Source organism: Mycolicibacterium arcueilense (assembly GCF_058536225.1).
In genome coordinates this window covers 963,434-1,019,768 of sequence record NZ_JBZTYL010000007.1, presented here as the reverse complement: position 1 = coordinate 1,019,768, position 56,335 = coordinate 963,434, and the positions used below count along the sequence as shown (strand labels likewise).

Below are 56,335 nucleotides of genomic sequence, written 5' to 3'. Positions count from 1 at the left end.
GCCAGGGACAGAATCGGCGCCGATCTTGTCCCTGGCTTCAGTTTCGGTGTTCTTCGGTATCCCAAACGCGGCCTACTTGGTGTTGATGAGGCGCGCGACTCCACGCATCACCGCCCGGGTGGCCTGATGCCGCACCTGATCCAGCGGTGACGGTGCCGGGGCCGCTGGGGCGGTACCCAGCCGCGGGAAGAGCGCCAGCGCATTGTCACGGTTGATCGCCTGACGGGCAAGGGAATCCAGCCCGCCGTACGTATCCAAGCCGGCGGCGAACAACTGCCCGGCTGCCAACGGCGCGAACGGCCAGTCGGAACCGAACGTGATGTGGCCGGGTTTGGCGAATGCGAGCAGCGTGGGTAGTGCGGCGGCGCTCGACGACAACGCGGTGTCGAAGTAGAAGCTCGCGAAATCGTCGAGGACGTCAGCCGGGCTGCGGCCGGTCTCCCCCGTGATGGCCACCGCCATACGGTGCGAGGCGTACGGCACGAAACCGCCGGCGTGGCTCAGGATGAATTTGATGTTCGAGTACTTGTGCCGGATCCCGTTGCGTACCAACAGGTAGGCAGCACGCGTGGTGTCGAGGAGAAAGTCCGTCGCGAACGGCGGCACACCGGGCACCGTCGGAGCGGGAAGGTCGGCCGGATGGATGAAGACCACGGCGGACCGGACGTCGAGCGCGGCCCACAGTTCGTCCTGTCCGTCCTGCCCTAGGTAGGTTCCGGCGTTGTTGGCCAGGAGCACCACTCCATCTGCACCGAGTGTGTCGAGGGCACGGATGGCCTCCGTTGTCGCCGCCTCGACGTGCGGCATCGGCAGCGTGGCGAAGAATCCGAACCGGTCCGACTGCGACGCGAACAGTTCGGCTCCGAAGTCGTTGAGATCGATGGCCAGTGCTGCCGCATCCGCCTGGTTCGGCAGGAAGGTGGTGCCCGGTGTCGACACCGACAGGATCGCGGTGGCTACCTCGAGCTCAGCCATGGTCTGCAACGAGCCCTCCGAACTCCACTCCGGCAGCGCACGTCCGCCGGCATCATCGATCCCGGCCTTCTGCAACGCCTTTCGATAGTCGGGCGGAATCATGTGGTGATGGGTATCGATTCGATTCATGATCGTCCTTCCCTAACTGTCGGCGATGCCGGCACCGGCCAGCGCCGGGACGCTGTCCTCGGCTCGCAGTAGCGAGCGGGCGCCGACCTTGAACTGGGCGAGTTTGTCGATGACGGTCTGTCCCTCCGGTGTGTGCCCCCAGATGCTGATGCCCTGGTGGGTGGTGGGTTCCCAGGTCGCCTCGTCGACAACCAACGGATTCCACCCCACCTCCCATTCAAACCCGGACGGGGTCATCGCGTAATAGGACAGTTCCCGGTCGTTGGTGTGCTGCCCAACCCCCAGCGCCATGCCGAAACCGAGTTCCCTGATCCGTTGGTATGACGTGGTCATGTCGTCGAGGTCGGCCACCTGGACGTTGAGGTGCTGGATGCGGGTGCGTATCGGGTTGATGGGTAGGCGGTTCACCGAGGCGATGGCCACCGAGTGGTGACGCTGATTGACCCGCAGGAACCGTATCTTGACCTTGACGCCGCTGATCGTCTCATCGATGTAGTCCGACAACCGGGCGTCGAACACGGTGCTGTAGTAACCGCGCACCTGCTGTGGCTTCTTGGTGGTGATCGCCACGTGCCCGATGCCGCAGTCACCCGTCACGAACCCGCCGCGCACCGTCATCTGCAGTGGCGTGACGGCGGGACGGGCCCGGGTGAAGATCTCCTGCGTCAATCCGTTGGGTCCCGGGAACCGCACGAGGCGCTCCACCCCGCGCAGAGCGGCTTCCTCTGCGCTTCCCTCGGTGACCGGCACACCGTGGCCCACGACGCGGCCGACGATGTCGTCGAACGTGGCGTGGTCATCGACTTGCCATCCGAGCGCCGCCACATCCTCGGACGGGCCACGCTGCAGCAGGAAGCGACATTCGTGGTCGTCGAGCCGGAACCGAAGGAAATCCGGCAGGACGTCGTCGAGGTGCATCCCGACCCCGTCGCGCCCGAAACGCCGCCAATCTGCGAACTTCTCGGTCTCGATGACGACGTAGCCGAGGTGGACGTTGCCGAACACGCTAGGCATGAGCGAGCTTCGAATCGGGACCGAGAAACTCGGTGACGAGTTCGTTGAACAATTCGGCGCGTTCCCACTGCATCCAGTGGCCGGTGTGCGAGGTCATCACCAATTCAGCGTTGGGCATGGCGTCGAGCAGCATCGGGCCGCCGGATGGCCGGTTCACCTTGTCGTCTCGGCCCCACAGGATCAGTGTGGGCGTCTGCAGCGTCTTGAGCCGGTTGTCGCGGGTGAGATCCATGCGCCACAGTGTGCGCAACGCTTTCGGTCCCGACGGCCTGGTCAGCGGCGGATCAGCCACCACCTCGGGATCAATGGAGGCCCGGTACCGCAGGTCGATCAGATCCTCCGGCACCGAACTACCTTCATACACAAGGTAATTACGAACGAAGGACGCGAGCTTGTCGCGACTGGGACCGTCGCCGGTGTAATAGGACAGCAGCCTGCCCAGCCCTGCGGTCGGCAGTGCGCGGGTAGTGCCGATTCCACCGGGGCCCATCAGCACCATCTTGTCGACCCGATGCGGAGTGTCCAGCGCCAACCGTAACGCTGCAGCGCCGCCGTAGGAGTTGCCGATCAGATGTGCGGTCTCGATGCCCAGTTCGTCGAGCAGGCCGCGGATCATGTCGGCGAGGAACCCGAACGGATCGCTCTTGTCGATGCCCTTCGCCGAGCGCCCATAGCCGGGCATATCGGGCACGATGACCCGGAAATGTGCTGCGACAGCGTCGATGTTGCGCGCGTAGTTGGACATCCCGGAGGCACCCGGTCCCCCACCGTGCAACATCACCACGGCGGGGCCGGTACCGGCCTCGGCGTAGAAGATCTCCCGACCCGCGACGGTCACTGTGTGTTCAGCAACTTCGGTGGTGGTCATGCGCGGGCTCCAGTCTTGGTCGGTGCCGGCCGGTAGCCGGCCGGAGGTGCGGGTAACGGCTGCCCAGATCGGGCTGCGGCATAGATGAATCCGTCGGGGCGCAACACCACCGTCGCCGCCTTCTTGCGCCGCAACCAGGTAACGAGCGTTCCGTCGAGGTCGCGGACCGCCCCGGGTCGCGTCGTGCCCCGCGGTCCGTCGAGCGCGATCACGGGCGCACCCAGATCGGTCCATGCATGTACGCCCGCCGGTGCCACACCGATGTGGAGCACCGCCCATCGTCCGGCGAGGACGTCATCGAGGCGGACCGTCGCGCCGGTGTCGTCGACGACCCATGGCTGCGGGATCTGCCAGCCCACGGCTCGATTGCCGGTCCGGGCGAACAGACCGCCGTCATACCGGGCATCTGGGATCCAATAGAGCTTCTGACCGCCGCGCAGCACCCCGGGAAGCTTGGTCAGTGCCCTCAGCGCATGGTTGCGCAGCGCGGCGATGACCCGGTTGCGCTCGGTGATCACACGACCGACGATGCAGGCTCGGCGGGTGACCTCGACGACGTGCGGTTTACGTTCGGCCTCATAGGAATCCAGGAGGGTGTCCGGCGCCCGACCGGCCAGCACCATGGCAAGCTTCCAGCACAAGTTCGCTGCGTCGCGCACTCCGGCCGACATGCCCTGACCGATCCATGGCGGCATGGCGTGTGCGGCGTCGCCGGCCAGGAAGATGCGGCCCACCCGCCAGCGATCAGCGACCCGGACATGGTGGCTGTATACCACCGCCCGGAGGATCTCGACGTCGTCGGATGTGATGCCCTGATCCCCCAACACCTTCCAGATTTCGGGCCCGGTGACCAGTTTCTGCTCGTCCTCACCGGCCCGCGCCGGGTACTCCCAGCGGTGGTGCCCCAGCGGCGTCGGACAGTCGACGGTGGGACGGTCCGGATTGCAGTGGAAACGGAGCCGATCGTGAGCATCCCATTCCCTGAGCACCTTGGTGTCGATGACAATCCATCGCTCGGCGTAGGTGTCACCCGCATACCCGATGCCGAGTTGTCCTCGCGTCGGAGAAGAACCGCCGTCAGCGGCGATGACATAGGAGGCCCGGAATCTCTTGAAGGTGTCGGTGCGAAGATCAGCCAGCATCAGCTCGACGTGGTCGGATTTGGCCAGCACGCGCAGACATTCGTGTTCGAGCAGCACGTCGACGTTGCCGAACCGATCCACTCCCTCACGCAGGACATGGTCGACCTCGGGCTGGTAGATGAACTGCTGGGGCGGGTGGCCCGAACCGCGCCCGAAGATCGTCGTCTCGATGAAAGGAACGCCGTCGGCGTCGACGAATGCCGCGGGCCGGTCGGGCAGCATGTCCTGCTGCAGTCGGTCCGCCATTCCGACCGACTGCCAGATGCGCAGCACCTCTTCATCGGTGCTGATGGCGCGGGCTCTGCCGTAGACGTCTGGATCCCGTTCGATCACCACAACAGTCAGGCCGAGCCGGCCGAGCAGGTTCGCCGCGGTGGCACCGGTTGGGCCGTAGCCGATGACCGCGACGTCATAGGTGTCCTGGATGTTCACTGCCGCCTCCGGTTGTTCTGTAGTGATCGATACGGTAATGTAGCGATCACTACAGAGTCAACATCCGGGAGCAGAAGATGTCGGAAGCACCGAAAACTCGCCGCAAGCGCGCCGACGGTGAACTGTCACGCGAACGAATCCTGGACGCCGCCACCGAGATCGCATCCGAGCGCGGTTACGAGGGCACCAGCATCGGGCTGGTCAGCAAGAAGTGCGGACTGCCGGCCAGCTCCATCTACTGGCATTTCAAAGACAAGGACGATCTGCTCGCCGCGGTCATCGAGCGCAGTTTCGGTTCGTGGCTGAACGCATGGCGCCTGCCCGAAGGGGGCGAGCCGCGGGACCGGATCAGCGCCCTGGCCACGCAGATCGCCAAGGCCCTCCTCGACTCCCCCGACTTCATCCGCCTCGGGCTCATGCTGGCCCTGGAACGGCGCCCGGTGGAACCTCGAGCCCGCGAGATGTTCATCCAGGCACGCGAGCAGGCCGCCGCATCACTGCACGAGGCGCTCGGCGAATTCACCGTGGGACTCGATGAAGCACAGATTCACCTGCTGGTGACCTACGCGATCGCCGGTGCCGACGGACTGTTCGTCGCCAAGGAGATCGGCGGCGACTCGATCGACCTGTTGGCGTTGTTCGAAATGCACGCCCAGGCGCTGTACGACACCGCCCTTCGGCTGATCGCCGCTAACTCCGGGGACAGCGCGTCGTGACCGGAACCACCTGGCCGGTGGCCATCATCGGCTCGGGCAACATCGGCACCGATCTCATGCTCAAGATCCTGCGCAGCGACGGCCAGCTGACGATGGGAGCGATGGTCGGGATCGACCCGGCATCCGACGGCCTGACCCGCGCCGCGCGGTTGGGTGTGCCGACTACCGCGGCCGGTGTCGACGGCTTGCTCGCCATGCCGAATTTCGGTGAGATCAAACTGGTTTTCGACGCCACCTCCGCCGAAGCGCATCGGGTGAACTGGGCCAGGCTCGAACCCACCGGGGTGCGGGTCCTCGATCTCACGCCCGCCGCCACCGGCCCGTACTGCGTGCCGGTGGTCAATCTCGATGATCACCTCGGGGCGCGCAACCTGAACATGGTCACCTGCGGCGGACAGGCGACCATCCCGATCGTGGCAGCGGTCGCACGGTCCGGGATGGTGTCGTACGCCGAGATCGTCTCGTCGATCTCCGCCAAGTCGGCGGGTCCCGGTACCCGGGCCAACATCGACGAATTCATCGAAACCACCTCGACGGCACTACAAGTCGTCGGTGGCGCACAGCGCGCCAAGGCGGTGATGATCCTGAACCCGGCCGATCCGCCGGTGATGATGCGCAACACCGTCTACTGCCTGGTCGAGGGCGAGGCTGACCACGCCGTCATCGACAACGACATCGCCGCCATGGTCAAGAAGGTCAGCGGTTACGTACCGGGCTATCGCCTCAAGCAGGCCGTGCAATTCGAGACGTTCGGTAGCCGGGATCCGCTGCGGATCCCGGAAACCGGCGACTTCACCGGCACCCGCGTCACCGTCATGCTCGAAGTCACCGGCGCCGCCCACTATCTTCCCGCCTATGCGGGCAACCTCGACATCATGACGTCAGCGGCCAAGGCGACTGCCGAGCACATCGCCACCATGGCCGAAACCGCCGGAGTGCCGGCATGATTCACAACCTGTATGTCAGCGATGTCACCCTGCGCGACGGTATGCACGCGGTGCGCCACCGGTACAGCATCGATCAGGCCGTCTCGATCGCCCGGGCGCTGGACACGGCGGGGGTGGACTCCATCGAGGTCGCCCACGGAGACGGGCTCGGCGGATCGAGCTGCATCTACGGCTTCGGCGCCCACACCGACCTGGAATGGATCGAAGCCGTTGCCGGCGTCGTCGTCCGGGCCGCGGTGGCGACACTGGTGCTTCCCGGGATCGGCACCGTGCGCAATCTCCGAGAGGCCCACCACGCGGGGGCCACCGTCGTACGTGTCGCCACCCACTGCACGGAGGCCGACATCTCCGCGCACCATCTGACCGCAGCGCGCGAGCTCGGCATGGACGCCGTCGGCTTCCTGATGATGAGCCACCTGGCCTCACCGGCCGGCCTGGCCGAGCAGGCTTCGTTGATGGAGAGTTACGGCGCAACGTGCGTGTACGTGGTCGACTCGGGCGGCGCGATGACCATGCGCGATATCGCCGATCGGGTCGATGCCCTACGCCAGACCCTGTTGCCGACAACCGAAATCGGTATCCACGCCCACCACAATCTGTCGTTGGGAGTGGCCAACTCCATCATCGCCGTCGAGCACGGTGCCACTCGGGTGGACGCCTCGCTGACCGGTATGGGAGCCGGCGCAGGCAATGCACCGCTGGAGGTATTCATCGCCGTGGCCGACAAGCTGGGCTGGGATCACCGTTGCGATCTGCACGGCCTGCAGGACGCCGCCGACGATATCGTGCGGCCACTGCAGGACCGGCCGGTCCGGGTCGACCGGGAGACCCTCACGCTGGGGTACGCCGGGGTGTACTCCAGCTTCCTGCGCCACGCGGAGGCTGCGGCCGCCCGCTACGACATCGACGCGCGCAGCCTGCTCGAAGAAGCCGGCCGCCGCGGCATGGTCGGTGGGCAAGAAGACATGCTCGCCGATATCGCACTGGATCTGACCACGTCGATCGAGCCTGCCGGCACGGGGCGCCCGTAGTCTGAACCGGTGAGCGTGCGGGGATGGCTGCTGCTGGGCGCCATGAGCCTCATCTGGGGCATCCCGTACCTGCTGATCAAGATCGCCGTCGAGGGCGTCTCGGTTCCGGTGCTGGTCCTGGCCCGCACAGCCGTCGGCGCGGCCGTCCTGCTGCCACTGGTGATGTCCCGCGCCGCCTGGGCTCCGGTGCTGCGGCACTGGCGGCCCGTGCTGGCCTTCGCATTCTTCGAGATCATCGCGGCGTGGTTCCTCCTCACCGACGCCGAACGCCACCTGAGCAGCTCGCTGACCGGCCTGCTGATCGCCACCGCCCCGATCGTCGCCGCGGTACTGGACCGGCTGACCGGTGGAGAACGGTTGAGCGCCAAGCGGATCACCGGCCTCGGGGTGGGCCTGGCCGGTGTGGCGGTGCTCGCCGGGCCGGGGCTGGCGGGCGGTCACGCCGGGCCCATCGCCGAAGTGCTGTTGGTGGCAACGTGTTACGCGATCGCTCCGCTGATCGCCGCCCGGTATCTGGGAGACGTGCCGACGCTCCCGTTGACCGCGGCGTGTCTGACGATCGCGGCGCTGATCTACACCACCCCAGCGATCCTGACCTGGCCTGACGAGACGCCGTCACGATCAGTGCTCATCGCACTGGCCGCACTCGCGGTGATCTGCACGGCGCTGGCATTCGTGGTGTTCTTCGCGCTGATCCGCGAGGTCGGCGGCGCGAGGGCGCTGGTGTTCACCTACGTCAACCCGGCCGTCGCGCTGGCCGCCGGCGTCATCGTGCTGGGCGAACCACTCACGGTGTACAACGTCGCCGGCCTGGCGTTGATCCTCGCCGGATCGATCCTGGCGACGCGTACCCCGCGTGATCCCGACCCACAGATCGAGGCCGAGGTCAGCCGCGCAGGCCCGCGCTGAGCATCTCCTCCACCGATACGAACTTCAACCGGGGTCGCGCTACCTGCACACCGCGGTCCCGCTCGGCAGCATCGATGGCACGCCACCCCGACCATCCGAGCGGTTCGGCACCCCGCGCGGCCAACAACGCATCGAGCGACTCGCGGCCCTCGACATCACGGCGCAGCAGGCCGGCATCGAAATCCGCCCACAGCTGAGCCACCGTCTGTTCGGCGCACAACCGGTTGGTGCCGATCACCCCACGAGGTCCACGTTTGATCCAGCCGGTCACGTATGTGCCGGGCACCGGTGAACCATTGACCACGCGGCCTGAATCGTTGGGCACAGTTCCGGAGTCCTCGTCGTAGGGCAGTCCGGCGACGGGCAGGCCGCGGTATCCGATCGAGCGCAGGATCAGCGACGTCTCGATCACTTCGGTGCCGCACCGGTCACTGCCGATCTCGAGTCCTTCGGCGCGTTCGGCGCCCAAGACGGCCGTCGGAGCGACGCCGAACCTGAAGACCACGCGCCGGTTCCCCGGCGCCGGGGTGCGCTGGGCATATTCACGGGCGATGGCGAGTTTGAACGAGGTTTCGACGTCGTCGTGCTCGTCATCGTCGGGAAGGTCCGCGGGATCCACGACGACGTCGACGCCGTCGAGGTGCCCTAGTGCCTGGAACTCCCCCGCCGAGAACGCCGCGTGCTCGATACCGCGCCGTGCCAGGATCACCACTTCCCGAATTGCACTGTCAGCCAAGGCATCCAGCGTGTGCTGTGCGATGTCGGTGGCGGCCAGCGTGTCGCGGTCCATCAACAACACCCGGGCCACATCTAGTGCGACGTTGCCATTGCCGACGATGACTGCGCGTTCGCCCGACAGGTCGAACTGATGGGCAGCGTGGTCGGGATGGCCGTTGTACCAACCGACGAACTCGGCGGCTGCGTGGTGGCCCATCAGATCCTCACCGTCGATGCCCAGTCGCCGGCTGGTCGCCGCGCCCACCGCGTAGATCACCGCGTGGTGATGGGCCAGGAGCTCGTCGTGGTTGACGGTACGGCCGACCTCGACGTTGAAATGGCTCGCAAACCGTGGGTTGGTGAACGCCCGCTCGAAGATGTCGACGACCGACTTGGTGTGTTGGTGATCCGGGGCCACCCCCGCGCGAATCAAACCGAACGGCGTGGGCAGCCGCTCGAACAGGTTGATCTCGACGCCGTCCACATCGATCAGCTCGGCAGCGGCGTAGCAGGCGGCCGGCCCGGATCCGACGATCGCCACCCGCAATGATCCCGCCTCGACCCGCGCGCGAGATGGTGCTGCCGACACGGTCACCGGCTCGAGCGGGTGGCGCTCGAAATAAGCAGCATTGAGGTCCTTGAACCGCTGTAGTTCGCCGGGCAGGTCCTCTTCGTAGTGGATTGCGCCGACCGGGCACTCCTCGAAGCAGGCCCCACAGTCGATGCACGATTCCGGATCGATGTAGAGCATCTCGGCCGACGCGGAATCCAGCCCGCCCTCGGCCGGGCGGATGCAGTCCACCGGGCATACCGGTACACAGCTGGCGTCCTTGCAGCAGTTCTGCGTGATCACGTAAGCCATCGGACCTCCCCTATCGATCTGGGCAGATCGTACTGGACACCTGTCCGGTTTATCGACTCGAAAGCCTCGCCTGCGTGTTGATCGGCGCTCAATCTGCACGAATGACAACCTAGAAAATGTGTAGATACCGGCAGTTTCACCGAACGATTGCCATTCGCGGCACGGCTCTATATCTTGGACACATGTCCAGGCCAGAGGTGGCTACCGTCACCCGCCTACACGACGCGCAGGGTCAGCGCACCCGCACGCAGCGCCGCGTCTTCGGAGCGGCGACACAACTTCTCGACGCGCACAACGACGTCTCGGTGCCGGCACTGGCGGCCCGCGCGAAGATGGCGCCCGCGGCGCTCTACGCGCATTTCCCATCCATCGAGGTGGTGTTCGCCGAGCTGTACCTCGACCGGGTGATTCAGCTGCCGCTCGACATCGATCCCACGGCCAGCACCACCAGTCGGGTCACCGAGCAGCTCACCGCTCTCACACTGCTGATGGCCGATGAGCCTCGCCTGGCGCGGGCCTGCACGCAGGCGCTGCTGAGCACCGACGACGAGGTTGTCGACGACGTGCGTGGGCGGATTGCCGTGGAGATCACTCGCCGGATCTCGACGGCATTGGGCGGCGGCGCGTGGCCCGAGGTACTTGCCACCTTGGAATCAGTGTTCTGGGGCGCACTGCTACAGGCACAGTCGGGCGCGATGAGCTACCGGCAGATGGCCCGCCAGCTAGAGACGATGGTCTCGCTGATCGTGCCTGGGAGCTGACCGCCAATCAGCTTGTCGCTCAATACTTTCCCGGCGCAGCCACCCATACTTGCTCGAAATCCAGTACGGATGCAGCAATCTCAAAATCCGCGTCATAGTGCACCACCGTCAACCGGTGGCAACTTGCGATCACCGAGGTCAACAGGTCGGAGATACCCACTGCGCCATGCCGGCCGGCTTGTGCCAAGCGAAACTGGGCATCGAAAGCCGACTGCCAATGCTCGTCGTCCGTCGGCAGATACTCGTACGCGGCTCGACGATCCGCGCGCAGCTGCGCATACTCCGCCGCCGACCGAGCACTGTAGAGCGCTTCGGCTTCCAGGACCGCGCAGGTGGCCCCCAATCCCGCCTCGATGAGTGGACGCAGCCGATCCGAGATCTCCGGGTGCGCCATCCGTGCCGCTGCGCTCGTGTCGATGAGAAACCGTGCCGTCAGCGCCATACCTCGTCCCTGTCACGCTTGTCCGCCAGCGACGCCAGACCGCCCGACGCGAGCCAATCCGCCTGTCGCACGCGGGCCGATCGCGTTGCCGCGAGCCGCAATGCCGATCGAACCGTGTCCGCAATCCCGGTGGTTTCGAGTTCACGCTGAGCAGCCGCCAGCAACTCGTCATCGATGTCGATCAGGCGCTTCGTCATGGGTACCTCCGATATATACATCAGGCACTTTGAGTATATAGACCGACGTCAGCGCACGCTTCCTCGAATCGCGACCACTCCGCGGTGTTTGGCTGTAACGAAGAATCGGCGATCGCGTCAGCGCCGACCTCGAAGCCGGGCGCCAGTGGTGAAACGAGGCTCGCGATCTGCAGGACCGCACCGGCCGGGGAATCCTCGAAACTCTCGAATACGCGCTTCCGGATCCAGTCTCGACCGATGACGACCCCTGTAGCGGGCTCCAATTCCGGCAAGCGCAGTGCCCCACCACAGTGTTCAACATGTTGCTCATAGCGGTCGTCCCAGCACTCCGTCTGCCAGCCCGCCCACAGCCGCGGCAACCGGTCGAACACATTCTGCGGATCATCGGTATACCAGACGCCAACACGGCGCCGACCGGTGTCAATATGCACCCCACCCACCGGAATCTGACCGAGGCGCAATCGCGCAAAACCCTTGCCTGGAAGCAATTCCACGAGGGCTGCTCCGTGCCGTGCGGAACTCACGCCCCACCACAATGGCCACAATCGAAGCTCGCCGTCGTTGTCGATCACCGACACCACGTGACACGGACCGGTGCCGTGGTTGCGCGCCAGCTTCATGTCAGGGCCGCGAAGATCTTCATCCCACTTGCAGTCGGAACCGACATAGCTCGCGAGTTCGTGCGTCCCACCGTAAGCCCAGCACACCTCGTAGTGCGGCCACATCGCGACCAGGACGACGAGCATCGCACGGCGGATCGGCATGTCGCACATGAGCTCATCGCCGAAGAACAGGAGTCTCTTTTGGTCGACGTCGATAACCGCCCCACCGTCAGCCCACAGCGGACACGTCCAGTCGGTGGGCGGGAGCGCCCTCAGCGCCTTGACGTACCGCAACGCATACTCAGGCCCGAATGCCAGCGCGTCAAGCATCCTGCAACCTGCCCAATGCGAGTAGTGCAGCTGCCACTGCCCGTTCTCGACGATGACGAAATTCGCCCGATTTCCCATGACGCGTTCCCTTTCTCGCAGGACAGTTGTCTCTGCGAGCGTCTAGATAGGGTCCGACAAACCGGAGCCCCATCGACGGGTTATCCCCAAGGCGTCATTCATCCACAGGTGCGCGGCCTCATTTGCTCACGCCATCGCGGCCAACCAACCCCGGTACTCGGTGATGTCACGGCCTTGTGTGGGCGCGATATGGTCACAACCGAAACCGGTGATCCAGCGGCCGTCGTCGAGCTCGACCTTCCCGAGCAGCATCGGCGCCGGCAACTCGGCGAGGAACTCCCCCAGCGCGGCCGGCGACAACAGCCACCGCTCACCCACGATCGGTGCCCCACCCTCGGCGACACGCGTCAGGCCTGGCTTCGGCGGAACCGTGTCGAGGGCAAAGAGGCGATAGTACGGCGCGGTGGTGATCGGTCCGGCCCAGCGCGCACCTCGCCCGGTGAGCTGATGCTCCAACGGCTGCCCGCGCAGATGCGCACCGAACACCGCGAGCTCGGCCAGTGGCGCACCGCCCGACTCGGGCCAGGTCTCGGGTGACGGAACGTCGAGGAACCGGGCCGCCAGATCGGCGATGACGCCGTCGTGGAATCCCGGCGCCAGCAGGGTGATTCCGAACTGTGCCCCATCGGCCACCGTCCCTGCGGGAACCGAGATGGCGCACATGTCGAAGAGGTTGCAGAAGTTGGTGTATCGGCCCATCCGGGAGTTCACGACGACCGGGTCCGCCGCGACTTCCTCGATGCGCGGATGCTCGGGCGCGGTCGGCACCATCAGTGCGTGACACCTCTCAAGCTGCGCCAGCGCCTTGCCGCGTAGCTCGTCGACACGTCGCCGGTCACGCAGCAGGTCCGTGGCCGAATATGCGCCGGCCGCAGTGATGATCGCGGCCACGGTCGGATCCAACTCCACGTCGGCGCCCGCCGTGCTGACGAACTCCCCCACCGCATCCCACCGTTCGGCGACCAGGGCACCGTTGTAGAGAAGGCCGGCCGCGGCGAAGAAGTCGTCCATCGGGATCGGGACCGTCTCGAATCCGGCGTCCTTCGCCTGGCGTACGGCGGCGTCGAAGGCGGCCTGCCATTCGTCGTCGAGCCCATCCAGGGTGTCCGGTATCGCGATTCTGGGAGTCACCGGTGCGGCGTAGGGGACGTCGGCCGGCCACTGCCGTTGCGGCGCACCGGCACTCATCACGGCCATTGCCGACTGGGCCGTGGCCAGGTCAGCCGCGAAGATCGTCACACAGTCATAGCTCGCACACGCTGGGACGACACCCTCGGTGGAGACGAGGCCGACCGTGGCTTTGATGCCGACGATGCCCTGCAATCCGGCCGGAACCCGACCTGACCCCGCGGTGTCGGTGCCGATCGCGATGTCGGCGAACCCGAGCGCGACGGCCACCGCGGAACCAGAACTCGATCCGCCGGAGATGTAGTCCGGCCGACGGGAATCCCGCACGGCGCCATAGGGACTGCGGGTTCCGACCAACCCCGTGGCGAACTGGTCGAGGTTGGTCTTCCCGATGACGACAGCACCGGCGGCCTTGAGAGCGGTCACCGCCGGTGCGTCGGCATCGGGAATATAGCTGAAATCTGGGCAGGCCGCAGTGGTCGGGATCCCGGCGACGTCGACGTTGTCCTTGACCGCCAGCACCAGCCCGGCCAGTGGGCCGTCGGCGGCAAGCGCCGTGCGGTAATCGCTCTCCACCTCAGCCTGCGGACGTAGGTGGATGAACACCTCGTCGCGTCCACTGGCTTCGACGTTCCGGTAGATCTCGGCGATCTTGCTCACGCAGACTCCTTCCGTACGAATTCTCCTGCCGCCGCCCAACGCTCGCGCTCCTCGGCGCGGGCCGCTTCCATCTTCGCGCGGGTTGCGGCGATGTCGTCGGCGTTCGCGGCCAGGAACTGCTCGTGCTCTGCCAGCGAGAACGTCCCATCGGTGATCTCGACGTGGCCTCGCCCGGCCGCCATGTCGGCGCGTAGATCCAGCAGTTCCTCGGCGGACACCGGGTACCACTGGATCCGGTCGAAAAAGCGCAACAGCCATGGGTGTTCGGGATCGAAACCCTGAGCGACCAGCGGGTGCCGATGATTCCAGATCTGCGTGGTGCGGCCGACGAACTGGTACCCGCCGGGCCCCTCCATGCCGTAGATGCACAGGTATGCCCCGCCGATGCCGACCGCGTTCTCCGGAGTCCAGGTCCGGGCCGGGTTGTATTTCGTGGTCACCAGGCGGTGGCGCGGATCCAGCGGTGTGGCGACTGGAGCGCCCAGATACACATCGCCGAGACCGAGCACCAGATATTCGGCGTCGTAGACGATTCGGTGCACATCGTCGACCGAGTCCAGGCCGTTCATCCGCCGGATGAACTCGATGTTCCACGGGCACCACGGCGCATCGGCGCGCACGCCGTGCATATAGCGTTCGATCGCCTCGCGGGTCGACGGATCGTCCCAGCTGAGCGGCAACCGGACGGTGCGACTGGGCACCACGAGATCCTGCGCGGCAGGCAACGAGGCTTCGAGCTCGGCGAGCAGAGGCACCAAAGCCGACTGCGGCAGTCGGGCCGGGTCCACCTTGACCTGCAGGGAACGAATCCCGGGCGTCAGGTCGATGAGTCCGTCGGGCCGGTGCTGCTCCAGCGCGTGGTGCAGGGCGTGGGCACGGGCCCGCAATGCCAGATCCAGCCGCATCTCGCCGTACTCGACCAGGACGTTGTCGTCCCCGATCCGGCGATAGGTGACGTTTGTCGTGCCATCCGATGAGGTTGTGCCGGCGATGATTCCGTCGTCCACGTCTCCACCGGCGGAGAACACCGCAGGGATCGACGCGCGACGCGCGGGTCCGAAGGTGGCCGGCGCGGGAGCCGCCGTCGCCTTCACCGGGACGAACCGGATGGTGGCGCCGGGGGCGAGTTGGCCCAACTTCCATCGGTCGGCGGCGGTGACGGTGACCGGGCAGACGAAACCGCCAAGGCTCGGACCGTCCGGGCCGAGCAGGATCGGGGTGTCCCCGGTGAAGTCGAGCGAACCCACCGAATAGGCGTTGTCGTGGATGTTCGACGGATGCAGCCCGGCTTCCCCGCCGTCGGGGCGGGCCCATTCCGGCTTGGGTCCGATCAACCGGACGCCGGTACGGTCGGAGTTGAAGTGCACCTCGTAGTCATGGTTGAGCAGCGTGTCGATGTCGTTGCGCGTGAAGAACTCCGGCGCCGAATGCGGGCCGACGGTCACCGCGATGTACCAGTGGCCGGCGATGGCCGGTTGTTCCTCGGACAAGATGCGCCTACGCGTACCAGCCGGCGTCTCCGCGGTTTCCAGCTTGTCCCCCACCGCCAGCACCCGGCCCTCGTGGCCGCCGAACCGGCCAAGGGTGAATGTCGAAGCGCTGCCCAGGTATTCATCGGCCTGTAGACCGCCGGCCATCGCGAGGTAGATCCGCAGGCCTGGACCGTCCACCATTCCCACGTCGAGAACTTGACCGGCCTCGACCAGGACCGGCACCCACTGCGGTACGCGGGCGTCGCCGATGCTGACCGGTGCGGGTGCACCCGTCACACACACCCAGGTATCGGTGTCGAAGCGTAGAGCCGGTCCGCCCATGGTGGCTTCCAGACCGGGGGCGCCCTCGGCGTTGCCGACTGCGATGTTGGCCAGCCGGAAGGACACGTCGTCCATGGGTCCCGACGGCGGTACACCGATCTGCCAGTACCCGCTGCGCCCCGGCCAATCCTGGATCGTGGTGGCCATGCCGGGCCGGATCACCTCGATCGCGGTCATGGGCGCGTCACCACCATGCGCACTGCTGTCGGGTCGAATCCGTTGCACGGGTTGTTGATCTGTGGGCAGTTCGACACCAGTACCAGGGTGTCGATCTCGGCGCGCAGCGATACGGTCTTACCCGGTGCGGACAGGCCGTCGACGATGCCCAGCGAGCCATCGGGATCCACCGGGACGTTCATGAAGAAGTTGATGTTGCTGACGATGTCGGCCTTGGTCAGCCCCCACCGGGCGCCTTCGCCGACAAAGTTCTCCACGCAGGCGTGCTGGTGTTTGGTGTGGTGCCCGTAGCGCAGGGTGTTGGATTCCTGCGAGCAGGCCCCGCCGAGGGTGTCGTGGTTGCCGACCTCGTCGTCGATGATGGTCAGCATCGGTGCACCGTCGCTGTCGCGCAGCACCGACCCGGTGGTCAGGAAGATGTTGCCCTGCGCCGCGATCGTGGCGGGTGCGCTGTAGCGCACGGTGTGGTCGTCGGCCCCGTAGAACAGGGTGTCCACAGCCTGGTTTCCGTGCAGGTCGACGATGGTCAGCACGTCTCCGGCGCGCACGACCTTGGACCACGGAGCGCGGGGCGCGACGATCTCGTCGACGATGGTGTGGGTGGCGGTGAGGATCATCGGGCACTCCAGACGTCTTCGGAATTCAGGTAGGCGCGTTGGTATTCGGGGTCACGGTCAGCCACGCTGGCGCCGATCTCTGCCAGGTCGCCCGGTGCAGACCAGGCCAACACCTCCAGCGATCCGACGGTGAACTGTGCTGCCGGATCGAGTGGGTGGGCAGTGTTGGCGATCGCCACGATCAGTGGCAGATGGGTGATCAGTTCGACTGCCCTGCCTGCGCCGGCCGAACCGGTGGACACCAACGTGCCGTCGAGATCGACCCGCACGCCGTGGAAGAACGACACGCTGGGCGCGACGTCACGGCGCGTCAGCCCGTTCTTGAGGGCGGCGAGCGCGAGCAGTTCACGCCCGGCGGGACTGTCCGATTCCACTTCGCCCGCGCCGTATTTGGCCGTATTGCCGGTCAGGGTGCTGGTGCCGCACAGCGCGTCGTGGTGGCCGGACGTGTCCGACACCAGCGTGGCCAGCACCCGTCCCTGGTCGCTCAGCAGGGGATGACCTTCCGAAAGGTACGCCTGCCACGGCACTTTCACGGTGTCGGCGACGTTGAGCCGCTCCCATGGCGCGTCGGCCCGCCACAGCAGCAGGTGAGCGCATGCGGTGCCGTCCAGGTCGCGTAGGCGCAGCCGAGTGCCGCGGGCCAGCACCTTGCTGGTGTAGCGGCCACCCGGAACCGTTTCAGCCCAAGTCAATTGCTCGGGCGCCACGTTCTGCGGCGGTGTGGGCCACGCCGAGGCCGGCACGACCGGCATCGAATCGGTGATTGTCCCGGCCTGGGCCCGAGCATGGTCGCGGGCTCCGGCGGTGGTCGCTGTGGTCATCCTCAGGCTCCGATCGTGACGGGTTTGGGGTGGGTCTTGCCCCGCGGGAAGCACATTGCGCCGAGGACTATCGCGGCCGCGATGCTCAGGGGTCCCGCCCACTGCAGGATCGGCATGTCCCCGGCGGGATTGAAGATCTCGGCTCGGGGCCAGCCGAGGTTGACGATCATCACCGTGCCGTAGAGGACAGCCAGGACGTTGACCGCGATGCCGAACTTGCCGAGCGAGAACAGCGGCAAGCCTTCGGCGTCGACCTGATTGCGCTGGGCGGGCCAGCCTTTGATGCGGCGATACAGCAGCGGCGCGGTCACCATCAGGTAGGCCAGGTAGATCAGGATGATGCAGACACTGGCCAGCGTCGCGAAGATCGCCGAGTTGCCGACGTTGACCAGCAGCACTCCGATGCACAGCAGACCGATGAGCACCGACGGCCAGATCGGTGTGCCGGTGTGGCTGTTGACCCGGGACAGGATCGACGAGGCCGGCAGCCGCCCGTCACGGGCCATCGAGAACATCAGCCGCGAGGCGGCGGTCTGAATTGCCAAGGTACAGATGGTGATCGCGATGCAGACGTCGACCAGCAGCACCGTCCCCCACGGTGAGGACAACACGGTGTCGAGCACGTACGGGAGGCCTTCGGTCGCCAGGCGTCCGTCGGTCAGGCTGGGGGCCGCCATGAGGGCGCCCAGGATCATCAGACCACCGCCGAGTGCTGACACTGACAGCGCCATCCTGATGGTCCGGGGTGCGACGCGCCGGGGATTGCGGGTCTCCTCGGCAAGCTCACCGGCCGAGCCGAAGCCGACCATGACGTAGGCCGCCATCAGTCCGCTCATGATCCAGGCCCAGACGTAGCCGGGTTGTCCTCCGGCGTGACCGGTGTCGAACACGACCTGTGGACCGCGCTGGGCATGGGTGAAGAACACCCCGATTACGGCAATGACGCCGACGATCTCGCAGACCACCCCCGCGCTGTTGACGCGCGACATCCATTTGACGCCAAGACAATTGATCGTCGTGGTGAGCACCAGCAGGACGGTGCCGAGCAGCACGGCGTTGGCCGCCCCGCTCGGTGAGGTCAACGCCGGGTCGTCGCCGATGATCTGGAAGCCGGACCAGATCGTGGGCAGCACCACCTGCAGCGCGATCGCCGCGGCCGAGGCGGTGACGATCTGCGCCAGGATCATGAACCAGCCGCCGAACCAGCCGATCACCTCGCCACCCATCCGGCGGGACCACTGATAGATGGCACCCGAGATCGGATAGCGCGCGGCCAGCTCGGCAAAGCACAGTGCGACGAGGAACTGTCCGAGGAACACCGCGGGCCAGGTCCAGAAGAAGGCGGGACCGCCGAAGCCGAACCCGAGTCCGAACAGCTGGAAGATCGTGGTCAGGATGGACACGAACGAGAAGCCCGCGGCGAAGGATTCGAACTTGCCGAGCCGACGGTGCAACTGCTGGTCATAACCGAACTCGGCGAGGTCGTCATGGTCGCCGAAACGGCCGGACACATCAGGTCCCGCGGTAGCGCTGCTGGTCATAGGCGTTTCTCTCAGGCTCTGGGGCGGTGCCGCCAGCTTCTTAACTGTCACTCGATAGATAAGCCTCTCGGCGTGACCGAGCTGTCACCCGCGTGTTTCGTTCATGTAGCGAGCGGTAAGCATTGCGTTGCCGAAACCTCACCGAGCCGGTGTGCTGTCACAATCACCGACATGGCTGTGGCTGCGTTGGACGATGCCTGCCGGCGCATTGCGTCGGCGGACAACGAGCACGACCTGGTGACAGCCGGTGCCCAGGCCCGCGACGCGGTGCTCAAGGTGATCGAAGCGCGGGTCGGTGCGGCGTCGGTCGCCGCGGCGTGGTCGTCGGTCATCCGCGCGGCACTGTCCACCGCGGCGCGACTGGTCGCCCCCGGGCTCGACTGGTATGCCTCGGGCAGCGTCGGCCGCGGAGACGCACTACCCGGATCCGACCTGGAAACCCTCGTGGTCCGCGGCTCCGACGTCACGCCGGATTCCGCCCTGGCCCAGGCAGCGCACGTGCATGAACTGCTGGGTTGTTGCGGGTTCCGTGCCGACGACAACGGCGCGGTCGCCTCGCGGGTGCGGTTCAACCGCACCGCCCAGGACTGGGGTACAGGGATCGGCGGATGGGCCGCGGACCCGTCCGCCGACCGGGGTGTCGTGATGATCGGCCTGCTGGCCGACGCCGTCCCCGTCGGCCCAGCTGTCGGCGACAGCACCGACCTGCGCGAACAAGCGGGTATCGCGGTGCGGGCGCAGCCCACGGCGCTGGCGGCGATGCTGCAGGACGCCACCTTTGCCCGCGCCTACATCCCGTCCCGGTTGCGCACCCTGACGTCCGTCGACGTCCGGGTAGACATCAAACATGCCGCCGTCGACCCGGTGGTCCGGATCGCGCGCTGGGCCGCCCTCAGTTGCGGCTCGGACGCGCTGCTCACCGCCGATCGCATCGGCGCGGCCGCAGGTACCCGCTACCTCGATCCCGACGACGCCAGGGCACTGGCCAAATGTCACGCGATCGGGTCCAGCATCCGCTGGCGGGCGCGGGCCGCACGATGGGACCCCGCCGACTCCGACGACCGCATCGATGAACACGTCGAACTCTCGGATCTGTCACCCCAGGACCGCACCGCTCTGCGCAGCATCGGCCGCGAACTCACCGGCGTGCGACGCAAACTCGACTATCTGGCGTCGACGTCGACGTTCTCCGCATGGTGACTGAGCTCGGCGAGGCCGAGCGTCATGCGTTGGCCCAGACCGTCGCCGCCGAACGGCTCGAAGGCTGGCGGCCCACAGCCGAACAGATCGACTCCCTGACCGCGTTGCTCACCGGCGCAACGACGTACGGCGAGTACCTGGGACGGCATCTCCCCCATCCGCGTCCGCCTTCACGCCGGCGGGTGTTCGCGCGTCGCCGTCCATATTTCATTCCCGGAACATCGTTGCTGCGCAACAACTTCGGCGTACATGACGCCACTGTCCTGACGCAGCTGGAATTCGTGGCGACCGCAGGCCGGATCCTGCAGGTGCATCTTCGTTGCCAAGACTCAGATCTGGACGTGCGATCGTTGCACCGACAGGTGTTCGGCGACGTGTACGCCTGGGCCGGCGAGCCCCGAATCGTCGAACTCCGCAAGGGCGACAGCGCGTTCGGGCCGTGCTCACATATTCCGCGGGCACTGGCCGCGTTACAGGCCGAAATCGACCGGCTCGCCGGCGAGGGTGCCGACATCGACGACGGCACACTCTCCTACCGTCTGTCCCGGATCTATGCCGACTACAACCAGATTCATCCGTTCCGAGAAGGCAATGGACGCACCGGAACCCTGCTGCTGCATCTACTCGCCCGCCGGGCCGTACGCCGGCTCGTGCTCGATGGAATGTCCCGTTCGGAGTGGATCGACGCGTCCCGGGACTCAATGCCGTTCCGGCGCGACGGTCGCGCCGACCCTCGGCCGTTCGTGGCGGTGCTGCGCGGACGGCTGCAGCCGGCGAGGATAGTGGAAGCCGATGTCTGACGGTCTTCCCCCGCACGGCCGGGCGATCAGTGCCGACGAGGCCGACCGCCTTTGGGCCCCATGGACACCAACCGAGGTGACAAAGCGGTTGGCCGGCGTCGACGCACCGTGGTGTGTGGCCGCGGGCTGGGCGATCGACCTGTACCTCGGTGATCCACCGCGGCCACACGCCGACATCGAGATCGCCGTCCCCCGCCGCGACTTCTCGCAAATCGCCGATGCGCTAGCCGGATTCGAGTGGGACGTGGCCGGTGACGGCCGGCTGTGGTCGTTCAGCGACGTCGGCGATCATCCCGACCTGCACCAGACTTGGTGCCGCGACCCGGCCACCGGCCGATATCACCTCGATGTGTTCCGCGAACCCCACGACGGCGACCAGTGGGCGTGCCGGCGCGACCCGGCGATCACCCTGTCCTACGACGAACTCATCCGGGTTCGAGACGGGATACCGTACGTGATCCCCGAGGTCGCACTGCTCTTCAAAGCGCATCGCACGGCACCCAAGGATGAAGACGATTTCCGTCGCGTCGCACCGCGACTCGCAATCGACGCGCGGGCACGCCTCATCGGCTGGCTGGCCCGAATCTACCCGGACCACCCCTGGCTGAACCGGCTACGCGCCTGAGCGCCTAGGGATTCGGATCGGTCAGATACCGCTGCACCGTCGGCCCCATCCACGCGACCAGCTCATCGATACTCGCCGAGGCCATCGGTTCGATCTTGAGCTGATAGCGCGCGAACGCCAGACCAACCAGGTGCACGGTCACCAGCTCGACGCGCAACTCGGCATTGTCGACACCGAACTGATCCGCGATCTGCTGGGCCACCGGACCGGCAAGGGTGTCGTGTAAAAGCTTGCGCGCCAAGGGATGGATGTCCGCTGACCGGAACACCGTCAGCAAGAGATCGAAGGACGCTCCCGCGTCCCACCGCTGAACGACATCGCGTACCAGCCGTGCGCCGATCTCACCGGGTCCGTCGTCGAGCAGATTCGCCAGTTGATGCAACGGATGCTGCGGGGTATCGAGCACCGAGGCATTGAACAAGCCTTCCTTGTTGCCGAAGTGGTAGTAGACCATCGCGACGTCCACGCCCGCCTCTGCGGCGATCCTGCGCACCGTCGCCTTCTCATACCCGTCACGCATGAAGTGCTCGCGGGCCGCGTCGACGATCCGCTGCTTGTTCTGTTGGCCCGTGCGCCACCGGCCGCTACGCCCGGTCTCCGACATGGCCCGAAGTTTAGTTCAACAACCGTTGACCTATGCGGAAGACGAGGCGTAGCGTTTTCTTCAACAGCAGTTGAAGAAAGGAGCTCGACATGGCACAACGGCGACTCTGGTGGCGGCACACCATCTCGGTGCTGATCGCCCCAGCGACGATGACGATCTTCATTCCGGCCTTGATCATCTGGACGACGGGCGTGAAAGCCCCTGATCTGACCACCACTTCGGGCCTACTGCTCGCCATCGCGGGCGCGGCATTGATCGCGTTCGGCCTGTGGTTCCTGGTGTGGACGGTGATCCTGTTCGACCGCATCGGCAAGGGCGCCCTGGCCATCGGATCCCCGGTCAACCTGGTGGTGGAAGGTCCGTATCGACACGTCCGCAACCCGATGATGACCGCGGTGTTCTGCATCCAACTCGGTACCGCGGTGGCCACGGCCTCGCCCTGGCTCTTCGGCTGGTTCGCCCTGTTCTGCACGCTGACCGTGATCGCGATTCCGGTCTTCGAGGAACCCCACCTCCGCAGACGGTTCGGTGCTCAGTACGACGACTTCCGGCGAAACGTTCCACGGTGGATTCCGCGCCCGACCGCGTGGGTTCCCGCGTACACCGGCCTGGACTCCACACCGGCGCACGGCCAGCCTCGATGACCGCAGAGGTAGTGATCGTCGGCGCCGGTCCGACCGGGCTCACGATGGCGATCGAACTGGCCCGGCGGGGCGTCGCAGTCCGCATCGTCGACGCTGCCGCCGCGCCGACGACCGAAACCCGCGCGCTCGGCGTCCAGCCGAGAACGCTCGAGCTGTTCGACAACTTGGGCCTGGCGGAAGCGGCCGTGGCCGGCGGTGTCCCGGTCACGGAGTTCAATGTCTTCAGTGAGGGAAAACGATTCCTGCACATCGACATCCACGATCTCGCCACGCCGCACCCCTATCTGCTGATGCTGCCGCAACCACAGGTGGAAGCACTGCTGACGGCCCGCCTGGCCGAGTACGGTGTCACGATCGAACACGGCGTCGAACTGACCGCCCTCAGCCAATCCCCCGGCCACGTCCGAGTCACTCTGCAGCACCGCACCGGCCTGGCCGAGCAGACCCACGCGCCGTGGGTCATCGGCTGCGACGGCGCCCACAGCACGGTGCGACACCAGATCCGAGTACCGTTCGTCGGCGCGGCATTCGAGGAGAACTTCGCCGTCGCCGACGTCCACATGGACTGGACCCTGCCGTACGACATCTTCTACTCGTTCCTCAACCGGGGCCGGTTCGTCGCCTACTTCCCGATGCCCGGCAACCAGCACCGGCTCACCATCGCGTACCGACCCGGCCAATCCCCCGTCGGCGACGTGACTTTCGAGGAGCTGCAGTCCGCAGTGGACCGGTGCGCGCCTGCCGGGGCCCGCGTCGCCGAGATCACCTATGCCGGCCGGTTTCGCATCAACCAACGCAAGGTGGCCAGGCATTCTGTCGGTCGGGTGTTCCTCGCCGGCGACGCCGCGCATGTGCATTCCGTGGTGGGCGGGCAGGGCATGAACACGGGTATCCAGGACGCGTTCAACCTCGGCTGGAAACTGGCTGCCGTGGTGCACGGACAGGCTGCGCCCGAGCTACTGGACAGTTACGCCGCCGAACGCTCCCCGGTGGCACACCGGCTGGTCAAGGGCACGCGAAGAGCAACCCGGATGACCCTGTTGCGCAACCCTGTTGCCACGTTCGGCCGCCGTCATCTGGCACCGCACGTCACCGCGCGGCCCGCCGTCCAGCGGGTCTTGGAGCGCGCACTGACCCAGCTCGACGTCTCGTACCGCGACGGAGCCGGCGGCACCAACGACACGCACCTGGCAGTCGGCGACCGCTTCCCGCGCATGGAGGTACTCGACTCAACCAGGTTCACGCTGCTGTACTCCGGTCCGAAGCCACGCGGACTCCACGCAGCCATCGGGGCTCATGCGGAGCTGATCGAAGTCCGGCACGACACCGCCACAGTGGGAGGCGCGGGCCTGACGCTGGTGCGTCCCGACGGCTACCTCGCACTGCTCGACGCCGATGTTCGCGAACTCCGTGACTATCTCGACGACACCTTCACCGCTCCCGCGGCCGGGGAGCACATCGCGTAGGCGGCATGACCCGATGCCGAAGGCCCCGACACCGTGGGCCGTCGCCTCAGTCCGATGGGTCGGAATCGCGGTGCGCTTCCAGCAGCCTGAGCCACACCTCACTGATCGTCGGGAAGCACGGCACCGCATGCCAGAGGCGGTCGATGGGGACCTCGCCGGCGACCGCGATCGTGGCCGAGTGCAGCAATTCGACCACCCCGGGGCCGACAAAGCTGGCCCCGACCAGGATTCCGCGGTCGAGATCGACGACGAGCCGAGCCTGCCCGGTATAGCCGTCCGCGTAGAAGTTCGCCCCGGGAACCGTTTGACCGATGTTGACGTCGACGGCCTTCACGCGACGTCGCTGCTGGGCAGCCTGCGCGTAGGTCAGTCCCACCGAGCCGGCTTCGGGATCGGTGAAGAATGCCTGCGGCACCGCGAGGGTGTCTGCCGTGGCGAGATGCGGACCCCAAGGTGATGTGTCGAGCGGAAGCCCTTGTGCGCGAGCGCCGATGACGTTGCCGACGATGCGCGCCTGATATTTACCCTGGTGGGTCAGCAGCGCGCGATGGTTCGCATCGCCCAGTGCGTACAACCAGTCACCTCCAACCTCACGGACAGTGCAGGTGTCGTCGACATCGAGCCATGATCCAGGCGACAGCCCGATCGTCTCCAGCCCGATATCGGTCGTATTTGGCGTGCGCCCGGTGGCGAAGAGGATCTCGTCGACAACGAGACGGTCACCGTCACTCAGGATCACTTCCACCGGTTCGGCCGGCGACGTGCGCCGCAGCGCGGTGACCGTCACCTCGGTGCGCACATCGACGCCGGAAGCCGAAAGGCCCTGACGGACATGGTCGCCGACGAAGGTCTCCATCTTGGGCAGGAGGCGGGGGGTGCGCACCAACAATGTGACTTCGGAACCGAGTCCCCGCCAGGCCGTCGCCATCTCTACTCCGACTCCCCCACCGCCGACCACCGCCAACCGTGGAGGAACGTCACTGCTGTCGGTGGCTTTGCGGTTCGTCCAGGGGTGCGCGTCGGCCACGCCGGGTATGTCGGGTAGCGCCGCCGTGCTGCCGGTACACACCGCCACGGCCTCGCGGGCCGTCAGCACTCGGGGCTCCCGGCCGGCCGAAGTCACTGTGACACGGCGTGGGCCGTCGAGACGTCCGTGGCCCCGAATCAGGTCGACACCCATGGCGGCGACCGTTTCGGCCTGGCCACCGTCATTCCACTCGGTCACGTACCGGTCCCGACGGCCGAACACGCCCTTCACGTCGATGGGGTCCGAAACTGCCTCGCGCGCACCGTCTATGCGCTGGGCGTCGGCGATCGCGAGTACCGGGCGCAAGAGCGCCTTGCTCGGAACGCAACCCCAGTAAGAACATTCACCGCCGACGAGTTCGCGCTCGATAACCGCAACGCTCAGGCCGGCGGCATGGGCCCGGGCGGCGACGTTCTGCCCCACCGGGCCGGCGCCCAGAACGATAACGTCGTAGATACCGGTGTCGGAGCCCTCGGCTGGTGTTGATTCGGAGTTCTGGATGGTCAATGGTCAATCCGTTCCGTGTGTAGTCGTTGGGTGGTGGTCACGTTCCTGTAGCACCCAGGAATTGCCGTCGGGATCAACGAAGTCCGCGAAGCTCGCGTGGTCCGATCGATTCGGGTCTACGCCGGGCAGAAACCCACCACGCCACCCGCCGTCGATGTCTTTGTGCCGGATACCGCCGACGGCAACGCCTCGCCCGGTGAGCTCGTCGCGGTAACTCTCGATATCAGACACCACCAGGTAGATGCCGCGCTGGCTGCCCGGCATCGCGTCGGTCAATCCGACTCCGAACTGGATTGAGGTGCCCGACCCGGGCGGCGTCAGTTGGATCACGCGAAATTCAGGCGTCGGTGCGTAGTCCACATCGAGTACGAATCCGAGCTGGTCCCGATAGAACCGCAACGACCGGTCCGGGTCGGACACCGGCACGGTGACGACTTCGAGCCTGGCTTGGATCGTCACCGTTCGTCTTCTGACCGGCCGAGAATCTCTGCGGGGTCCAACCCGCGGTCGACGCCGTGTGGCAGGACGTTCTGTCCGGGTTCCAATTCCAGCTGCCGTCCGTCGAGGTGGACATCGACCTTGTCCGGCTCGAAAGAGATGAGGTTGCGCACTCTGGCAACCTCTGTCCAGGCCTGTGTATACGACCATGCAGCCCGGCGCCGGTCGCCGATGTCGTAGTAGCTGGCCAAACCTTTGTACGGGCAGAACGTCTGCCCCTCAACAGGTTTCAGGGCGGATTCGTCGATGTCCGCACGAGGCACGTACCAGCGGACCGCGAATCCCGATTCATACAGCGCCAGGGGGTGGCTCGTCTCGGCGATCACCCGGTCACCGTGACGCACGATCAGGTTCCGGGATGTCGAGCGGATGTCGATGCGGTGGTACGCATCTGCCGCGTGACCGACAACGCGTTCATCCTCTTCGAAGAACGCATCCATCGCCCGCCAGGCGAACGCGAACCGATTCTCGAGTACACCGGCGTACGAAGGAAGAGAACTGAATCGCCAGGCGGCCCGTTTGACCGTGCGCTCTACTGACCGGGCACTGAACCATTGCACCGGCCCCAGCTCGGGGTGCTCGGTGACAACCCCTTCAGCATCAAGAACCTCCGGACTTAGGTCGTCAGCAGGAAAATAAGCGACCGGATAGCGCCCCGGCTCGTGCAGCAGGACGACGTTCTGACTGTCGGCAATCCACTTGTCGCCCAACTTCACCCGCATTCGACGCCGTAGTGGCTCAGCGAACAGCAGTCGTTCCGGCAACGGTTGCGGAGTCAGAAACTGGCCGACGGACCCGGAGGCCAGTGGACCCTGTTGCCAAGCCAGTCCCATGGAATTTTCCCCGCTCTTCAAGTAACCGTCCGCATCGACCGATCGCAGTACGCAGACACCACAAGTTCGATCATTGGGTCTAATAACCCAATATTCTGGGTCACATCACCCACTTTTGTCCAGAGGTATCCCCATCCGGCCAAAACGCCGGGTCCGATCAGGACTTGGCGCTGCGCCGCGAGATCGCTCGCCTTGAACGCTTCTCAGGGGTCACCGCAAAGGACGCGACATAGTCGACCGCCGCTCCGACCACCGCACAGAACGGCTCCGGGTGACCTGTGGCGAAAGCCAGCATGGTGCCGCCCTGATGCGCAGCGACGAGCGCCACCGCCAGGTGATGCGGGTCGGCTTGCTCAACGAGTTCGCCCTTGCTGCGCATCGCACTCAGCCCGGCGCAGAACAGGTCGATCCACTTCTCGTAGCCGGCGGCCAGGTCATCAAGGACTTCGGCTTCTTCGAGAAGCTCGCCGGTCAGTGAGCCGTAGATGCACCCGCCACGGAGATAGACCGTCTCGAGTTGGCGTTCACAAGCTTTGGCCCAGGTACGAATCGCTGCGATGCTGCCGAGCTGCGAGAACTCCGGCCGCCTGTGAAACTCAAGGACGTCGTCTGCCCGTGCCGCGATCACCTGCCGGGTCAGATCCCGCTTGCCAGCGAAGTAGTGGGCGATCTGCGATCCGCTCACGCCGACGGCCCGGCGCACATCATCGAGACTGGTGCCGCCGACACCGTCACGGAACATCAGTTCAGCGGCACCGTCGATGATTCGAGCCCTGGTCGCCAGCCCCTTGCGCGTGAATCGCTGCGACGCGTCGTCAACCACAACTGTCGGCTTACGCCGGCCCCGCTGCCGACGCGGGGGACGCGCAACCCGCTCGGCGGGATCAGCGGCGAACAGGCGGAGGTAATTGACCACAAACCGGAGCGTGTCACTCAGCGGCCACTCCTGGCGGTAGGCGAATGTGAGTGTGCCCGCACCCTGATGGCCGGCGACGACAACCATCGCCAGCGCCTTGGGGTCCGCCGATGTCACCAGCACCCCGCGATCCAGCATGCGCTGAAACGACTGCTCCAGCTGGGAGATCCATTGTTCATACCCGGCGGCCAGCGCCTGCCGCGTTTGCTCGTCGGACTTCATCAGCTGACCCGCCAGCGCGTGGTAGGTCGGCGTTCCGGTGTAGCCGATCTTGCGCAGGTAGCGCATGTTGAGGTCGAGCCAGCGCTCGAAGTCGTCGAAGGTGTCCAGCCCACCGAGCATCGGCTGGCGGTGGAAACCGAGCACGACCTCCATCTGCCGTTCCATCACCGCCCGGATCAACGCCTGCTTGTCGGCGTAGTAGTGACTGAGTTGCGAACCGCTGACGGAGGCGACTTGCCTAACCTTGTCGAGGCTCAGCCCGGACAGCCCATCATCGAGGATGACCCGCGCGGCGGACTGCAGTATGCGTTCGCGGGTGGCACGGCCCTTGGCCGTAAATCCTGTGGAAGGGCCTGCGGTGTACATTTGCCGACCAGTCTACCGCCCTCCCACATTATGAGATTCATGATTAAGGCGGCACGCCGAAGCGCCGCCGCGAGCCCGCTGATCAACCAGCAATTGACGCCGCCCTCCCGCGGTGCAATATTGGGGTCAGAAACCCAAAATTGCCGACCGTCTGTCCTGGCCCTCTGGCGACTCGCCGAGCGCACAGCACGGCATCGGGAAGGAGCGGCATGGCCAGGCTGCTTTCGGTAAATGTCGGAATGCCCAAAGATGTCTCCTGGCAGGGCAAGACGATCCATACCGGGATTTACAAAGAGCCCGTCGAGGGATCCGTTCTGGTTCGCCGACTCAATGTCGACGGCGATGGGCAGGGCGATCTCAACGGTCACGGTGGCGAGAACCGGGCGGTCATGGTCTACCAGGCCGAGTCCTATGACTACTGGCGACGCGAGTTGGGGCGCGATGACCTGTCACCCGGACAATTCGGCGAAAACTTCACCGTGTCCGGACTGCCGGATGACACCGTTTGCATCGGAGATCGATACCGGATCGGCGACGCGGAATTCGAAGTCACCCAACCCCGCGTCACCTGTTTCAGGGTGGGTATGCGCCTGGGAATAGCGGACATGCCGAGACTTCTGGTAGCCCATCATCGCCCGGGGTTCTACTTCCGAGTGGTCACCGAAGGACGGGTCTGCGCCGGCGATCAGATCGTCCAAACCCATCAGGGCCGACACCGATTGTCGGTCGCGGCGGTCGACGCAATGCTCTACCTTCCAGATCCCGACAAACACGGCATGCGTCTGGCCGCCGAAATCCCTGCATTGAGCCCTGGATGGGCGCAGTCGTTCCATGAGCTGCTGTCGGCGGATCCCCCCGCCGAACCCCAACCGGCTTGGCGGGGTTTTCGTCCGATGCGCATCGGCGCCATCCGCCGCGAGACCAGCAACGTAGCGTCGTTCGAGTTGCTAGCGGATGAGCCCCTCCCCGCTCCGCTGCCGGGCCAGTATGTGACTGTCCGCATCGCTACACCCGGGCAGCCCCCGGTCGTACGCAGCTATTCACTATCGGGAGCCCCGGCGGGTGACCGGTACCGAATCAGCGTGAAGCGCGAACCTCACGGCTTGATCAGCCAGTGGTTCCATCACACGGCCACCGTCGGCACCTCTGTAGACATCGGGGCGCCGCGTGGGGATTTCCACCTTGACGATTCCCCGGGCCCGCTCATCCTGATGTCGGCAGGCATCGGTGTCACGCCAGTGCTGGCTATGCTGCATCACCTGGCGACGACGTCCAGCTCCCGACGCATCATCTGGGTCCACACCACGCATGACGAGTCCTCGCACGCGTTCCGCGACGAGATCACCACGTTGTTGATGGCACTGCCGAATGCCGAACGGCACGACTTCTACACCGCGGCGCCCGGTCGGCGGCTTGACGACACGCGGATCGCTGCGCTGGGACTGCCGGCGAACGCCACCGCCTTCGTCTGCGGACCGTCGAAGTTCATGGAAGACATGGCTTCTGCTCTGACCGCTGCCGGAATCACGCGCATCCACTCGGAATTGTTCGGTGCCCGGCAGGCGGTCAATCCAGGATCCCTGCCGACAGCGCAGGTACGTCGTCCGCACCCCCCAGCCGGCGAACCCGGAACCGGCGCTGCAGTGACATTCGCCCGTGCAGGACTGACCGTGCCCTGGTCGCCGCGATACCGCACCGTGTTGGAACTGGCCGAGGCCTGCGACGTCCCCACGCAGTACTCCTGCCGGAGCGGCGTATGCCATCTTTGTGCGACCGAGGTGGTCACCGGCAGCTTCGATTACGTCACCGACCCCCTTGACCCGCCTGCCCCCGGATCGGCCCTCATCTGTTGCGCTGCGCCCAGCGGTGAACTGGTACTGGACCTCTGATGCCCGCCGGTGGATAACCAGCGATCCGAAAGGGCGCTCTCACACTCGGTCGAGCACCTGCCGCTCCTCCTCCTGCACGGGGTCGGGACGCAGATACAGCACCAGGCAGGCACAGATGAGGATCATCGCCGTTGACGGAAACCAGATCGCCACGACAGCGGAAGCGCCGAACACCCCGATCGTGACGACCGAACGCATGCGGAGTAGGCGGCGCAGTCTGGTGGAGGCTGCCTCGTGCGAGGGTTGGTCAACCGCCTCCCAGCACAACCCCACGTATGTCACGTTGACGACAACAAAAATCAATGCGTAGAGAACGACCGGCGCCGACGCCAATCGAGTATCCGCGATCCACTCTGTGGCGAACGGGATCCAAGACACCGCGAACAGGTGCAGGAAATTGGACCAGACCAACCGAGGCGTCGTTGACTGCGCATAGCTCAACAGATGGTGATGGTTCATCCACACAATCGCGATGAAAAGGTAACTCACTGCATAGCTGAGCGCTGTGGGCCACAACGGCAGCAGCGCTCCAAATGTGTCAGCGGGCGGGGGTTTCAACTCCAAAACCAAGATGGTGATGAGCACCGCGAACACGGCGTCGGAGAACAGTGCCACCCGCTTCGGGCGCGATCGCTGCACAGTCAATGAAGCACCTCCGCTCGCGTGGGGCGTGTGTTGCCCGAATCATAACCCGATTGGGTCATCTACCCCAATACTTTCCCCACCCCGCGTCTTACACGCCGCGACTTAGGTGCATTCCCCCACATCGATGGCTCAAAAGCCAGCTACGCCAGCCGCACCGAAGCGTCATATTGGGTTGCATAACCCATTTTCTAGGTTACATTGATCTACACCACCCCCATGCACGGCCAACTTACAAGGAATCACCATGACGACATCTGCAAACCGGACGAAACTACTTGACACAGTCAATATTTCGACGATCGATGCAATCGCGGCCATCGTTGGCCGTTACGGCCTCGTAGTGGTCATCGGGTGGATCGGCGCCCTCAAGTTCGCGGACTTCGAGGCTCAACAGATTCAGCCGCTGGTTGCCCACAGCCCGTTCATGGGTTGGCTGTACAACTTTCTTCCGGTCTACCCGTTCTCCGCGCTGCTCGGCGTATTCGAGCTGACCGCGGCCGTGCTCATCGCGATCAAGCCGATCGCCCCGAAGCTGTCGATAGCCGGCAGCCTGTTGGCGATACTGCTGTTCCTCGCCACCGTCAGCTTTCTGTTCACCACTCCCGGTGTCACCGAACCCAAGGGCGGCGGGTTTCCCGCGTTGTCACTGACTGGCGAGTTCCTCTTGAAGGACATTCCACTACTCGGGCTTTCCTTCTGGACGCTGTCCGACTCCATCAAATCCGCACGTCAGCGGTCAACCCCTGCTGAGCAGTAGCTTGTTGCGCCCGAACGGCCGGGCCGATCCATCCTCGGCCCGGTCGTTCGCCGCCCGAGGTCCGTCGACAGCGGCCAATCGCACTTTCGCATCACCCTGCGTCGATCTCTTCAGGCAGGTCAGACTGGGTTGGACACTCGCGACGGCTCCCGCCCGGGATTACCCGGGTGTGAGCTCGCGTTGTCGCCAGAGACCGCGACTGAAAGTGAGAACCGTCGATGGGCACCCCACTGCACCTCGCCGTCGCACTCGATGGCACCGGCTGGCACCCGGCTTCCTGGCGCGAGCCGCTGGCCCGCCCTGCCGAAACACTCACCCCGCGGTACTGGACCGACCTGGTCAGCCAGGCCGAACACGGCCTGCTCGATTTCGTCACCATCGAGGACGGGCTCACCCTGCAGTCCGACCATCCCTTCCGCCGCGATGACCGCACCGACCGGGTGCGCGGGCGCCTCGACGCCGTACTGATCGCGTCCCGCGTCGCACCCCGTACCCGCCACATCGGCCTGGTGCCCACCGTCATCACCACCTATACCGAGCCGTTCCACGCATCCAAGGCGATCGCCACCCTCGACTACGTCAGTACCGGCCGCGCCGGGGTGCGGGTCCAGGTGGCCTCCCGTCGGGATGCCGCAGCCCATTTCGGCCGACGACGCCTGCCCGACGAACGTGCCGTACTGAGTGCAGAGTTGTTCGACGAGGCGGGCGACTACGTGGAGGTGTTGCGCCGGCTGTGGGACAGCTGGGAGGACGGCGCCGAGATCCGCGACGTGGCCACCGGCCGATTCATCGATCGGAACAAGCTGCACTACATCGATTTCCAGGGCGCCTCGTTCTCCGTCAAGGGCCCCTCGATCACCCCACGGCCGCCGCAGGGGCAGCCCATCGTCGCCGCTCTTGGCCACGTCGACCCCGCTTACCGGCTGATCGCCGGCAGCACCGACGTCGGTTTTGTCACCCCCCACAGCGTCGATGAGGTCACCGCCCTGGTTGACGCCATCGCCGCACCGCGACCTGCCGATGCCGCTGCGGTGCGGGTGTTCGCCGACCTGGTGGTTTTTCTTGACGACACGCTCGACGCGGCACGTGCGCGACACGAACGCCTCGACGAGCTCGCAGGAGCCGAATACCGCAGCGATGCCGAGATTTTCGTCGGTACGCCCGCGCAGCTGGCCGATCTGCTGGATGCCTGGCATACCGCCGGAGCCACCGGCTTCCGGCTGCGTCCGGCCGCACTCCCGCACGACCTGCAGCAGATCACCGATGTGCTGGGCCCCGAGCTGCAGCGCCGCGGCCTGTTCCGCCAGTCTTACGAGGCATCCACCCTTCGCGGTCTGCTGGGTCTACCCCGCCCGGCCAACCGCTACACGACCGTCTGACATCGACAGGACACGCGCATGAGCAAGCCCGTCAAGCAGATTCACCTGGCCGCGCACTTCCCCGGGGTCAACAACACCACGGTCTGGAGTGACCCCGCATCCGGCAGTCATATCGAGTTCGATTCGTTCGTGAAGTTCGCGCAGACCGCCGAGCGCGGCAAGTTCGACTTCATGTTCCTGGCCGAGGGGCTGCGGCTTCGCGAACAGGGCGGCCAGATCTACGACCTCGACGTGGTGGGACGCCCCGATACCTTCACGGTGCTGGCCGCGCTGGCCGCGGTAACCGACCGGCTCGGCCTGGCCGGCACGATCAACTCGACCTTCAACGAACCCTATGAGGTGGCAAGGCAATTCGCTTCGCTGGACCACCTCTCCGAAGGCCGGGCCGCGTGGAACGTCGTCACCTCGTGGGACGCCTTCACCGGAGAGAACTTCCGTCGCGGCGGCTTCCTGCCCGAGAACCAGCGCTACGAGCGAGCCGAGAGTTTCCTGGCCGCCGCCCACACCCTGTTCGACTCGTGGCGGGGCGACGAGATCGTCGCCGACAAGGACGCCGGTATCTTCCTGTCCGATGCCACCGCCGGCGAGTTCGCTTACCACAACGATCATTTCGACATCAGCGGTCGGTTCAACGTCCCGCGAAGCCCACAGGGACGCCCGGTGATCTTCCAGGCCGGAGACTCCGACCACGGACGCGAGTTCGCCGCCGCGGCCGCCGACGCCATCTTCTCGCGGTACGGGACGCTGGAAGACGGCCAGAAGTTCTATGCCGACGTCAAGGGTCGCCTGGCCAAATACGGCCGTCACCACGACCAGTTGCTGATCCTGCCCGCGGCCACCTTCGTGCTCGGCGACACCGACGCCGAAGCTGCTGAGTTGGCCCACGAGGTCCGTCTGGCCCAGGTATCCCCCGCCACCGCGATCAAGTTCCTCGAACAGCTGTGGAACCGCGACCTTTCCGCTCATGACCCCGACGGGCCGCTACCCACCGTCGACCCGCTGGTCGGTGAGAACACCATTGCCAAGGGCCGGGCCAGTGTGCGTATCCACCGCGACCCGATCGCGGTCGCCAACGAGTGGCGCGCCAAGGCCGAAGCCGAGAACCTGACGACCCGCGAGCTCATCATCGAGGTCACCGGACGACAGAACTTCGTCGGCTCGGCGACCACCATTGCCGAATCCATCAACCATCTCGTGCAGTCGGATGCCAGCGACGGCTTTATCCTGGTCCCCCACGTCACGCCCGGCGGGCTCGACCCGTTCGTCGACCGCGTCGTGCCGCTACTGCAGGAGCGTGGTGTGTTCCGCACCGAATACGAGGGGACGACGCTGCGAGAACACCTCGGACTGGAGCTACCCCAGCCACGTCAGGATCGCACAGCCGCAACAGGATAGAGGCCTACTCGGGGGCGTCGGGCTCGGCGCGGCTCTTGTACTCCCAGCTCGCCCCCGCGGTCAGCGTGCCGGGTTCGAGCTCGGTACGTCCGGCGTCGCGGACATGCACCGTCTGCGCGAGGATCTCGTCGGGCTTGCCGCCGATCACGATGACCGGGTGCTCGTATTCGATGCCGTAGAGCTTGAGCGCGGCGTGCACGGCGTGTGCCGCGGCCTTGCCCCGCGACATCTTCGCGTTCGAGTTGACTCTGATCACCAGCCGGCGTTCCGGCGCTTCGGTTTCCTCGGCGTCTTCGGCATCCATGGCCATCAGCCTACGGCCGCCATGTTGCACGACCCGAACTTGATGCTCCTATTGATGTCAAGCGATTTGGAGCCAGTGTCTGTAGGTCTCGGCGAAGCTGTCGTCGCGCTGTAGGCCGCGTTCGATACGAGAGATGACGGTGGGCCAAACCCCGAAGTGGTTGGCAGCGGCGGTGACGGTGATGTTTTTGGCTTGCCGTGCTGGGCGCAGGTCTGCGTAGTCGGGTACGGCGATCTGGCGGGTCAGCAGTTTGAAGATTTCTCGCGCTATGGCCCGCTTGAGTTTGCGCAGGACCTCCATCCGGCTCTTGCTGTGGCCGTTGTTCAGTTGGCTCTGGGCATAGTCCTTGGTCGGCTGATGGTGGGACAGTCGCACCAACGCGACGCGATGCAATGCGTTGTTGGCGGCGCGGTCCCCGCCGCGGGAGAGTCGATGTCGGTTGGTCTTACCCGACGACGCAGGCACCGGCGCCACTCCACACAGCGCAGCGAACGCCGCCTCACTGTGCAGTCGGTGCGGGTTGGCCCCGGCGGTGATGAGAAGTTGGGCTGCGGTGTCCGCGCCGACGCCGTAGGCCGCGCGCAGCCCGGGATTCGCTTGGGTCACGAGCGCATCGATCTGCGCTTCGAGTGCCTCGGCTTGGGTTTCGAGGAACTGCACCCGCTGGGCAAGCAACTTGGCCGCGACGAGCAGCGACTGCGCCCACGGTTCGACCTGTGCGTCAGGGCGGCACCGGGCGAGTGCCTCGATCAACTTCAATGTCGTTAACCCACGGTACTTTTCACGCACCACATCCGGCGCCGAGACCAACATGGCCTTGAGCTGATTGATGACTGCGGTGCGGTGTTTGACCGCCGAACGACGAGCAATATGCACAGCCCGCAGCCCCGCGGTGGCATCGTCTTTGGGGGGTGGCCAGCCCATCGCCGGCCAACGCGGTACGGGCAGCACTGTAGGCGTCCAGCGGGTCGGACTTCCCTTTGAGCCGGCGGGTGGACTTGAGCGCCCGGGTGACTTCTACGACCTCGATACCGGCAGCGGTCAGTACACGGGTGAACCCGGCCCCGTAGCTGGCGGTGCCCTCGACGCCGATCCGCTCCACCTGTCCCAACGAGGTCAGGAATCGGATGGCCGCGGCATAACCGGTGCGCGTGGTCGGGAACTCGCGGTCACCGATCACCGCACCAGTCATCGAGATCGCGGCGACGTGCATGGTATCGGCGTGAGTATCCACACCGGCGACGACGAGCACAGATTCTGTCAAGATGATGGTGTCCCTTCTGACCAGCGTTAGGTGGGGCACACACCGGCCAGGGCGGGCAGACAAGACATTGATGAGGAACGGCCAGGCTCCTGATTAGGTCATGTCCGTCCTGTCCGGCGTGAACAAGACGCGCACCACACAGGCCGGACAAATCAAGCTAAAGACAACCCAGCAGGGCGTCAGTCAGACCCAGAGTCACGACCTGCGCGGTAACGCTCTTCCATCATCAATGTCGGACCCCTCTGCTTTGATGGTGTCATGTCTTCGGGCGCAGCTTCTTTCACTGGTGGGGTGAGCCCAGTGCAGCGGCTGGAGATGTTGTTCGACGAGGTCGCCGAGCTGACCGGCCAACGCAACGCGATCGACGCACGCATCGTGGAGATCGTCGCCGAGATGGATCGCGACGAGCTGTGCGGCGCCACCGGCGCCCGCTCGATCGAGGCGTTGGTGGCCTGGAAAACCGGAATCACTCCACGCAACGCCGACACCGTCGTGGCCGTCGCGCGCCGACTCGAAGAATTCCCCCGCTGCGCGCAAGGAATGCGTGAAGGCCGGCTGTCGCTGGATCAGGTCGGGGTCATCGCAGAGAAGGCCGCCGATGGCTCCGATGAGCACTACGCCGAGTTGGCCGCCGTCGCCACCGTCCGCCAGTTGCGTACCGCGGTCAAGCTGGAACCACGCCCCGAACCCGAGACCCGGGCCGAACCCGAGCGTTCGATCACCAAGATCGTCGAGGACGAGTACACCACCTGGCGGATCCGGTTGCCGCGGTTGGAAGCGGCGAAATTCGACACTGCCTTGCAGTCGCATCATGATGCGGTGATCGCCGACTGGAAACACGATCACGACATCGACGGTGAAGCCGAGCAGGCGCCGCCGTTCCCTGGCCTGGTGGACGCGTTCATGAGCCTGGTGGAGGCCAGCTGGGACGTCGAGGCGGCACGCCGCCCGCACGGGCAGCACACCACCGTGGCCGTGCATGTCAACCTCGACAAAGACGGCGACAAACCAGTTGCTGCACTGCATCTGGGGCCGCTGCTGACCGGGGATGACCGGCGCTACCTGCTCTGCGACGCCACCTGTGAGGCCTGGTTCGAGCGCCAGGGGCAGGTGATCGGCACGGGCCGCACCACCCGGACCATCAGCCGCCGCCTCCGCCGCGCCCTCGAGCACCGCGACCGGTGCTGTGTCGTCCCGGGCTGCGGATCCACCCGTGGATTGCACGCCCATCACATCGTGCATTGGGAAGACGGCGGACCCACCGAACTCCACAACCTCGTGCTGGTGTGTCCATTTCACCACCGGCTACACCACCGAGGCGGCATCACGATCACCGGCCCCGCCGACCGACTCGTGGTCACCGACAGCACCGGCAAACGGTTGCTGGGCAGGTCGCTGGCCCGTCCACCCACCACGCCCCCACCCGATGTCCCGCCGTGCCCCGGACCTACCGGTGAGCGCGCGGACTGGTGGTGGTACACACCGTTCCAACCCAAACCACCGCCTAAAGTCGCTTAGCCCGGCGGGCAGCACGGATGTACTCAGCCCTGGCGGGCAAACACGCTCTGCCGAATGTGCGCAGCAAGCATTTCCGGTGCACTGACCTGTGGGAAGTGTTTGCACATCAGCGGACTGATTGGACACCCCGCCTTGACCGCGAGCACCACGTTGTCGAGAAACGTGACGGCCGGAGTGAGGCCCCCAATGGTCCACGTGATCGGCTTGCCGACGAGGTCCTCCGGTGAGTGCGATGGCAATAATCCCGGCGCCAGGTATCGCCGGACCCACGTCACGTAGTTCTGCGCCAGCCGCGCGTGATACTCATCGCCCAGCGCTTCCCATGCCGCGACGTCGTCGTTCATCATGTTGGCGAACAGGAACTGACAGCGCTCGACGACGGCGGCATCGTCAAGTGTCAAAAGATCCGCCAAAAGTGCGGCTGCCCCGGCCATTGCCACTTCATGGACCACGACGTTCCTGACGAGGTCACCGTGGCCGACCACCAAGTCGAGCACCGCAACGCCGCCGGAGCTGCAGCCGAAAAAGGTAGCGGGATGAGTCCCCAAAGAGTTGACGAGACAAGCGATCTGGTCACCAAGTTTCGATACCGACACATCGTCGGCAGTCTGGACGCGACTCCGCGAGAATCCCGGCATGTCGAACGTGAGCACGGTGAACTCGTTGGCGAGTTGGGCCGCCACCCGGTCGAACGACGCGCAGTCACCTTCACCGGAAGGCACCAGCACGACCGGTGGCCCGTCGCCGCGCATCTCGCAGTACCAGTCAATGCCATCGACCTTTTGCTGGAAACACCGCACTGTCATCACACTCACCCCGCTTGACCACAGGGAACCGGTCATTTGAGTCATACCACTCGCGCCCGCAATTGGTGCAAAAGTTCGCTGATTCAATGCCGCGCAGCGAAACCACCACGCGTCACGGCTCGTCGGAAACCACTTCCCGCAGGAACTCCCCGCCGTGGATCGCGGCCAGCAGTGAGTTCTCCGAGGTGCGGTTGGCGGTGAAGAGCAGCTCGTCGCCGGCCTCGAACACATCGTCGAGCTTGGGCAACCGGACCTTGTTTCCGCGGACGATGGTGACCAGCGCGGTATCGACGGGCAGGTCCAACCGGTCCACCCGTTGACCGACCACCGGGTTGTCTTCCGGCAGCGTGAGTTTGGTCAGCTCAACGCGGCCGCCGCGCAACGTCATCAGCCTCACGAGATGCCCGACGTCGATGGCTCCCTCGATGCCGGCGACCAACGATCCCGGCGTCGACACCGCGACATCGATGCCCCAGTCCTGACCGAACAGCCACTGGTTGCGGATGTCATTGATCCGGGCCACCACCCGCGGCACCCCGAACTCGGACTTGGCCAGCAACCCCACCACGAGATTGGACTTGTCGTCACCGGTCGCAGCGATCAGCACGTCGGCGGTTTCGATCCCGGCACCCTCCATGGCCGAGAGCTCGCACGCATCGGCCAACAACCAATCCGCGCCCGGCACCGTGTGCGGTTCGTAGCGCCGGTACAGCTGCTCGATCAGCAGCACCTTGTGGCCGTTGTCGAGCAATTCACGGGCCACGGAACGGCCCACATTGCCCGCGCCGGCAACCACGACTCGCATCTTCCGTTCGCCCACTCGGCCATTTTCCCCTATCAGCACGGCGCACTTGCGACCCTTCTGCCTGATTAACTAATTCCCGATGAGCCTGAACCAGCTGTACCTGACCTTGCTGACCGGCGGCATCGTGCTGTTGGCGAGCATCATCGGCACGCGCGTGGCGACCCGCATCGGCTTCCCCAGCCTGCTGTTTTTCCTGGCAGTCGGCATGGTGCTGGGCGTCGACGGGATCGGGCTCGACTTCCACAACGTCGAGCTGGCCCGCAACGTGTGCACCACGGCGTTGGCGATCGTGCTCGTCGAAGGCGGCTTGACCACCCGGTTCTCCGATATCCGAGGGGTACTGGCGCCCGCGGGCGTGCTGGCGACCCTCGGCGTGCTGATCAGCACCGCCATCACCGCCGTCGGCGCGCACCTGCTGCTGGGCGTGGACTGGCAACTCGCGCTGCTGCTCGGGGCGATCGTGTCCTCCACGGATGCGGCCGCGGTGTTCTCGGTGTTGCGGATCCTGCCGTTGCCCCGACGCCTGGCCGGACTCCTGGAAGCAGAGTCCGGCTTCAACGATGCGCCCGCGGTCATCCTGGTGCTGACGTTCAGCGTGGTGCCGTTCGTGTTCCACCCCGAGGGCGCCATCACCGACCTGCTCTACGAACTCGTCACCGGCTCTCTGCTCGGCTTGGGTGTGGGGTTCGCCGGGGCGTTCGCCTTGCGCCGCATCGCACTGCCGGCCTCGGGGCTCTACCCGATCGCCACGTTCGGGTTGGGCTTCATCGCATTCGCCGCCGCAGGCAGCGCCCATGCGAGCGGCTTCATCGCCGCCTACCTGTCCGCAGTGGTGCTGGCCAACTCCGGCCTGCCACACAAGTCGGCCACCCGATCGTTCGCCGAGGGAGTCGGCTGGCTGGCCCAGATCGGACTGTTCGTCCTCCTCGGGTTGCTGGTGAACCCGCACGATCTGGCCGGCGACATCATCCCCGCGATCGTCATCGGGCTGGTGCTGTTGCTCATCGCGCGGCCGGTGTCGGTGATCCTGTCACTGGCCGGATTCCGTATCCCGTTGCGCGAACAGCTCTTCCTGTCCTGGGCGGGCTTACGCGGTGCGGTGCCGATCGTGCTGGCCACGTTTCCGATCGTCGCGGGCGTGCCCGACAGCTACCGACTGCTCAACATCGTGTTCGTGCTCGTGGTGATCTTCACCCTGATACAGGCGCCCAGCATCCGATTCGTGGCCAACGCGCTCGGGCTGATCACCCGCGACGTCACCCGCGAGATCCAAGTCGAAGCCGCACCGCTGGACGTGCTCGACGCCGAGCTGTTGACCATGACAGTGCAGCCCCATTCCCGGCTGCACAACGTCACCATCCTGGAACTGCGGCTGCCCGACCCGGCAGTCATCACGCTGATCATCCGCGACGGCCGTACCTTCGTTCCGCTGCCGGACACCCGCATCGCCGTCGGCGACGAACTGCTCATCGTCACCACGAGCAAGACACGGACGGCCGCCGAGGCCCGGCTGCGTGCAGTGAGCCGGCGCGGCAAGCTCGCCTACTGGTTCGACGAATACGGGCTTGAGGACTGACGTCCGATCAGGCGGGACCGGATACGCATTGTCGCCACGTGGCCGGCCCGACGACGCCGTCGACGTCGATGGCGCGGCTCTTCTGGAACTTGCGCACCGCCGCGTCCGTGATCGGGCCGAAGTCGCCGTCGACATCGATGGGGGTGGCTTGACTCAGGTTCACCCTTACCTGCACGGCCTTGACGGCCTCACCGGTGCTACCCGGGCGGACCGTGATGAACAGCCGAGTCCAGGTAACCGGTCCCACGATGCCGTCGACCTTGACGCCCTGACTGCCTTGGAATACCCGCACCGCCGCATCGGTGAGCGGGCCGAAGTCGCCGTCGACTTTCAGACCGAAACCCCTCGCGCGCAACAGATGCTGCAAGATCTTGACGAAGGCACTGTCGGTACCCAAGCGCAGTTCGATCATCGTGTCCTGTTGCGCGGGGTCGTCGGTGAGTGGGTTGAGCAACTCGGCTCGCCCGTCGAAGGCGAACAGCAGCAAGTCCGTCATGCGGAAGGTGAGCCGATCGGGCCCCAGGTTGGGACGCCAATGTGGTTCACGCACAATGGAATACTTGCTTCCTTCCATCGCCCGGTGGAACACCTCGGCCACAATGCGGCCACCTACGCCGGTGAGCCGCCCTCCACCGAACACCTCGGCTTCCCGCAGGATGTAGAACCACAATGGGGTGTTGGCGACGAGTTCGTTGCCCAACGCGGCAGAAAGACCGTTCAACTGAGCACCCCCGTTGCCCTTGAGGATCTGCTCGGCGTTGAGCGCGGTGACGTTGGCCAGTGCTGCCATCTGCTGGCCGCTGGCGAGCTTGACCATGTTGGCCCGCATGAGGTTCCGGAACGCCAGGTTGGCTTGAAGCGGCGGTACCGGGACATTGGGGTCGCCGCCGAATGAGCCCGGCGGGAGGGTCGCGAGCGGATCGGTCAGTCTGGTGTCGATCCTGAGCGCCCGGTTGAACTTGGCCTTCGGTACCACCAAGTCTGGACGTCCCGCCTCCGCGAAGTCGTACAACCGGCGGAAGTCGGCGATCCACGTGGACGGCAAGGGACTGTTGCCCGATAGTCCACCGCTGGTTCCCGAGAACGCGAACAGCGCCGACAGAGTTCCCTGCCCGTTGTCGAATATCTTGTTCCAGTTGTAGGCCGAGCGAACCATACTGTGGCCCATGCGAAATGCCGCGACGGAGAACTCGATCGGCATGGTGGGGCTATCGCCTGGAATCGGTGATTTCTCGAAGAGCTTGCGACCGTGGGTGAAGACGTCGTGCACGATGCCGGGGTCGACGATTTTCGGTAGATAATCGTGTAGCAACATCCACTGGTAATGCTTGACGACGAGCGCGCGCGCCGTCTCGAACACTGCCGGAGCGGGAACCGGGCCGAGGGTGTCGAGCACCCGGTTGTGGAACCTGATGAAGGCAAGGTGGGTCTGGGCCACCACCAGGTTCTCATCGTTGCGATGGTCAGGTATCACCGCCGTCTTCCGCGCTGGGTCGCGCGGCAGGTCGAAGCCGTCGAACCCAGGCAGGATCGGGCCCTGCCCGATGGTGCTGCCCATCTTCAGGTGCAGCCCGTCGGTGTAGAACTGCGGGTCTTTGACCGGACCGCGCTCGTAGAGCGAATCGAGATCGAGTGTGGGCGAACGGCCCTGGACAAGCTCGTCGACCGTGAGGTCCGATCCGAGCGGAGCGACAGTGTCATCCCTCGTCAGGTCGTGATCGGCGAACTGACCCAGATACGTGTATCCGGCCGGAATCTCACCGTCCTGATCCGACGGCGGTTCGGTCATCGCCTTGGCCAATTCAGTGATCAACCCGACGCTGGCCGGCGTGCCTTTCGGCCCGATGCGCGAGAAGCGGAACTTGCCGAGCAAAGCTGTATCGGATATCCGTGTCACCGCCTCCGCCGCCAGGGTGCGGGTTTCGTCAGCCGTTTCCAGCGTCACCAAACCCTCACCGACGATGTAGAAGCTGTCTCGACCGTGACGCGTCATGATGCCCCCCCGCAATGCGATGACTGTTGGTGATCGCCAGTCAACTCCGGGCACCGCGGCGTTGGCGTGAGTAGTGCGCTACCCGAATTCAGCCCACGCCGGCCGTCCGCCGCCCCAATCCACTTCGCTGTGGCGTCGAGCACATCCACGCTTCTCGATTTGAAACACAACCCTCCCCCAAGGGTAGAGTTCGGCTACGACGCCGAACGTGGCGGCCGCACGTCCGCGCCTGCAGGCCCTGCGACCGTAATCGATTGCATGTTCCGGCAATAGCTTTCACGCAACGACGCGTGTCTCGACTGTGCCCACATCCGCCCTCCGTGTTGGACCGAGGGCACTGAAACGGAGTTGTGTTGAAACGATCGACCGATGCGGTGACGCCGCACGAACAGCAGTCGGTGCTCACTGCGCTCCGTTCGCCGCGCCGGTTGCGCACCGAGGTCCTCGCCGGCCTCGTGGTGGCGTTGGCCCTGATCCCCGAGGCGATCTCGTTCTCGATCATCGCCGGGGTGGATCCGCGGATCGGACTGTTCGCCTCGTTCACGATGGCGGTGACCATTGCGATCGTCGGTGGCCGGCCGGCGATGATCTCGGCGGCGACGGGTGCCGTCGCCCTGGTGGTGGCCCCGCTGGTGCGCAGTCACGGCCTGGACTACCTGATCGCCACGGTCATCCTCGCCGGAGTGCTGCAGCTGATTCTCGGTGGTCTGGGGGTCGCGAAGCTGATGCGGTTCGTGCCGCGCAGCGTGATGGTCGGCTTCGTGAACGCGTTGGCGATCCTGATCTTCCTGGCCCAGTTGCCGCATCTGCTCGGGGTGCCGTGGCTGGTCTACCCGATGGTCGCGGTCGCCATCGCCGTCATCGTGGCGCTACCGAAACTGAGCACCGCGATCCCCGCACCGCTGGTGGCCATCGTGGTGCTCACCGCCGCCACCGTCGGATTCGGCTGGTCGATTCCCAACGTCGGTGACGAGGGGCAGTTGCCGTCGAGTCTGCCGTCTCTGCTGATTCCCAACGTGCCCTTCACCCTGCACACGCTCGGAGTCATCGCGCCCTATGCACTCGCCATGGCGGTCGTGGGCCTGCTGGAATCGCTGATGACGGCCAAGCTGGTCGACGACGTCACCGACACCCACTCCGACAAGTCCCGCGAGGCGCTGGGCCAGGGCGTGGCGAACATCGTCACCGGATTCTTCGGCGGCATGGGCGGCTGCGCCATGATCGGGCAGACCATGATCAACGTGAAGGCATGCGGCGCCCGGACTCGGATCTCGACGTTCCTGGCCGGCGCGTTCCTGCTCGGTCTGGTCGTCGGCCTCGGCGATGTCGTGGCCCAAATCCCCATGGCCGCACTGGTCGCCGTGATGATCATGGTGTCTGTCGGGACCTTCGATTGGCACAGCATCAACCCGAAAACGTTGCGGCGCATGCCCAAGAGCGAAACCGCCGTCATGCTGGCCACGGTCGCGGTCACGGTGGCGACCAGCAACCTGGCCTACGGCGTCGCTGTCGGCACCCTGACGGCTATGGTGCTGTTCGCCCGCCGGGTCGCCCATTTCACCGAGGTGGTGGATGTCGACCATCCCGACGAGGACACCCGGGTGTATGCGGTCCGCGGCGAGTTGTTCTTCGCCTCCAGCAATGACCTGGTCTACCAGTTCGATTACGCCGGCGACCCCGACAACGTGGTCATCGACATGAGCCAGGCTCACATCTGGGATGCGTCCACCGTGTCCACTCTGGACGCCATCACCACCAAATACGCCGCCAAGGGCAAGACCGCCACCATCGTGGGCATGAACGAAAACAGCGCAGAACGGCACGCGCGACTCAGCGGCCATGCCACCGCGGCGCACTGACCGTCACAGGGGGAAGCGTTGAGCAGCCAGGATCACCTACAGATCGGCGAGGTCGCCGCACGAACCGAGTTGTCCATCAAGACAATCCGGCACTACGACGAGGTCGGCCTGGTTGTCCCCTCGGCACGGTCCGCCGGCGGCTTCCGCCTCTACACGGCCGACGACGTCGACCGACTGCTGGCGATCCGTCGCATGAAACCGTTGGGCTTCACCCTCGATGAAATGCGAGAACTGCTCGACACCCTCGATACCCTCAACTCCCCCACCTCGACCGCCGCGCAGCGCGCCGCGGCGACAACCTATCTGGCCGAATGCCATACCCGAGCCCAGGAAGCCTGCGCCAAACTCACCCGGCAACTGGCATACGCACAGGAACTGACCGAGCAACTGGCGCACTACCGCTGAGCCGTTTGATCTGCGGGCAGGCGGGTATACCGCGCGCATGCCGATGTCGAGCCCTTTTGCGGTCCTGTTCGACGTTGACGGGACGCTCGTCGACACGAACTACCTGCACGTGCACGCCTGGGCGCGCGCGTTCCGCGAGGAGAACATCGACGTGGAGTCCTGGCGGATCCACCGCAGCATCGGCATGGATGGCGACAGCCTGGTGGCAAACCTGTCCGGGGATGCGAGTGACGCTGTGCAGCAACGCCTCAAGGACAGGCACGGCAGCCTCTACAAAGACAGCACGGACCTGATCGTCCGGCTTCCCGGAGCCCGCGAATTGCTCCACCATCTCGCAGAGCGAGGGGTGCGGGTCGTGCTCGCCAGCTCCGCGCCGGAAGACGAACTCGCGATCACCCGAAAGATTCTCGACAGCGACGACGCCATCGCGGCAGCGACGTCATCGAAAGATGTCGACACGGCCAAGCCCGACCCGGACATCGTCGAGGTGGCGTTGAAGCGCGCCGGCGTGTCCGCCGAGCAGGCGGTCTTTGTCGGCGACGCAGTGTGGGACGGCGAAGCCGCCACCCGCACCGGCGTACCGTTCGTCGGCGTACGGTGCGGCGGAGTCGCCGACTCTGAGCTCGAAAAAGCAGGTGCACAAGCGGTTTTCGATGATCACCATGACCTGCTCCAGAATCTGGACTCCACCGCCATCGGCGCCCAGATCCGCGAGGCGGAGAGCCCGACACGTTGAACCGGGCGGGCGCGTCGACTTGACGCCGAAGGTCGAACGCGTGTTCTAATGTCTGCGACCGCCAGCCCGCTCTTGCAGACGATGTTGAGAAGGAGTCCGCCGTGACGATGACTGTAGACACTCAGGCGCCAGAAACGTTGACCACCGACTCCGACACCCCTGCTGACTTGACCACCGCGCCCGCGTCCGACGGCGCTGAAACTTCCGTTGACGAGAAGCCTCGGAAGGCCCCGGCCAAGAAGGCGCCGGCCAAGAAAGCCAAGACCATCGAGCTGACGCTCACCGTCACCGGCACCGCCCACGGTGAATGGCACGCCGAACTCAAGCAGGGCACCACCTACCTGGCGCGCAACGTCGCGGTCGCTGCTGCTGCCGTCTCGCGCGCGGCCAAGGAGCTGCACGAGGACCTCTCCACGCCCATCGACGAGGTGATCGAGGAGGCCCGATCACAGCAGGCCGCCAAGGTCGCCGCACTCGAAGCCGAACTCGAAGCTGCGCGAAAGGTCTTGTCCGACTTGGAGTGAGCACCCTGTCCAGTCTGGCGATTTTGCATCCTGTCGGCGTTTCGTACCACCGAGACGGCGTTCAATCGCAGCAGACTCGTCCACGTCAAGGCCTACATCCGGGTGTCGTGGCGTTTCGTCGCTACAACTACCGCGAATCGCAAGGCCAACGGGAGATCAATATGACTGGCGCCAAAGGCATTCCATCGGTTCCGCAGGTCTACCCGAACGGCACCTGCTACTGCGGATGCGGCGAAACTCCGAAGCACGGCCGAAGCATCGCCTGCCCTACCGTCTAGTGGCCAGTGACAGTGAGATAGACACGGGCTTCGCCTGGCTGCGACTGTCCCGAAATGACAGTGAGGTTGTCGATAGCGGCGAGTTGGGTTCCACCAATCTGCAGATTCGACAACGTTGCACATGCCATGCCATCCGACAGAGTCGACACCTGGAGTCCTTGGCATGTCGTCGGCCTCATTTTCAATCGCAGCCCGTCGACTTCGACTGGAGATATTGGCAGCGGAGAGGTGAACAATCCTTTATAGCTCGCACTTCCCGAACCGGGCGGTGGCATTTCAATCATCGATACCAGCGAATAGTTATCAGGAACGCCAATCCCCATTTTCTGCAATTGGCTTCGAGTTTGGGGCTCGTCAAGGGACTGCTTCTCGAATTTGACCTCATCTGAACAGCCCACCAGAAACAGCATTGCTATCGTCAAGATTGATGGCATTGTCCGCATCGTCAACGTAAGTACCTCGACTCTTAGCCTAGCCGTAGTTAGGGTATGTCCGAATAGTGCTCGTACCAGTGGCGTCGAACCCTCGTGCCCATCCGATATCGCGCAACGTCGCCAGGCTGTCGATCGCTTCGGTCTTCATGCCATCCATGACGCCACCCCCGCTACTGCGTGGATGAGCGTAGTCGATGTAATCGTAAATGTAGTAGCGCTGATGCACGACCGGATCCTGTCCCGGCCCAGCCTCGACCTGGGTAACGACTTGAACTGAGTAGCGGCCCAGTGCGTAAACATTGTCGGGCTCGCTGGTCCCTACGACAGTCCAACCCGATGCCGCCCCCTCTTGTGCTGGAGATCCACCGAGCACCTCGGTGTACACGGATTGGCCTGACAGGGCAGCGTTTGCAAGAGCGGTCGTCCGGGCAGACTCGAGAACATCCGGTAGCGCCGGGGCCCCCTCGTAGCCGCTAGTCAGGTCCTTAGCGAATGCATCCGTTTGCGCCGTGCTGAACCGAAGCGGTTTGGCCATCGAAGGATCTCGCCCACCCGACTCGTTCGCGAGGAAATGATCGATCACGTCAGCCCCAGTAGCCCAACCGCGCAGGCGCAGCCAAGCAACTGCCCGACTATCCGGCTCTGGCGTGTCTCTGGTGGAGCGGCTAGTGCCTGAGCCTCCGACGGACCGACGGCTCTCGTAGCAGGTAGCCCGGCCTTCCAGCAAAACGCAAAAACCCGCCCCGACCGAAGTCAGAGCGGGTTTTCAAACGTGGAGCTAAGGGGATTCGAACCCCTGACCCCCACACTGCCAGTGTGGTGCGCTACCAACTGCGCCATAGCCCCGTTTGTGGTGCCCCACGAAGTTACACCACGGCTACCCCAGGTTCAAAATCGCTGGTCAGGGAACCTCTCCACCGGCCTCCGGCCCCAGCGCGCGGGCCGGAGTGTGCTCGGCAGACGGCCTTCCGCGGGTCTCCGGAGCGAAGACCCAGCCCAGCGCAGCCACCAGGAGAATCACCCCGCTGATCACGAAGGCCCACGAGAACGACAGGTACTGCGCGATCAGCCCGACCAGCAGCGAGCCGCCGACCGATCCGACGTCGGCCATCATCTGGAATGTCGCCACCGCGGTGCCGCCGCGGGCCTTGTTTCCGATGATGTCGGCCACCGCGGCCTGCTGTGGCGCGGTGAAGATGCCGGTCGAGAAGCCCGCGATGTAGGCGCTCACCAGAAACAGCGTCAGCCCGTCGGTGAACCCGACCATCACGGTCGAGATCCCGGCCGCGGTGAGCCCCACGATCAGCAGCAGGCGTCGCCCCACCCGGTCGGAGAGGTAACCGCTGGGGATCACCGCCGACACGTTGCCGACGGCGAAGGTGGCCAGCGCCAGGCCTGCCATCCCGGGCCCGCGGTGCAGTACGTCGACGATGAACAACGGCACCAAGGCAATTCGGAGCCCGAAGGCCGACCACCCGGTGGCGAAATTCGACAACAGCGCGGCCCGGTAGGCGCGGTTGCGCAGCGCCGTGCGCACGGTCACCTTCGGACCTTCGTCGGGTGCGGGCGCGGCCAGCGACGAGTGCCGCAGGCTGATGAACACCACCGCGGCCGCCACCAGCAGGGCGGCACCGTAGATCACGAACGGCGCGTTCAGGCCGAGCCCCGCGGTGAGGCTGCCGAGTACCGGCCCGCCGACCGAGCCGACCAGAAACGCCGAGGAGAACATGCCGGCCACGCGACCGCGGGCATCCTCGGGGCTCACCCGGATCATCAGGCCCAGCGCCGAGACGAAGAACATGGTCGAGCCGACACCGCCCAGGGACCGGAACAGCAGCAGCTGCCAATACGTCTGCGCGAACGCGCAGGCACCCGTGGTGACGGCGACGATCAGCAGCCCCCACACGTAGATCCGGCGCTCCCCCAGCCGCTGGATCAGGACCCCGGTGGCCGGGGCGAAACACAGCCTCATCAGGGCGAACGCGGTGATGACGAAGGTCGCGGCGCTGATGCTGACCCCGAAGTGGCGGGCGTAGGCCGGCAGCACCGGCGCCACCACGCCGTAACCGAGCGCGATGACGGCGTTGGCGACGATCAGGACCCAGACTTCACCGGGCAGCTTCGCCTTGGTGTCGGGCTGACAGTCGCCCTCCGTAACGCTCACCCAATGACTGTATTAACCACATCCTTGGCGGCCTCCTGCACCTCCGCCAGATGGTCAGGACCGAGGAAGGACTCGGCGTAGATCTTGTAGACGTCCTCGGTGCCCGACGGCCGGGCGGCGAACCAGGCGTTCTCCGTCGTGACCTTCAGCCCGCCCAGCGCCGCCCCGTTGCCCGGCGCGGCGGTCAGCTTCGCGGTGATGGGTTCACCGGCCAGTTCGGTGGCGCTGACCTGCTCGGGTGAGAGCTTGGCCAACCGTGCCTTCTGGTCCCGGTCAGCCGGCGCATCGATGCGTGCATAGGTGGGCGACCCGTAACGTTCGGCCAGTTCGGCATACCGCTGCGACGGCGTCGACCCGGTGACCGCCAGGATCTCCGAGGCCAGCAGCGCCAGGATGATGCCGTCCTTGTCGGTGGTCCAGGTCGACCCGTCCATGCGCAGGAACGAGGCCCCCGCGCTCTCCTCGCCGCCGAACCCGATACCGCCGCCGATCAGCCCGTCGACGAACCACTTGAACCCGACCGGCACCTCGACCAGCTTGCGGTCCAGGCCGGCCACCACCCGGTCGATGATCGAACTGCTCACCGCGGTCTTGCCCACCGCGGTGGCCCCCGGCCAGTTGGGCCGGTGGGTGTAGAGGTAGTCGATGGCGACGGCCAGATAGTGGTTGGGGTTCATCAGCCCGCCGTCCGGGGTGACGATGCCGTGCCGGTCGGAGTCCGCGTCGTTGCCGGTGGCGATCTGATAGGTGTCGGGGTGGCCGATGACTTTCGAAACAAGCCCAGCCATGGCATTCGGTGAACTGCAATCCATCCGGATCTTGCCGTCGGTATCCAGGGTCATGAACCGCCACGTCGCATCCACCAGCGGGTTCACCACGGTCAGGTCGAGGTTGTACCGCTCGGCGATGGCGCCCCAGTAATCGACGCTGGCACCGCCGAGCGGGTCGGCACCGATGCGGATGCCCTCGGCCCGGATCGCGTGCAGATCCACCACATTGGCCAGATCCGCGACGTAGGCGTCGAGGTAATCGTGACGCTGGGCCATCTGCACCGCCCGCGACAGCGGCATGCGTTTCACGTCCTTGAACCCGTCACGCAGGATCTCGTTGGCGCGCTTGGCAATCCAGCTCGTGGCGTCGGTGTCGGCGGGGCCGCCGTTGGGCGGGTTGTACTTGAAGCCGCCGTCGCGCGGCGGGTTGTGGGATGGGGTGACGACGATGCCGTCGGCCAGGTCGGCGTCGCGGCCCCGGTTGAAGGTCAGGATGGCGTGGCTGACGGCCGGTGTTGGGGTATAGCGATCGGCCGAATCGATCATCGCCACAACGTCATTGGCGGCCAGCACCTCCAGTGCCGAGGCCCAGGCCGGTTCCGACAGCGCGTGGGTATCGCGGCCGAGGAACAACGGGCCGGTGGTGCCCTGCGCGGCGCGGTACTCGACGATCGCCTGTGTGGTGGCCAGGATGTGGCCTTCGTTGAACGCGGTGTCCAGACTGGAGCCGCGATGCCCGGAGGTGCCGAACACCACCTGCTGGGCGATGTCGTCGGGATCGGGCCGCCTGGTGTAGTACGCGGTCACCACCTCGGCGATGTCGATCAGATCCTCGGGTTGAGCCGGTTGCCCGGCGCGGGGATTGGCAGCCATGGTTCCCGATTTCCCTCCGACAACTAGCGTTCGACGGTCACAGCAAGCCTTACACAAGTCGGTTACAAGTGTGGCCCGGCAACGTGTCTGCCGTGAACACTCCGATGCAACCCACACGGCTCGTCAACGTCACCGCGCGGCGTCCCGGCGACCCCGAGCCCGACCTCCTCGGTATCAGCCTTGCGCACCGCGCCATGGTCACCGACGTCGGCCGCGTCGCAACTTTGACCTCGGCTTTCGCGGACGGAGGGATGACGTGCACGCCCCGACGCGCTCGCGCCGTCGCCCGGTATGTGAACCTGCTGTGCGACTCGGTTCATCACCACCACACGACGGAGGACCAGATCCTGTGGCCGATGATCGAAGCCTCCGCCGGCGGGAGCGTCGACCTGACCGAGCTGACCGAGGACCACGCGGCACTCGACCCGCGGTTGGACCGGTTGCGCGCGCTGGCGGCCGGGTTCCGGCTGAATGTCGGCGACAGCGAATCAGCGGCACCGCTGGCCGCCGGCCTCACCGAGCTGCACGGACTGCTGCATGAACACATTGCCGACGAAGAACGGGAGATCTTCCCGGTGATCCGGCAGTACGTGTCTGTCGACGACTGGGCCGCCGTCGAAAAGGCTGCCCAACGGAGCGGGCGGATGTCGTTCGACGGACCACGCACCGTGGCGGTGATGACCGAGCAGGAGCGCGTCGCACTGTCCGAAACCGTTAGTCCGATACTGCTCGCGCTGATCACCGTGTTGTCGGTGCGCCACCGGCGATTCGACCGTCGGGTGTTCGGCTGAGCACCCGGGCGGCGTCCGCCCCGAGACGCTGACGGAGGGCAGCGGCATCGGCGCGATACCGGCGCGCCTGCTCGGCATTGCCGGTCAGTTCGGCGACGGCGGCCAGCGCCTCGTCGACGGGTCCGGTGAGCAGGGTGCCGTTGTCGAGCCCAGCCATCCGCCCGGAGTAGGGCAACAGCTCTTCGGCAGTCGCCTTGGCGACCGCCTCGTCGCCGATGGCCGCCGACGCGTGTGCGCGCAGCGTGGTCATCGCCAGCCAGTAGTAGGACCGCTCCACCGGCTCGCGCTGGGCCCAGACCTGTTGTGCTTCATCGGTTCTTCCCGAGGCCAGCAACGCCAGGACCGCGGCGTCGGTGACCGTCTTCGACACCATGTTGTGAACGGCGAGCAGTTCGTCGGCCAGCGGAGCGAGGTCGTTGCGGAACAGAGCCCCCGTCAACCGTCCGACGAGCGCCATCAACGCGCCGTTGGGCGCGCCGTGTTCGGACAGTTGAGCGGCCGCCGCAGCGTATCGGCGCTCCCCCTCGTCGGGCCGGCCCGCCAGCACCGTCAACTGCGCCTCGAACACGTCGAGCACCCCCAGCAGGTAACCCAACTGGCCGGTACCTGCCCGCGCCACAGCGAGATCGACCCGGTCCAAGGCGGCAGCCAGGTCCGAGCGGCCCGCCGCGGACAGGAACAGCAGCCACTGTGCGACCGCCTCGTAGTCGACCGCACCGCACTCCTGGGCCACTGTGAGCAGTTCGGCGGCCGTCGTTTCCCGTTCGGCGGCAAGATCGGGGCCCAGTGCGGCGAAGGCACGGGCGTTGAGCACCGCGCACAACAACCGGCCGTAGACGTCGGGAGCCTCGGCGTGCGCCGCACGTGCCAACGCCAGTGCCTCCGAACTCGCCTGCAATGCGGCGGGCGTATCCGCACCCTCCAACTCGGCGAACAACGTCGACAGCAGTCGCGCCCGCACGGGTCCTGGATGATCGCGAGCAAGTACCCGACGAAGCGGCACCACGATGTCCTCGTCGGCTGCGTCGGTGGTCCGGAGCCGCCACACCAGCGGGGCATCCCACAGGGTGAGCGCGCCGACCGTCAGCGCGCCGTTGTCCACTGTCAGCGCCAACGTCCGCTTCTGTTCGTCGCGCGCCGAAACGACATCCCCGGCCCGGGCCAAAGCCGCGACCAGTCCACAGCGGGCGAGAACCGCCCGCTCCAGCATGTCCGGCTGCGGGACTGCGGGCCGGACTCCGACGAGATCCAGCATCCGAACGGTCGCCCGCCACTGCCGCACCGATTCCGCCGGTGCGCCGACGGTGTCGGCCTCGCGGGCAGCAGCCATCGCGAAATCAGCTGCTGCACTTGCTGTGTCGGGCGTCGCTGCGGCCACGGCGTGATAGGCGAGTGAGGAGGAGTCCGCTGAACTTCCCGGCCGGCGCAGTAGTCCGAGGGCCGCAGCGTGCAGCCGGGTGCGGCGCAGGATGGACATGTCGTCGTAGATCGTGTCGCGGATCAAGGCGTGGGCGAACCTGGCCCGTCCCGGCGCCGGCTCGTCGAGAAGCCCGGCCAGCACAGCCGGTTCGAGCGCGTCGAGCAGATCCTCTGAGTTGCCTTGCGCGAGATCGCCCAGGAGGTCGAGATCCACGTCGCGGCCGAGCACCGCAGCCTGACGCAGCGCCGTGGCGGTCGGCGCGGGCAGCCGGGCAAGTCTGCGCCGCAACACATCACGCACCCCGACCGGCACGCCGCCCTTGCCGGCTTCCACGCCCTCGGCAACCATCAACCGGGCCAGTTCCCGGATGAACAGCGGATTGCCGCCGGTCCGCTCCCGCAGGAGTCGCAGCGTCTCGCCGGATAGCGCCGAAAGGCCGTACTCGGCAGCCAGTTCCGCGGTGGCCGGCTCGTCGAGGCCCGCCAGTTCGAGGTGGACGGCGGCGTGGTTGGCCAGCGCCGCGCGGGCCGCCTCCAGCTCCGGCCCCAATTCGGAGGACCGGTAGGTACCGACGATCAGTACGCGATGACCACCGAGTCGATCGGTCACGAAGCGCAGCAATTCCAGCGTCAGGCCATCGGTCCGGTGCAGGTCATCCAGCACCACGACCAGCGGTCGGCGGGCCGATACCTGCCCGAGGAGGCCGGCAAGCGCGTGGGCCACCCAGAACGTGCCGCCGCTGTCGGCGCTCGCCGTCCCGCCGTCGTGCAACAACGGGCCCAACGCCGCGACCTGATCGGGTTCGCACGAGGCCACGAATTCACGGATGACCTCCGTCCACGCCCAACCCGGCGGTGCACCGTCCACCTCCGGGCAGCGTCCCGAGGCCACTGCCCAGCCGGTCGCGCGTAGCCGCTCGGCGGCGGTATCGACAAGTGTGGTCTTGCCGAGGCCCACCTCGCCACAGACCCACAGCACGCGACCGCCTTCGCGCTCAACCGTTTCCGCGGTCCGTGCAATCGCCGCCAGTTCAGCGGTCCGCCCACACGAGGGTGGCGGCTTTCGTCCGACCCGCGGAATCGCGACAGGCCTCTCTGCCAGTGGGATCGGCTCAAGGTGATCGGCCTGCTGCAGGATGTCGCGTTCCAGGTCCCGCAGCGGACGCGCCGGTTCGAGCCCGAGGTCATCGATGAGGTGTTCTCGGGTACGGCGTAAGACGTCCAGCGCCGCCGACTGATGACCGGTGCGGTAGAGCGCGGTCGCGAGCAACCCGGCCGCAACCTCCCGGCCCGGGTGATCGCGGGCGTGGCGCTCCAGAACCCGCACGACCGTGGCATCGCGACCCAGCACCGACTGTGTCTGTGCATACGATTCGGTAGTGGCCAACCGCAATTCGGTCAGTCGGGCCACTTCAGGGGCCGCCCACAACGCGTCGGCCACCTCCGCATAGGGCTCACCCGACCAGCCCTCGAGCGCATCTGCGAGCAGTCGCGCCCGCTCGGCAGGGTCGGCTTCCTTTTCTGCCGCAGAAACTTTCGACTCGAAACACCACACGTCGACGGCCTCGGCCGGCAGCCGCAGACAGTATCCCGGGGCAGCACTGACGATGACGCCGGCCACGGTACGCGGCTCGCGCCACGGCTCGAGCACGCGACGGAGGTGCGAGATGTAGGCCTGTAGCGATGACAACACTTTCGGCGGCGGCTCCCCCTCCCACAGGTCGTCGATGAGCCTGTCGACCGACACCACTTCGCCGTGTGCGGATACCAACCGCGCCAACACCGATCGCTGCCTGCGACCGCCGAGTTCCACGGGCTCGCCGGCCACCCACGCCCGGATCGGCCCCAGCGCAGCCACCCGCACCGCGGAAAGTGCGGAATTATCCGGGGCCGTCATAGTGAGCCGACGATAGCTGTCGGGCTCGCGACCGACATACTTTGCATCATGACCCGTCACGACGGCCGCGAACTCGCCGCAGTTTTCGTCGGCGGCGCGCTGGGCACCCTCGCCCGCGCAGGACTGGCGGTGCTCGCCGCACCCGAACCCGGACATTGGCCGTGGCCGACGTTCATCGTGAACATTCTCGGCGCGTTCCTGCTCGGCTACTTCACCACGCGACTGCTGGAGCGGCTGCCGGTGTCCAGTTACCGCAGGCCGCTGTTGGGTACCGGGGTATGCGGCGGGCTGACCACTTTTTCCACGATGCAGGTCGAGACGGTCACGATGCTCGGACACGGCAACTGGGCGTTGGCCGCGGGATACACCGCTGCCAGCATCGCCGCCGGTCTGCTGGCGGTGGCGATCGCAACCGCGATGGTGCGTCGGGCGGCGGTGCGCCGATGACGACCGTCGTGGTGTGGACCGGCGTGATGCTCCTGGGCGGCGTCGGAGCGGTCTGCCGGTTCCTGCTCGACCGTGCGGTGTCCGCGCGCCACACCCGCGGCTTCCCGTTCGGCACCCTGGCGGTCAACCTCAGCGGCGCCTTTCTGCTCGGCTTCCTCGGCGGACTGGCTCTGGACCGGCACGCCGCACTGCTGGCGGGCACCGCGTTCGTCGGCTCCTACACGACGTTCTCCACCTGGATGCTGGAAACCCAGCGCCTCGGCGAGGAGCGTCGGGTCTGGCCCGCAGTGGGCAACATCGGTATCAGCGTGGCGCTCGGCCTGACCGCGGCATGGCTGGGCATGTCTCTCGGGAGCCATTTGTGACCACCACCGACTACCTCAAGCTGACCGCGTATTTCGCCGAGCGGTCGCGTCACGAACACCGCTTCGTCGCCGACGCGCTCTTGGATCTGTACGGCGGCAGCGACATCGCGATCAGCGTGATGCTGCGCGGGATCTCCAGCTTCGGTCCGCACCATCACCTGCGCACCGACGAGACGTTGACCGCCTCTGAGGATCCGCCGATCGCCATCGCCGCTGTCGATGCCGCCGACAAGATCTCCGCGCTGGCCGAGCAGACCGTCGATCTCATTCCCCGCGGTCTGATCACTCTCGAACGGGCCCAGCTGATCCGTCGCGGGTCGCCCGCGCCGACCGTGACCGATACCTGCAAGCTGACGGTGTACGTCGGCCGTCATCACCGGGTCGGCGGAGCTCCGGCCTACCGTGCGGTGTGCGACCTGCT

The 56,335-nt window shown here is 65.9% G+C and carries 54 protein-coding genes and 1 tRNA gene (1 of these 55 only partly in view); 24 read left to right on the top strand and 31 right to left on the bottom strand.

Annotated features, from left to right (window positions below; translation table 11 throughout):
- Positions 1-72: 72 nt before the first annotated feature.
- Genes AC4LGL_RS09140 through AC4LGL_RS09125 form a run of 4 tightly spaced genes read right to left on the bottom strand, consistent with a single transcriptional unit; the run spans position 73 to position 4,560 of the window.
- Positions 73-1,104, bottom strand: a complete 1,032-nt coding sequence (locus tag AC4LGL_RS09140; RefSeq protein WP_491838424.1) for an amidohydrolase family protein — start codon at positions 1,102-1,104, stop codon at positions 73-75.
- A gap of 12 nt (positions 1,105-1,116) precedes the next feature.
- A complete protein-coding gene (locus AC4LGL_RS09135; RefSeq protein ID WP_491838423.1) occupies positions 1,117-2,118 on the bottom strand; it encodes a VOC family protein in 1,002 nt (333 codons plus the stop codon).
- Positions 2,111-2,986 carry an alpha/beta fold hydrolase gene (locus tag AC4LGL_RS09130; protein ID WP_491838422.1) on the bottom strand — a complete coding sequence of 292 codons (876 nt, stop codon included), beginning with the start codon at positions 2,984-2,986 and terminating at the stop codon, positions 2,111-2,113. The genes AC4LGL_RS09135 and AC4LGL_RS09130 overlap by 8 nt, the downstream gene beginning before the upstream one ends.
- Positions 2,983-4,560, bottom strand: coding sequence for a bifunctional 3-(3-hydroxy-phenyl)propionate/3-hydroxycinnamic acid hydroxylase (locus AC4LGL_RS09125; protein WP_491838421.1), 1,578 nt, complete (start codon positions 4,558-4,560; stop codon positions 2,983-2,985). The genes AC4LGL_RS09130 and AC4LGL_RS09125 overlap by 4 nt, the downstream gene beginning before the upstream one ends.
- 77 nt (positions 4,561-4,637) lie before the next feature.
- Here AC4LGL_RS09125 and AC4LGL_RS09120 point away from each other — a divergent pair, with 77 nt between their 5' ends.
- Genes AC4LGL_RS09120 through AC4LGL_RS09105 form a run of 4 tightly spaced genes read left to right on the top strand, consistent with a single transcriptional unit; the run spans position 4,638 to position 8,163 of the window.
- Positions 4,638-5,276: a TetR/AcrR family transcriptional regulator gene (locus AC4LGL_RS09120; RefSeq protein WP_491838420.1), complete on the top strand. Its 639-nt coding sequence runs from the start codon at positions 4,638-4,640 to the stop codon at positions 5,274-5,276.
- A 17-nt stretch (positions 5,277-5,293) separates the two neighbouring features.
- Entirely contained in the window at positions 5,294-6,223 is a 930-nt protein-coding gene (locus AC4LGL_RS09115; protein WP_491839312.1) for an acetaldehyde dehydrogenase (acetylating), read from the top strand.
- Positions 6,220-7,254 carry a 4-hydroxy-2-oxovalerate aldolase gene (gene dmpG, locus AC4LGL_RS09110; RefSeq protein WP_491838419.1) on the top strand — a complete coding sequence of 345 codons (1,035 nt, stop codon included), beginning with the start codon at positions 6,220-6,222 and terminating at the stop codon, positions 7,252-7,254. The genes AC4LGL_RS09115 and dmpG overlap by 4 nt, the downstream gene beginning before the upstream one ends.
- A 9-nt stretch (positions 7,255-7,263) precedes the next feature.
- A complete protein-coding gene (locus AC4LGL_RS09105) occupies positions 7,264-8,163 on the top strand; it encodes a DMT family transporter (protein WP_491838418.1) in 900 nt (299 codons plus the stop codon).
- On the opposite strand, the gene AC4LGL_RS09100 is transcribed toward AC4LGL_RS09105, so the two are convergent.
- Positions 8,141-9,742: an FAD-dependent oxidoreductase gene (locus AC4LGL_RS09100; protein ID WP_491838417.1), complete on the bottom strand. Its 1,602-nt coding sequence runs from the start codon at positions 9,740-9,742 to the stop codon at positions 8,141-8,143. The genes AC4LGL_RS09105 and AC4LGL_RS09100 overlap by 23 nt on opposite strands.
- Before the next feature lie 182 nt (positions 9,743-9,924).
- Between AC4LGL_RS09100 and AC4LGL_RS09095 the strand changes: the two genes are divergently transcribed.
- Positions 9,925-10,503, top strand: coding sequence for a TetR family transcriptional regulator (locus tag AC4LGL_RS09095; RefSeq protein WP_491838416.1), 579 nt, complete (start codon positions 9,925-9,927; stop codon positions 10,501-10,503).
- A gap of 19 nt (positions 10,504-10,522) precedes the next feature.
- Here the strand turns inward: AC4LGL_RS09095 and AC4LGL_RS09090 are convergent, their stop codons facing one another.
- The 8 genes from AC4LGL_RS09090 to AC4LGL_RS09055 form a co-directional block, all read right to left on the bottom strand.
- Positions 10,523-10,945 (bottom strand): PIN domain-containing protein, encoded by a 423-nt coding sequence (locus AC4LGL_RS09090; protein ID WP_491838415.1) that lies wholly within the window; start codon positions 10,943-10,945, stop codon positions 10,523-10,525.
- The gene (locus AC4LGL_RS09085) at positions 10,936-11,142 is read right to left on the bottom strand and encodes a DUF2191 domain-containing protein (protein WP_491838414.1); all 207 of its coding nucleotides are present in this window, start codon (positions 11,140-11,142) and stop codon (positions 10,936-10,938) included. The genes AC4LGL_RS09090 and AC4LGL_RS09085 overlap by 10 nt, the downstream gene beginning before the upstream one ends.
- Before the next feature lie 20 nt (positions 11,143-11,162).
- Entirely contained in the window at positions 11,163-12,152 is a 990-nt protein-coding gene (locus AC4LGL_RS09080; RefSeq protein ID WP_491838413.1) for a hypothetical protein, read from the bottom strand.
- Positions 12,153-12,278: 126 nt separating this feature from the next.
- A complete protein-coding gene (gene atzF / locus AC4LGL_RS09075) occupies positions 12,279-13,940 on the bottom strand; it encodes an allophanate hydrolase (RefSeq protein ID WP_491838412.1) in 1,662 nt (553 codons plus the stop codon).
- Positions 13,937-15,931 (bottom strand): 5-oxoprolinase/urea amidolyase family protein, encoded by a 1,995-nt coding sequence (locus tag AC4LGL_RS09070; protein WP_491838411.1) that lies wholly within the window; start codon positions 15,929-15,931, stop codon positions 13,937-13,939. Before AC4LGL_RS09070 ends, atzF begins: the two co-directional genes overlap by 4 nt.
- The gene (locus tag AC4LGL_RS09065) at positions 15,928-16,548 is read right to left on the bottom strand and encodes an urea amidolyase associated protein UAAP2 (RefSeq protein ID WP_491838410.1); all 621 of its coding nucleotides are present in this window, start codon (positions 16,546-16,548) and stop codon (positions 15,928-15,930) included. The genes AC4LGL_RS09070 and AC4LGL_RS09065 overlap by 4 nt, the downstream gene beginning before the upstream one ends.
- Positions 16,545-17,372, bottom strand: coding sequence for an urea amidolyase associated protein UAAP1 (locus tag AC4LGL_RS09060; RefSeq protein ID WP_491838409.1), 828 nt, complete (start codon positions 17,370-17,372; stop codon positions 16,545-16,547). The genes AC4LGL_RS09065 and AC4LGL_RS09060 overlap by 4 nt, the downstream gene beginning before the upstream one ends.
- 2 nt (positions 17,373-17,374) lie before the next feature.
- Positions 17,375-18,913: an amino acid permease gene (locus tag AC4LGL_RS09055; protein ID WP_491838408.1), complete on the bottom strand. Its 1,539-nt coding sequence runs from the start codon at positions 18,911-18,913 to the stop codon at positions 17,375-17,377.
- Positions 18,914-19,084: 171 nt separating this feature from the next.
- On the opposite strand from AC4LGL_RS09055, the gene AC4LGL_RS09050 reads away from it, so the two are divergent.
- The 3 genes from AC4LGL_RS09050 to AC4LGL_RS09040 are packed head-to-tail and all read left to right on the top strand — an operon-like array spanning position 19,085 to position 21,538.
- Positions 19,085-20,113, top strand: coding sequence for a putative nucleotidyltransferase substrate binding domain-containing protein (locus AC4LGL_RS09050; RefSeq protein ID WP_491838407.1), 1,029 nt, complete (start codon positions 19,085-19,087; stop codon positions 20,111-20,113).
- Positions 20,107-20,913, top strand: a complete 807-nt coding sequence (locus AC4LGL_RS09045) for a Fic/DOC family protein (protein ID WP_491838406.1) — start codon at positions 20,107-20,109, stop codon at positions 20,911-20,913. Before AC4LGL_RS09050 ends, AC4LGL_RS09045 begins: the two co-directional genes overlap by 7 nt.
- On the top strand, positions 20,906-21,538 hold the full coding sequence (locus AC4LGL_RS09040) for a nucleotidyltransferase domain-containing protein (RefSeq protein ID WP_491838405.1): 633 nt from the start codon (positions 20,906-20,908) through the stop codon (positions 21,536-21,538). The genes AC4LGL_RS09045 and AC4LGL_RS09040 overlap by 8 nt, the downstream gene beginning before the upstream one ends.
- Positions 21,539-21,542: 4 nt before the next feature.
- On the opposite strand, the gene AC4LGL_RS09035 is transcribed toward AC4LGL_RS09040, so the two are convergent.
- Entirely contained in the window at positions 21,543-22,142 is a 600-nt protein-coding gene (locus AC4LGL_RS09035) for a TetR/AcrR family transcriptional regulator (protein ID WP_491838404.1), read from the bottom strand.
- 89 nt (positions 22,143-22,231) lie between these two features.
- Here AC4LGL_RS09035 and AC4LGL_RS09030 point away from each other — a divergent pair, with 89 nt between their 5' ends.
- On the top strand, positions 22,232-22,786 hold the full coding sequence (locus tag AC4LGL_RS09030) for a methyltransferase family protein (protein WP_491838403.1): 555 nt from the start codon (positions 22,232-22,234) through the stop codon (positions 22,784-22,786).
- Positions 22,783-24,252, top strand: coding sequence for an FAD-dependent monooxygenase (locus AC4LGL_RS09025; protein ID WP_491838402.1), 1,470 nt, complete (start codon positions 22,783-22,785; stop codon positions 24,250-24,252). Before AC4LGL_RS09030 ends, AC4LGL_RS09025 begins: the two co-directional genes overlap by 4 nt.
- 46 nt (positions 24,253-24,298) lie before the next feature.
- Here AC4LGL_RS09025 and AC4LGL_RS09020 read toward each other — a convergent pair whose 3' ends face one another.
- The 4 genes from AC4LGL_RS09020 to AC4LGL_RS09005 form a co-directional block, all read right to left on the bottom strand.
- On the bottom strand, positions 24,299-25,786 hold the full coding sequence (locus tag AC4LGL_RS09020; RefSeq protein WP_491838401.1) for a dihydrolipoyl dehydrogenase family protein: 1,488 nt from the start codon (positions 25,784-25,786) through the stop codon (positions 24,299-24,301).
- Between the two features lie 3 nt (positions 25,787-25,789).
- Complete coding sequence (locus AC4LGL_RS09015) at positions 25,790-26,239, bottom strand: VOC family protein (protein ID WP_491839311.1); 450 nt, start codon at positions 26,237-26,239, stop codon at positions 25,790-25,792.
- 2 nt (positions 26,240-26,241) lie between these two features.
- Positions 26,242-27,117: a DUF427 domain-containing protein gene (locus AC4LGL_RS09010; protein WP_055112366.1), complete on the bottom strand. Its 876-nt coding sequence runs from the start codon at positions 27,115-27,117 to the stop codon at positions 26,242-26,244.
- 157 nt (positions 27,118-27,274) lie between these two features.
- On the bottom strand, positions 27,275-28,621 hold the full coding sequence (locus AC4LGL_RS09005; protein WP_491838400.1) for a TetR/AcrR family transcriptional regulator: 1,347 nt from the start codon (positions 28,619-28,621) through the stop codon (positions 27,275-27,277).
- Positions 28,622-28,830: 209 nt separating this feature from the next.
- Between AC4LGL_RS09005 and AC4LGL_RS09000 the strand changes: the two genes are divergently transcribed.
- Complete coding sequence (locus AC4LGL_RS09000) at positions 28,831-30,510, top strand: MOSC domain-containing protein (RefSeq protein ID WP_491838399.1); 1,680 nt, start codon at positions 28,831-28,833, stop codon at positions 30,508-30,510.
- Positions 30,511-30,549: 39 nt separating this feature from the next.
- Here the strand turns inward: AC4LGL_RS09000 and AC4LGL_RS08995 are convergent, their stop codons facing one another.
- The gene (locus AC4LGL_RS08995) at positions 30,550-31,149 is read right to left on the bottom strand and encodes a TMEM175 family protein (RefSeq protein ID WP_491839310.1); all 600 of its coding nucleotides are present in this window, start codon (positions 31,147-31,149) and stop codon (positions 30,550-30,552) included.
- A gap of 250 nt (positions 31,150-31,399) precedes the next feature.
- Here AC4LGL_RS08995 and AC4LGL_RS08990 point away from each other — a divergent pair, with 250 nt between their 5' ends.
- From AC4LGL_RS08990 to AC4LGL_RS08980, 3 genes are all read left to right on the top strand, one after another.
- Positions 31,400-31,912 carry a YkgB family protein gene (locus AC4LGL_RS08990; protein ID WP_055112362.1) on the top strand — a complete coding sequence of 171 codons (513 nt, stop codon included), beginning with the start codon at positions 31,400-31,402 and terminating at the stop codon, positions 31,910-31,912.
- Positions 31,913-32,130: 218 nt separating this feature from the next.
- Positions 32,131-33,291 carry an LLM class flavin-dependent oxidoreductase gene (locus AC4LGL_RS08985; RefSeq protein ID WP_491838398.1) on the top strand — a complete coding sequence of 387 codons (1,161 nt, stop codon included), beginning with the start codon at positions 32,131-32,133 and terminating at the stop codon, positions 33,289-33,291.
- A gap of 18 nt (positions 33,292-33,309) precedes the next feature.
- Positions 33,310-34,686: an NtaA/DmoA family FMN-dependent monooxygenase gene (locus tag AC4LGL_RS08980; RefSeq protein ID WP_491838397.1), complete on the top strand. Its 1,377-nt coding sequence runs from the start codon at positions 33,310-33,312 to the stop codon at positions 34,684-34,686.
- 4 nt (positions 34,687-34,690) lie between these two features.
- Here AC4LGL_RS08980 and AC4LGL_RS08975 read toward each other — a convergent pair whose 3' ends face one another.
- Genes AC4LGL_RS08975 through AC4LGL_RS08965 form a run of 3 tightly spaced genes read right to left on the bottom strand, consistent with a single transcriptional unit; the run spans position 34,691 to position 36,254 of the window.
- Positions 34,691-34,990 (bottom strand): hypothetical protein, encoded by a 300-nt coding sequence (locus AC4LGL_RS08975; RefSeq protein ID WP_055112357.1) that lies wholly within the window; start codon positions 34,988-34,990, stop codon positions 34,691-34,693.
- Between the two features lie 57 nt (positions 34,991-35,047).
- On the bottom strand, positions 35,048-35,749 hold the full coding sequence (locus AC4LGL_RS08970) for a transposase (RefSeq protein ID WP_491838396.1): 702 nt from the start codon (positions 35,747-35,749) through the stop codon (positions 35,048-35,050).
- A 22-nt stretch (positions 35,750-35,771) separates the two neighbouring features.
- On the bottom strand, positions 35,772-36,254 hold the full coding sequence (locus tag AC4LGL_RS08965) for an IS110 family transposase (RefSeq protein ID WP_491838395.1): 483 nt from the start codon (positions 36,252-36,254) through the stop codon (positions 35,772-35,774).
- Positions 36,255-36,512: 258 nt separating this feature from the next.
- Between AC4LGL_RS08965 and AC4LGL_RS08960 the strand changes: the two genes are divergently transcribed.
- Complete coding sequence (locus tag AC4LGL_RS08960; RefSeq protein WP_065058728.1) at positions 36,513-37,772, top strand: HNH endonuclease signature motif containing protein; 1,260 nt, start codon at positions 36,513-36,515, stop codon at positions 37,770-37,772.
- A 23-nt stretch (positions 37,773-37,795) separates the two neighbouring features.
- On the opposite strand, the gene AC4LGL_RS08955 is transcribed toward AC4LGL_RS08960, so the two are convergent.
- Together AC4LGL_RS08955 and AC4LGL_RS08950 are read right to left on the bottom strand one after the other, a co-directional pair.
- Positions 37,796-38,614 carry an alpha/beta fold hydrolase gene (locus AC4LGL_RS08955; RefSeq protein ID WP_491838394.1) on the bottom strand — a complete coding sequence of 273 codons (819 nt, stop codon included), beginning with the start codon at positions 38,612-38,614 and terminating at the stop codon, positions 37,796-37,798.
- A gap of 76 nt (positions 38,615-38,690) precedes the next feature.
- A complete protein-coding gene (locus AC4LGL_RS08950; protein WP_064961168.1) occupies positions 38,691-39,383 on the bottom strand; it encodes a potassium channel family protein in 693 nt (230 codons plus the stop codon).
- Positions 39,384-39,462: 79 nt separating this feature from the next.
- Here AC4LGL_RS08950 and AC4LGL_RS08945 point away from each other — a divergent pair, with 79 nt between their 5' ends.
- Positions 39,463-40,959, top strand: a complete 1,497-nt coding sequence (locus AC4LGL_RS08945) for a potassium/proton antiporter (protein WP_491838393.1) — start codon at positions 39,463-39,465, stop codon at positions 40,957-40,959.
- Positions 40,960-40,966: 7 nt separating this feature from the next.
- On the opposite strand, the gene AC4LGL_RS08940 is transcribed toward AC4LGL_RS08945, so the two are convergent.
- The gene (locus AC4LGL_RS08940; RefSeq protein WP_491838392.1) at positions 40,967-42,952 is read right to left on the bottom strand and encodes a peptidoglycan-binding protein; all 1,986 of its coding nucleotides are present in this window, start codon (positions 42,950-42,952) and stop codon (positions 40,967-40,969) included.
- Between the two features lie 353 nt (positions 42,953-43,305).
- Between AC4LGL_RS08940 and AC4LGL_RS08935 the strand changes: the two genes are divergently transcribed.
- The 4 genes from AC4LGL_RS08935 to AC4LGL_RS08920 all read left to right on the top strand — a co-directional run bounded on the left by AC4LGL_RS08935 (position 43,306) and on the right by AC4LGL_RS08920 (position 46,476).
- Entirely contained in the window at positions 43,306-44,811 is a 1,506-nt protein-coding gene (locus AC4LGL_RS08935) for a SulP family inorganic anion transporter (RefSeq protein WP_491838391.1), read from the top strand.
- Between the two features lie 18 nt (positions 44,812-44,829).
- On the top strand, positions 44,830-45,216 hold the full coding sequence (locus AC4LGL_RS08930; RefSeq protein WP_491838390.1) for a MerR family transcriptional regulator: 387 nt from the start codon (positions 44,830-44,832) through the stop codon (positions 45,214-45,216).
- 43 nt (positions 45,217-45,259) lie between these two features.
- Positions 45,260-45,952 carry an HAD family hydrolase gene (locus AC4LGL_RS08925; RefSeq protein WP_491839309.1) on the top strand — a complete coding sequence of 231 codons (693 nt, stop codon included), beginning with the start codon at positions 45,260-45,262 and terminating at the stop codon, positions 45,950-45,952.
- A 101-nt stretch (positions 45,953-46,053) separates the two neighbouring features.
- Positions 46,054-46,476 carry a DUF6319 family protein gene (locus tag AC4LGL_RS08920; protein WP_491838389.1) on the top strand — a complete coding sequence of 141 codons (423 nt, stop codon included), beginning with the start codon at positions 46,054-46,056 and terminating at the stop codon, positions 46,474-46,476.
- Between the two features lie 274 nt (positions 46,477-46,750).
- On the opposite strand, the gene AC4LGL_RS08915 is transcribed toward AC4LGL_RS08920, so the two are convergent.
- The 5 genes from AC4LGL_RS08915 to pgm form a co-directional block, all read right to left on the bottom strand.
- Positions 46,751-47,188 (bottom strand): hypothetical protein, encoded by a 438-nt coding sequence (locus AC4LGL_RS08915; protein WP_491838388.1) that lies wholly within the window; start codon positions 47,186-47,188, stop codon positions 46,751-46,753.
- Between the two features lie 37 nt (positions 47,189-47,225).
- On the bottom strand, positions 47,226-47,771 hold the full coding sequence (locus AC4LGL_RS08910; RefSeq protein ID WP_491838387.1) for a hypothetical protein: 546 nt from the start codon (positions 47,769-47,771) through the stop codon (positions 47,226-47,228).
- A 190-nt stretch (positions 47,772-47,961) separates the two neighbouring features.
- A tRNA-Ala gene (locus tag AC4LGL_RS08905) sits at positions 47,962-48,034 on the bottom strand.
- Positions 48,035-48,089: 55 nt separating this feature from the next.
- Entirely contained in the window at positions 48,090-49,352 is a 1,263-nt protein-coding gene (locus AC4LGL_RS08900) for an MFS transporter (RefSeq protein ID WP_491838386.1), read from the bottom strand.
- Positions 49,349-50,995, bottom strand: a complete 1,647-nt coding sequence (gene pgm / locus AC4LGL_RS08895) for a phosphoglucomutase (alpha-D-glucose-1,6-bisphosphate-dependent) (protein ID WP_491838385.1) — start codon at positions 50,993-50,995, stop codon at positions 49,349-49,351. The genes AC4LGL_RS08900 and pgm overlap by 4 nt, the downstream gene beginning before the upstream one ends.
- Before the next feature lie 92 nt (positions 50,996-51,087).
- On the opposite strand from pgm, the gene AC4LGL_RS08890 reads away from it, so the two are divergent.
- Positions 51,088-51,786 carry a hemerythrin domain-containing protein gene (locus AC4LGL_RS08890; RefSeq protein WP_491838384.1) on the top strand — a complete coding sequence of 233 codons (699 nt, stop codon included), beginning with the start codon at positions 51,088-51,090 and terminating at the stop codon, positions 51,784-51,786.
- Here the strand turns inward: AC4LGL_RS08890 and AC4LGL_RS08885 are convergent.
- A complete protein-coding gene (locus tag AC4LGL_RS08885; RefSeq protein ID WP_491838383.1) occupies positions 51,734-55,102 on the bottom strand; it encodes an ATP-binding protein in 3,369 nt (1,122 codons plus the stop codon). The genes AC4LGL_RS08890 and AC4LGL_RS08885 overlap by 53 nt on opposite strands.
- A gap of 48 nt (positions 55,103-55,150) precedes the next feature.
- On the opposite strand from AC4LGL_RS08885, the gene crcB (AC4LGL_RS08880) reads away from it, so the two are divergent.
- The 3 genes in view from crcB (AC4LGL_RS08880) to AC4LGL_RS08870 are tightly spaced (each overlapping or abutting the next) and all read left to right on the top strand, a layout consistent with a single transcriptional unit that may run on beyond the window.
- A complete protein-coding gene (gene crcB, locus AC4LGL_RS08880; protein ID WP_491838382.1) occupies positions 55,151-55,549 on the top strand; it encodes a fluoride efflux transporter CrcB in 399 nt (132 codons plus the stop codon).
- On the top strand, positions 55,546-55,914 hold the full coding sequence (crcB, locus tag AC4LGL_RS08875) for a fluoride efflux transporter CrcB (RefSeq protein WP_055112336.1): 369 nt from the start codon (positions 55,546-55,548) through the stop codon (positions 55,912-55,914). Before crcB (AC4LGL_RS08880) ends, crcB (AC4LGL_RS08875) begins: the two co-directional genes overlap by 4 nt.
- On the top strand, positions 55,911-56,335 hold the start of the coding sequence (locus tag AC4LGL_RS08870) for a putative PII-like signaling protein (RefSeq protein ID WP_491838381.1). It continues 649 nt past the right edge of the window; the window shows 425 of its 1,074 coding nt (coding positions 1-425); the start codon lies at positions 55,911-55,913; its stop codon lies off the right edge, out of view. The genes crcB (AC4LGL_RS08875) and AC4LGL_RS08870 overlap by 4 nt, the downstream gene beginning before the upstream one ends.

Excerpts from the sequence above, each read along its gene's own strand:
- crcB (WP_491838382.1), top strand. The coding sequence starts at position 55,151 with ATGACCCGTCACGACGGCCGCGAACTCGCCGCAGTTTTCGTCGGCGGC.
- AC4LGL_RS08885 (WP_491838383.1), bottom strand. The coding sequence starts at position 55,102 with ATGACGGCCCCGGATAATTCCGCACTTTCCGCGGTGCGGGTGGCTGCG.
- AC4LGL_RS08940 (WP_491838392.1), bottom strand. The coding sequence starts at position 42,952 with ATGACGCGTCACGGTCGAGACAGCTTCTACATCGTCGGTGAGGGTTTG.
- crcB (WP_055112336.1), top strand. The coding sequence starts at position 55,546 with ATGACGACCGTCGTGGTGTGGACCGGCGTGATGCTCCTGGGCGGCGTC.
- AC4LGL_RS09050 (WP_491838407.1), top strand. The coding sequence starts at position 19,085 with ATGGCTGTGGCTGCGTTGGACGATGCCTGCCGGCGCATTGCGTCGGCG.
- AC4LGL_RS09065 (WP_491838410.1), bottom strand. The coding sequence starts at position 16,548 with ATGATCCTCACCGCCACCCACACCATCGTCGACGAGATCGTCGCGCCC.
- dmpG (WP_491838419.1), top strand. The coding sequence starts at position 6,220 with ATGATTCACAACCTGTATGTCAGCGATGTCACCCTGCGCGACGGTATG.
- AC4LGL_RS08990 (WP_055112362.1), top strand. The coding sequence starts at position 31,400 with ATGACGACATCTGCAAACCGGACGAAACTACTTGACACAGTCAATATT.
- AC4LGL_RS08980 (WP_491838397.1), top strand. The coding sequence starts at position 33,310 with ATGAGCAAGCCCGTCAAGCAGATTCACCTGGCCGCGCACTTCCCCGGG.
- AC4LGL_RS08960 (WP_065058728.1), top strand. The coding sequence starts at position 36,513 with ATGTCTTCGGGCGCAGCTTCTTTCACTGGTGGGGTGAGCCCAGTGCAG.
- AC4LGL_RS08955 (WP_491838394.1), bottom strand. The coding sequence starts at position 38,614 with ATGACCGGTTCCCTGTGGTCAAGCGGGGTGAGTGTGATGACAGTGCGG.
- AC4LGL_RS09085 (WP_491838414.1), bottom strand. The coding sequence starts at position 11,142 with ATGACGAAGCGCCTGATCGACATCGATGACGAGTTGCTGGCGGCTGCT.
- AC4LGL_RS09055 (WP_491838408.1), bottom strand. The coding sequence starts at position 18,913 with ATGACCAGCAGCGCTACCGCGGGACCTGATGTGTCCGGCCGTTTCGGC.
- AC4LGL_RS09025 (WP_491838402.1), top strand. The coding sequence starts at position 22,783 with ATGACCGCAGAGGTAGTGATCGTCGGCGCCGGTCCGACCGGGCTCACG.
- AC4LGL_RS08915 (WP_491838388.1), bottom strand. The coding sequence starts at position 47,188 with ATGCCATCAATCTTGACGATAGCAATGCTGTTTCTGGTGGGCTGTTCA.
- AC4LGL_RS09070 (WP_491838411.1), bottom strand. The coding sequence starts at position 15,931 with ATGACCGCGATCGAGGTGATCCGGCCCGGCATGGCCACCACGATCCAG.
- AC4LGL_RS09000 (WP_491838399.1), top strand. The coding sequence starts at position 28,831 with ATGGCCAGGCTGCTTTCGGTAAATGTCGGAATGCCCAAAGATGTCTCC.
- AC4LGL_RS09040 (WP_491838405.1), top strand. The coding sequence starts at position 20,906 with ATGTCTGACGGTCTTCCCCCGCACGGCCGGGCGATCAGTGCCGACGAG.
- AC4LGL_RS09030 (WP_491838403.1), top strand. The coding sequence starts at position 22,232 with ATGGCACAACGGCGACTCTGGTGGCGGCACACCATCTCGGTGCTGATC.
- AC4LGL_RS09010 (WP_055112366.1), bottom strand. The coding sequence starts at position 27,117 with ATGGGACTGGCTTGGCAACAGGGTCCACTGGCCTCCGGGTCCGTCGGC.
- AC4LGL_RS09140 (WP_491838424.1), bottom strand. The coding sequence starts at position 1,104 with ATGAATCGAATCGATACCCATCACCACATGATTCCGCCCGACTATCGA.
- pgm (WP_491838385.1), bottom strand. The coding sequence starts at position 50,995 with ATGGCTGCCAATCCCCGCGCCGGGCAACCGGCTCAACCCGAGGATCTG.
- AC4LGL_RS08985 (WP_491838398.1), top strand. The coding sequence starts at position 32,131 with ATGGGCACCCCACTGCACCTCGCCGTCGCACTCGATGGCACCGGCTGG.
- AC4LGL_RS08925 (WP_491839309.1), top strand. The coding sequence starts at position 45,260 with ATGTCGAGCCCTTTTGCGGTCCTGTTCGACGTTGACGGGACGCTCGTC.
- AC4LGL_RS09005 (WP_491838400.1), bottom strand. The coding sequence starts at position 28,621 with ATGTACACCGCAGGCCCTTCCACAGGATTTACGGCCAAGGGCCGTGCC.
- AC4LGL_RS09060 (WP_491838409.1), bottom strand. The coding sequence starts at position 17,372 with ATGACCACAGCGACCACCGCCGGAGCCCGCGACCATGCTCGGGCCCAG.
- AC4LGL_RS09080 (WP_491838413.1), bottom strand. The coding sequence starts at position 12,152 with ATGGGAAATCGGGCGAATTTCGTCATCGTCGAGAACGGGCAGTGGCAG.
- AC4LGL_RS09045 (WP_491838406.1), top strand. The coding sequence starts at position 20,107 with ATGGTGACTGAGCTCGGCGAGGCCGAGCGTCATGCGTTGGCCCAGACC.
- AC4LGL_RS09135 (WP_491838423.1), bottom strand. The coding sequence starts at position 2,118 with ATGCCTAGCGTGTTCGGCAACGTCCACCTCGGCTACGTCGTCATCGAG.
- AC4LGL_RS08975 (WP_055112357.1), bottom strand. The coding sequence starts at position 34,990 with ATGGATGCCGAAGACGCCGAGGAAACCGAAGCGCCGGAACGCCGGCTG.
- AC4LGL_RS09090 (WP_491838415.1), bottom strand. The coding sequence starts at position 10,945 with ATGGCGCTGACGGCACGGTTTCTCATCGACACGAGCGCAGCGGCACGG.
- AC4LGL_RS09120 (WP_491838420.1), top strand. The coding sequence starts at position 4,638 with ATGTCGGAAGCACCGAAAACTCGCCGCAAGCGCGCCGACGGTGAACTG.
- AC4LGL_RS08950 (WP_064961168.1), bottom strand. The coding sequence starts at position 39,383 with ATGCGAGTCGTGGTTGCCGGCGCGGGCAATGTGGGCCGTTCCGTGGCC.
- AC4LGL_RS09035 (WP_491838404.1), bottom strand. The coding sequence starts at position 22,142 with ATGTCGGAGACCGGGCGTAGCGGCCGGTGGCGCACGGGCCAACAGAAC.
- AC4LGL_RS08945 (WP_491838393.1), top strand. The coding sequence starts at position 39,463 with ATGAGCCTGAACCAGCTGTACCTGACCTTGCTGACCGGCGGCATCGTG.
- AC4LGL_RS09095 (WP_491838416.1), top strand. The coding sequence starts at position 9,925 with ATGTCCAGGCCAGAGGTGGCTACCGTCACCCGCCTACACGACGCGCAG.
- AC4LGL_RS09100 (WP_491838417.1), bottom strand. The coding sequence starts at position 9,742 with ATGGCTTACGTGATCACGCAGAACTGCTGCAAGGACGCCAGCTGTGTA.
- AC4LGL_RS09130 (WP_491838422.1), bottom strand. The coding sequence starts at position 2,986 with ATGACCACCACCGAAGTTGCTGAACACACAGTGACCGTCGCGGGTCGG.